The organism is Polaribacter sp. YIW18, from assembly GCF_057219325.1.
The window spans coordinates 1-51701 of record NZ_JBXVVE010000012.1 but is presented as its reverse complement, the minus strand read 5'-3'; the positions used below and the strand labels follow the sequence as shown (position 1 = coordinate 51701).

Genomic DNA, 51701 nt, shown 5'->3' with positions numbered 1-51701 from the left:
CATTGTATATTTTTAATATTATAAATGAATAAGTTTCAAAAGAATTACATTAATCTAAATTAATGTGGTTATTCTACTCTTTAATTACGCTGTCAATTTCAATATTTTCAATGAACTTGGCGATTCCCTAAAAATAAGATCTACTTACTTTTTGTCTTTTCGCTCTTGTAGAAATGTTAGAATCGAACTAACTAATAATTGATTGAATTACTATTCCAAAATCTCTCTGATCTTTTTGCTATTTCTGTTAGCGGGTGCAAATCTAAAACTTATTTTTTATCTAACAAGTAAAAAATTAATTTTTTTTAAACTTTTTTTAAAACCCTAAAACTTGAACTTTTTAACCCCCCCGAAAATTCGGACTGCAAAGATACAAGGTTTTTTTTATTACATCCTAATAAATAATGAAAAAATATGTAAAGTTTTTGTCTCTAAAAATCTAAACTTTTTTTACCCCTATTACAAACAACAAATACTCAATGAACTTTGCTAAACAAACTTTCGTTTTCTCGTTAGCGGGTGCAAATATACAACTCATTCTCACTCCTACAACTATTTTTTAAACTCTTTTTTGATTTATTTTTTGAACTTCTTTTAATACCTTGTAAATGCATTAGTTATAGAGGTGTTTTTTTTGATTTTTTATTTTTTTTTTAAAGGTTGGTGATAGTGTATATACGTTATTTTTTTAAAATTCCTTATTTATTAGGGTATTGAAATGTCATGTTTGAGGTGTTTTAAGTAAATATAAGGAGTAGAATTATGGACTGAATCATCCGTTTTTTATTTGTGTATATCTTCAAAATTGTGAATAAGATGCTTATCTCTTACTTATTTAAAATTATAATACCCTTTTTTTTTAGTGCTACAACTCTAATAAATTAGCACGGGTTAGGGATTGAAGCGTCTGTTTGAGCTCTTTTTGGTACCCTTTATGCTACCTAAAAAGCGAGTGCAGAAAGCCCGACCACGTCCTTTTGGCGTGGGAACCCTATAAAAAAAAATACATATATAATAAGTACACATATATATTGTGTGAAAAATTGTTTTCTAATATCTTTGCAGACCAAATAAAAAGATTTTAAATGATTAAAATTACTTTACCTGACGGAAGTATAAAGGAGTTTCTTGAAAATAGCACCCCTATGGATGTTGCAAAAAACATAAGTGAAGGGTTTGCAAGAAATGTTGTATCTGCAAGTTTTAACGGAAAAACTATTGAAACCTCTACTCCACTTACAACTAACGGTTCTTTAATATTATATACTTTTAATGATGCTGACGGAAAGAAAGCTTTTTGGCACTCGTCTGCACACGTTTTGGCAGAAGCTATATTATCTTTTTACCCGAATGCGAAGTTAACTATTGGACCTGCAATTGAGAATGGTTTTTATTATGATGTTGATTTGGGTGAAGAAGTTTTATCTGAAAAGGATTTTGACAAACTAGAAAAGAAATTCTTAGAAATTGCTAGAGGTAAACACGAATTTTCTATGCGATCGGTTTCTAAAGCAAATGCTTTGTCTTTATATAAAAAAGAAAACAACGAATACAAAGTTGAGTTGATTGAAAACTTAACGGATGGAGACATTACTTTTTGTGATCATAGTAATTTTACAGATTTATGTAGAGGAGGCCACATACCAAATACTGGTATTATAAAAGCGGTAAAAATAATGAATGTTGCTGGCGCTTATTGGCGAGGTGACGAAAAAAACAATCAGCTAACACGTGTTTATGGCGTTAGTTTTCCTAAACAAAAAATGCTAACTGAGTATTTAGAACTTTTAGAAGAAGCTAAAAAACGTGATCACAGAAAACTAGGTAAAGAATTAGAGTTGTTTACATTTTCGCAAAAAGTTGGTGCTGGTTTACCATTATGGTTACCAAAAGGTGCTGCTTTGCGATCTCGTTTAGAAAACTTTTTAAAAGCTGCACAGAAAAAAGCTGGTTACGAAATGGTAATGACACCACATATAGGTCAGAAAGATTTATATGTAACTTCTGGACATTATGAAAAATATGGAGAAGACAGTTTCCAGGCGATAAAAACTCCAAAAATGGATGAAGAGTTTTTGTTAAAGCCAATGAACTGTCCACACCACTGTGAAGTATACAACTTTAAACCTTATTCATATAAAGACTTGCCAAAGCGTTTTGCTGAATTTGGTACAGTATATAGGTATGAACAAAGTGGAGAGCTACATGGCTTAACTCGTGTAAGAGGTTTTACGCAAGATGATGCTCATATTTTTTGTACACCAGCACAATTAGACCAAGAGTTTAAAGAGGTAATCGATTTGGTATTGTATGTTTTTGGCTCTTTAGGTTTTGAAGATTTTACAGCACAGGTTTCTATACGTGATATGAAAAACCTAGATAAATATATAGGTGATGCTGATACTTGGGAAATTGCAGAACAAGCAATAATAAATGCTGCAAAAGACAAAGGTTTAGATTTTGTGATTGAAGAAGGCGAAGCAGCCTTTTATGGGCCAAAGTTAGACTTTATGGTAAAAGATGCCTTAGGAAGAAGTTGGCAATTAGGAACGATTCAAGTAGACTATAATTTACCAAAACGTTTTGATTTAACCTATACAGGATCTGACAACCAGTCTCACAGACCTGTTATGATACACAGAGCACCATTTGGTTCTATGGAACGATTTATAGCGGTATTGTTAGAACATACAGGTGGTAATTTTCCACTTTGGCTAACTCCAGATCAAGTTATCTTACTGCCAATCAGTGATAAATATCAAAAATATTCAGAAAAAGTTTTAGAATCGTTAGAAAATTCCGAAATTCGCGCCCTTGTAGATAACCGAAGTGAAAAAACGGGACGTAAAATACGAGACGCAGAAGTTAGCAAAATACCATTTATGGTTATTGTAGGTGAAAAAGAAGCCGAAAACGGAACCGTTTCTGTAAGAAAACATGGAGAGGGTGACATTGGAACATTTACAATTGAAGAATTTATTTCTTTAATTAAAGAAGAAGAAGATAAAACATTAAAGAAATTTTAATTAATTTTGAAATTCGAAATAAAACAAAAGGTTGAAAAAGCAACCACAAGTTAAATTTAAAATTTATAAGTCATAGCAATACGTAGAAGCAGGTCAAGAAGGCCATTAAGAGTAATCAAAGAAGATCAACATAGAATTAATGAAAAAATAAAATATGTTGACGAAGTTCGCCTGGTGGGCGACAATGTAGAAATTGGTGTATATCCTTTAGAAAAAGCTAAAGAGTTAGCCAAAGAACAAGAATTAGATTTGGTAGAAATTTCGCCAAAAGCTAAACCTCCTGTTTGTAAAATAATTGATTACAAGAAATTCTTGTATGAGCAAAAGAAACGTGAAAAAGCCTTAAAAACAAAAGCTACAAAGGTTACCATTAAAGAAATACGTTTTGGACCGCAAACAGATGAGCATGATTATGAATTTAAAAAGAAACATGCCATAAAGTTTTTACAAGATGGTGCTAAATTAAAAGCATTTGTATTCTTTAAAGGACGTTCTATTATTTTTAAAGAACAAGGGCAAATACTTTTATTAAAGTTAGCACAAGAATTAGAAGAGTATGGTAAAGTTGAGCAATTACCAAAATTAGAAGGTAAACGTATGATTATGTTTATTGCTCCCAAAAAAGGAAAATAAGCGTTTTTAAAGTTAAAAGTTTTTAAAATTAAAAAGTTGAGATTGCACTTAACTTTACTTTTTATGAGCTTTCTTACTTTTTTAACTAAAAATAATAAGCAAGATAAAAACGAAGGAGAGATGCCTAAAATGAAAACCAAATCTAGCGCCAAAAAACGATTTAAAGTTACTGGTACTGGAAAAATTAAAAGAAAGCACGCGTTTAAAAGTCACATCTTAACAAAGAAGTCTAAAAAACGTAAATTAAAGTTAACTCATGATACTTTAGTACACAAGTCTGATGAGGCTAACATTAAACAACAATTAAACTTAAAATAAGTTTAACAGGGAATTTTATTATTAACCATGTAATGTAGCAATTAAAGTCATTTTTAATTAAAAGTACGTTTGTAGCGTCGCTCTTTACAAAACACATTGAAATTATGCCAAGATCAGTAAATTCAGTAGCCTCAAGAAATAGAAGAAAAAAAATCTTGAAGGCAGCAAAAGGTTACTTTGGACGTAGAAAAAACGTTTATACAGTAGCAAAAAACGCGGTTGAAAAAGGTATGCTTTATGCATATAGAGACCGTAAAAACAATAAGAGAAACTTCCGTTCTTTATGGATTGTGCGTATTAACGCTGCAGCTCGTTTGCACGGAATGTCTTACTCTCAGTTTATGGGGAAAGTTAAAGCTAACAATATCGAATTAAACCGTAAGGTTTTAGCAGATTTAGCTGTAAACAACCCAGACGCTTTTAAGGCAGTTGTAGAAAAAATTAAATAATTATAAATTACTTGCTTATAATAAAAACCCAAACAAATTTGTTTGGGTTTTTTTAGTACTTTTATTCTTTAAAACAAACACCCTATCTCTAATGAAAATAGAAGCTCTAATTGCATCCATATTTTTTATAAGTGTATTTTCTTTTGCGCAAGAAAACAACACACAAAAGAACACATTAAATGGACAATTTAATGAGATTTACAAAACTTCTAACAGCTATCAAACCTATAAAGTTATTAGTAAAAACAAGTTTTTAGAGTTAAACCAAAATGTTTTAGACTCTTTAAAAGAATTAAAAAATAGTATAGTAGAAAAAAACAAACAACTTTCAGAGAAGGGAAATACTATAAAAACCACTCAAGAAAATTTAACTTTAACACAAATTGCTTTACACAAAGCTAAAGAAAAAGAAAATGCTATTTCTCTATTTGGTTTACAACTCAATAAACTTACTTATAATTTAATCTTATGGTCTATAATACTTGGTCTTTTATTGGCTTTATTATATTATATTTTTAGATTTAACAGAAGTAATATACTAACTAAAAAAGCACAAAGTAGTTTATTAGATGTAGAGCATGAGTTTGACAAACACAGAAAAAAGTTTTTAGAAAGAGAACAAAAATTGAGAAGACAATTGCAAGATGAAATTAATAAACAAAGAAATATATAATCTATAAAGATTATCATATTCCTTAATTACTTTAAAAAAACACAATAAATCAGCATAAAAATAGCAATAAGTAGCTTTTTTTTATCAAAACAATAATAATTTTTAATACCCAAAAAATCTTTCTTAATATTTTGTAAGTTAGCAGTATGTTTTATATCTTTTAAGAATAAAACCATTAGAAACACTAACCTAAAATTACAACCTGTTTTATGAAAGCTCTTTTCTATACAAGAGAATTTCCACCTTATGTTTATGGAGGCGCAGGTGTTCATGTAGAATACCTTGCAGATGAATTATCAAAATTAATGAACGTTGACGTTCGAAGTTTTGGAGATCAAGATTCCATATCAGATAATTTAAGTGTAAAAGGGTTTCCTTTTGAAAATGCTATTTTTGATAATACAGATGATAAACTAAAAGCGGTACTAAAAACCTTGAGCACTTGTATTCATATGAATGCAGAACCTACAGATGCAGATGTTGTACATTGCCACACCTGGTATGCACAATTTGCAGGTATTATTGCAAAACTTTGCTATGGTATTCCTTTAGTAATTACAACCCATTCTTTAGAACCCTTAAGACCTTGGAAAAGAGAGCAACTAGGACGTGGTTACGATGCTTCTTCTTGGGTAGAAAAAACTGCTATAGAAATGGCAGATACCATTATTGCTGTTTCTAAGGAAACTAAAGTAGATGTTTTAAAAAATTTTAATGTTGATAAAAACAAAGTAAAGGTTATCTATAATGGAATTAACCTGAAAGAATATGTGGTTACAAAAGATACCTCTACTTTAGAAGCATACAACATAGACAAAAACAAACCTTATGTACTTTTTGTAGGAAGAATAACCAGACAAAAAGGAATTATTCATTTAGTAAATGCTATAAAATATATAGATAAAGATACACAAATAGTGCTTTGTGCAGGTGCACCAGACACCAAAGAAATTGGTAAAGAAATGGAAGATGCCGTAAACGAAGCTAAAAAAGATAGAAATACTATTATTTGGATAGACAAGATGCTTAGTAAGCAAGAGGTTATTCAATTATATTCTCATGCAGATGTATTTTGTTGCCCCTCTATTTACGAACCTTTTGGCATTATCAACATTGAGGCAATGGCTTGCGAAACTGCTGTAGTTGCAAGTGCTGTTGGTGGTATTAAAGAAGTGGTTGTGCAAAATGAAACAGGTCTTTTAATTGATTTAGAACAACAAAAAGAAGCTCCTTTTGAGCCTGTATACCCAGATAAATTTGCTCAAGATTTAGCAAATGGTATTAACAAAGTAATAAACAACCCTAGCTTAAAAGAAACTATGGCAAAAAAAGGAAGACAGCGTGTAGAAAATCATTTTGACTGGGCTTCTATTGCAAAACAAGTTGAAGAACTATATAAATCTCTAAAAAAATAAGTTATGATTAATGACAAAGTATTAGGAATTATTTTGGGTGGTGGCCAAGGATCCAGATTATACCCACTAACCAAAGACAGATCTAAACCCGCTGTACCAATTGCTGGTAAATATAGATTGGTAGATATTCCTATTTCTAATTGCATCAATTCAGATATTAAAAGAATGTATGTGTTAACCCAATTTAACTCGGCTTCTTTAAACGCTCACATAAAAAATACTTACCACTTTAGTTTTTTTAGCTCAGCTTTTGTTGATGTATTAGCTGCAGAACAAACCATTCATAGTGACAAATGGTTTCAAGGAACAGCAGATGCAGTAAGACAAAGTATGCATCACTTTTTACAGAACGATTTTGAATATGCGCTTATACTTTCTGGAGACCAATTGTATCAAATGGATTTTAATGATATGATTGATAAACACGAAAAAAGTGGCGCAGAAATATCTATTGCAACCTACCCTGTTACTGCAAAAGATGCTACTTCTTTTGGGTTACTAAAAACCAATAATGAGGATATTATTACATCATTCATAGAAAAACCTGGTAAAGAATTATTGTCAAATTGGACCTCTGATGTTGGTGATGACATGAAAGCACAAGGTAGAGATTATTTAGCATCTATGGGAATCTATATTTTTAATAGAGACCTACTAAAAAAATTAATGGAAAATCCTGACACCAATGATTTTGGTAAAGAAATTATACCACAAGCTATAGAAAACCACAAAACTTTAAGTTACCAATATGAAGGTTATTGGGAAGATATAGGTAACATTGATTCCTTTTTTGAAGCAAATATTGGTTTAACAGATGATGTACCTCAATTTGATTTATACAATGAAAAAGGGGTATATACCAGAGCACGTATTTTACCCACTTCTAAAATATCGGGTTCTATTTTAAACAAAGCTGTTATTGGTGATGGTTGTATTATACAAGCAGAAAAAATTGAACGCTCTGTAATTGGAATTCGTTCTAGAATTGGAAAAAATTCACTAATTTCTAACACCTATATGATGGGTAATGATTACTATGAAACTTTAGAAGAAGTTGAAAATAATAATATAGAAATACTAATGGGAATTGGAAACAGGTGCTACATACACAATTGTATTGTAGATAAAAACTGTAGAATTGGTGACGATGTTAGAATAAATGGAGGACGACATATTGAGGATATAGAAACAGATACATACATGGTTAAAGACGGTATTGTTGTTATTAAAAAAGATGCCATTATTGCCAAAGGAACTATTATTGGATAATCTAAATTTTATTTTTTTTAAAGAATTAAATTCATGCAAAATCAGAGTAGAATTGTTATAGAAAATGTTACTCCACAGATTAATTGTGGTAACATATTTATAAAAAGGGTTGTCAACGAAATTGTAAATGTATCAGCAGATGTTTTAGTAGATGGACATGATATTATAGAAGCTAGCTTACTTTTTAAACACGAAAAAGAAAGAAAGTGGAGCGAAACCAGAATGTCTGCCACTTCTAATGATGCCTACATTGCAAGTTTTAAAACTGCAAAACAAGGTTTTTACGCCTACAAGTTACAAGGTTGGGTAGATTATGCTTTAAACTGGCAACATGGTATTGTCAAAAAAATAGAAGACAATCAGCATGTAAAATCTGAACTTTTAGAAGGAGCAGAAATATTAAAAACGCTCCTAAAAAAAACAAATAAAAACACTGCTAAATACTTAAAACATTTAATAACTATTTTTAAAAATAATGATAGTTATAAAGAAGCTATAAGCGAGGTTACCAGTAAAAGACTACAAATAATTTTTATAGAAAACCCTACAAAATTCCTAAAAAATGAAACACAAGAATTTAAGGTTTATGTAGATAGAAAAAAAGCCCAATTTAGTACTTGGTATGAGTTTTTTCCGCGTTCAGCGTCTGAAGAAGCTAACAAACATGGTACATTTAAAGACTGCCATAAATTACTGCCAAGAATTGCAGATATGGGTTTTGACACCCTATACTTTCCGCCTATCCATCCAATTGGTCAAATTAATAGAAAAGGAAAAAACAATACTACAGAAGCAAAAAATGATGATGTAGGATCTGCTTGGGGAATTGGCTCTAAACACGGTGGCCACAAAGATATTCACCCAGACTTAGGTAGTATAGATGATTTTAAAGCTTTGATTACTGATGCTAAAAATCAAGGAATAGAAGTTGCAATGGATTATGCTTTACAAGCTGCTCCAGATCATCCTTGGGTAAAAGAACATCCAGAGTGGTTTAAATGGAGACCAGATGGCACAGTACAATATGCAGAGAATCCTCCAAAAAAATATCAAGACATTCTTCCAATTTATTGGGAAAATGACAGTTATAAAAATTTATGGAAAGAATGTTTAGACATTCTATTATATTGGATAGATTGTGGAATTACTATTTTTAGAGTAGACAATCCACATACAAAACCCTATTATTTTTGGAATTGGGTAATTGCTGAAGTGAAGAAAAAACATCCAGACGTGTTGTTTTTAGCAGAAGCCTTTACACGCCCTAAAATAATGCAACAACTTGCAAAACAGGGTTTTACACAATCTTACACGTATTTTACTTGGAGAGAGTCTAAACACGAACTTACAGAATATGTAAATGAGTTAACGCAAACAAATCAAAAAGAATACATGCGACCTAATTTTTGGCCAAATACGCCAGATATTAATCCTTATCATTTACAAGGCGCAAACGAATCTAAATATTTACAACGTTATGTTTTAGCGGCTACTTTAAGCTCTAATATTGGTATTTACGGTCCTGTTTTTGAGCAAATGATTAGCGAAGCTGTTCCTGGAAAAGAAGAATATCACATGTCAGAAAAGTTTCAGATATGTCATTATAACTGGCAGTTAGAAAACAAGTTAACAATATTTATTAAAACCATTAATACTATCCGAAAAGAGAACGAATCTTATCAACAAACAAATAATATAAAGTTTTGTTTTATAGAAAATGATAATTTAATTGCTTTTTATAAATGGAATGATGACAAAACTAACGAAACATTAACTGTTGTTAGTTTAGACCCATACTACAAACAAACAGGTACCATACAATTACCTCTAGCAGAATTAGGCATACATCATGGACATACGGTTCAAGTAAAAGATTTAGTGACTAGCAATAGCTATAACTGGCAAAATGAATGGAATTATATAGAATTACACCCAACATTACCCTTTCATATCTTTAAAATAAAAAAATAATATTTAATAAAAATTTCTTATTGGGTTATGAATTAAAACTCTCGTCCTCAATGGGCAGTAATTCCTTAAAAAGGAATTGCAAACATCATCAATCATTAAAATATGGCAAATACAATAGCTTACAGTCTTTTTACAGACTTTGATATAAATTTATTTAAAGCAGGAAAACATTATAAACTTTACGAAAAATTTGGTTCGCACATCGTTACAGTAGATGGGGTAACAGGAACCTATTTTGCAGTTTGGGCACCAAGTGCAAAATCTGTAACGGTAATTGGCGATTTCAATTTTTGGATAGAAGGAGAACATCCTTTAAATGTAAGATGGGATGATAGTGGTATTTGGGAAGGCTTTATCCCTAATGTTGGTATTGGCAGTATTTATAAATATAAAATACAAAGCAGTCATGATGATGTAAAAACAGAAAAAGCAGATCCATTTGCAAAAAAGTGCGAACATCCCCCAAAAACTGCCTCTGTAGTTTGGGAAGATAATTACAGCTGGAAAGACAACAAATGGATGAACAATCGTAAAAAAAATAATGCCTTAGACGCTCCTTATTCTGTATACGAAGTTCATTTAGGTTCTTGGAAACAAAAAAATGGAAACGACTTTTTAACTTATGAGGAATTTGCAGAAGATTTGGTAAACTATGTAGCAGATATGAATTTTACACATGTAGAATTAATGCCTGTTATGGAGTACCCATATGATCCAAGTTGGGGATACCAATTAACAGGATATTTTGCGCCAACTTCTCGCTTTGGAAATCCAGATGGTTTTAAGTTTTTAGTGGATGCGTTTCATAAAAAAGGAATTGGTGTAATTTTAGATTGGGTTCCTTCACATTTTCCATCAGACGATCATGGTTTAGGCTTTTTTGATGGCTCTCATTTATACGAACATCCAGATAGAAGAAAAGGATATCACCCAGATTGGAAAAGTCTTATTTTTAATTACGGTAGAAACGAAGTAAAATCTTTTTTAATTAGTAATGCAATTTATTGGTTAGACCAATATCATGCAGATGGTTTAAGGGTAGATGCTGTAGCTTCTATGTTGTTTTTAGATTATTCTAGAGAAGATGGCGAATGGGAACCAAATAAATTTGGAGGAAGAGAAAACTTAGACGCCATTAATTTTATGAAAGAGATGAATACGGCTGTCTATGAGAATTTTCCTGACGTACAAACCATAGCTGAAGAATCAACATCATTCCCAATGGTTTCTAGACCCATATATTTAGGTGGTTTAGGTTTTGGTATGAAATGGATGATGGGTTGGATGCATGACACTTTAGAATATTTTGCCAAAGAACCTATTTATAGAAAACATCATCAAAACGATTTAACATTTAGTTTAAATTATGCGTTTACAGAAAACTTTATGTTGCCTCTGTCTCATGATGAAGTTGTGTATGGTAAAAAAGCCATTGTAGATAAAATGCCTGGTGATGAATGGCAAAAATTTGCAAATCTACGTTTATTGTATAGTTTTATGTACACACACCCTGGTACGAAATTAATTTTTCAAGGAGGTGAATTTGGTCAAACCAAAGAATGGAATTTCCAACAAAGTTTAGATTGGCATTTACTTGAGTATAAAGTACATGAAGGGGCACAGAAATGCGTAAAAGAATTAAACAAACTTTATAGAAAAGAAAAAGCATTTCATCAAAAACAATTTACAGCAGAAGGTTTTGAATGGATTGATCATGGAGACCATGAAAACTCTGTATTATCTTATATAAGAAAAGGAGAAAACGAAAAAGATACCATTATTATTATTTGTAATTTAACTCCAATACCAAGAGAAAACTATAGAGTTGGTGTACCCAAACAAGGCACTTTAAAAGAGATTTTTAATAGTGATACTAGAGATTTTTCTGGTAGCGGAAATTACAAAAACACTAAAATAAAAGCAGACAAAACCACTTGGAATAATAGAGAAAATTCTGTCGAATTAAATTTACCTCCTTTAGCCATGATTGCTTTAAAATATCAATAAAAAAAAGATGAAAATTTAGCGCTATAAATTACTGCTACATTGGTAATTTATAGCACTGTATTTTTATAACTTCCAAAAAAAACATTGCTATTTTTATTAGATTCTAAATAATATTTTAATCTGTAAATTATTCTTTTTTTTAGGTTACTTTAGTAACTTTAAAAAAATAGTTTACAAAAAGAATATTGTCGTAAAAACAATATTTACAGTTAATTCTATTAGAAACTATTACGACTTTTACCACATTAAAAACAAGCAAATATTATGATTGTTAATACGGAACTAGAACAAAAAGGAAACCTTTTTCCATCAGAAATAATAAATTACCATAAAGATGTAGATAAACTATATTTTACTACAAAAAACAATGTTATTTTAGAAGTTACAGTGGTTAGAGATAGTGTAATTCGCTTTAGATATAGCACAACTGGTAAGTTTGAAAAAGATTTTTCATACGGGGTTACCATACACGCAAGTAGAGGGTACAACAAACTTAAAGTAACTGAAGATAAAACGCATTATAAAGTTACTACTTCTAAGCTAATTTGTTTGATAGAAAAAGTAAGCTTACAAATTAGTTTATACGATGCTATTGATAACAAATTAATAAATGAAGATGAAATTGGTTTTCATTGGGAAGAAAGTTATGAGTTCGGTGGAGATATTGTAAAAATGAGTAAAGTTTGCCAAAAAGCAGAAAGTTTTTATGGTTTAGGAGACAAGCCTGTAGATGTAAACATGAAAGGAAAACGTTTCGAAAACTGGGCAACAGACTCTTACGCTTTTGGTAAAAACACAGACCCTATTTATAAAGCAATTCCATTTTATACAGCTATCCAAAACAATAAATCGTATGGTATTTTCTTTGATAATACTTTTAAAACACATTTCGATTTTTCTCATGAAAGAAGAAATGTAACAAGTTTTTGGGCCCAAGGTGGAGAAATGAATTACTACTTTATTTATGGCCCAAAAATGGATGATGTCGTAAAAAACTACACAGACTTAACCGGTAAACCTCATGCATTGCCTCCATTATGGGCTTTAGGATTTCATCAATGTAAATGGAGTTATTATCCAGAAAGTAATGTTAAAGAAGTTACCAAAACATTTAGAGACCTTAAAATACCTTGTGATGCTATTTATTTAGACATTGATTATATGGATGGTTTTAGATGTTTTACTTGGGATAAAAATTATTTTCCAGATCCAAAAAGAATGGTAAAAGAGTTAGAAGATGATGGCTTTAAAACGGTTGTAATTATAGATCCAGGTATTAAAATAGATTTAGAATACGATGTTTTTAAAGAAGCATTAGATAAAGATTATTTCTGTAAACGTGCAGACGGCCCATACATGAAAGGTAAAGTTTGGCCTGGAGAATGTTATTTTCCAGATTATACAAGACCAGAAGTTAGAGACTGGTGGTCTGGTTTGTTTAAAGAACTAATAGAAGATATTGGTGTAAAAGGTGTTTGGAACGATATGAACGAACCTGCTGTAATGGATGTGCCAAATAAATCTTTTCCAGATGATGTGCGTCATGATTTTGATGGAAATCCATGTTCTCATAGAAAAGCACATAATATCTATGGTACACAAATGGCACGCGCAACCTATCATGGTTTAAAAAAATATGCATATCCAAAAAGACCTTTCGTAATTACAAGATCTGCATATGCTGGTGCCCAAAGATATACGTCTACTTGGATGGGAGATAATGTAGCAACTTGGGAACATTTAGCTATTGCTAACAACCAAGCACAAAGAATGGCAATGTCTGGTTTTTCTTTTGCAGGTAGTGATATTGGTGGTTTTGCAGAACAACCTCAAGGAGAATTATTTGCAAGATGGATTCAATTAGGTGTGTTTCATGCTTTTTGTAGAGTACATTCTTCTGGTGATCATGGAGACCAAGAACCTTGGGTTTTTGGTGATGAAATAACAGATATTGTTAGAAAGTTTGTCGAGTTAAGATATCAACTTTTACCTTATTTATATACTGCTTTTTGGAATTATATAACAGATGGCTCTCCAATACTTAAATCTTTGGTTTTATATGATCAAGAAGATCAACAAACACATTACAGAAGTGATGAGTTTATTTACGGAGAACAAATTTTAGTTTGCCCAATACAAGAACCAAATGCCAAAGGAAGAAGAATGTATATACCAAGAGGTAAATGGTATAATTTCTGGACAAATGAAGTGGTTATTGGTGGCAAAGAAATATGGGTAAATGCAGATATAGACAGCATGCCAATTTTTATAAAAGAAGGTGCAGTAATACCTAAATATCCAGTACAACAATATGTTGGCGAGAAAAAATTTAATGAAATTACCTTAGATGTTTACTATAAAGAAGGTAAAGAAACTTCTAAATTATATGATGATGCTCATGATGGTTATGATTATAGAAAAGGAAGATTTAGCTTGCGTTCTTTTAAAGTAACAGGTAAAAAAGATGAATTTATTTTACAACAACACAAACGTGGAGATTTTAATGCAGAATATAAGAACTTTAACATTGTATTTCATAACTTACCTTTTGTTGTAAAATCTTTACAAATAGACAATGTAGAGGTTCCTATAGATAAAAGTTTCACAAAAACACAGTCTATCTCTATAAATAAAGAGTTTACAGAACTACATTTAATTGCAGAATAAAAATTATCTTTCAAAAAAAAAGCGGCTATGTTTTACCCTAAACATAGTCGCTTATCATTATAAGTTTAATTCATAAATATTCTAATTACTTAAAAATATTCTTTTCATCATTTTTTTTGAAAGCAAATACTTTTAGAGTTATTTTTTTGTTTTTCCTTATTATTTTAAAACTGCTATTAGCATTGCTATCAAGGTAATTTATAAAAGAAAAATAGCCATTTTAGCTTTTTTACTTTTTTTAATACGCTTGTTAACTCTATAAATTTTGCAGTTATCTTTTTTTATTTTCAAATCAAAAACACATTCAATCTAAGTATATAATTTATTCATTTACTGTAAAGAGTAACTCATTTAACAATTCAGTTTTCTAAACTTTGTAAAAAAGTCTTAAATTTGACGTATCATTTGTTTAAATTTATTTATGAAAAATATTTTTCCGTTATTACTATTTATTTTTACAATTACATTTAGTAAAGCACAAAATAAAATAAATTGGCTTTCTTTTGAAGAAGGTATAGCACAACTTAAAAAAGAGCCAAAACCATTATTGATAGATGTGTATACAGATTGGTGTGGTTGGTGTAAAAAAATGGATGTAACAACCTATTCAAATCAAACAATTATACAAGCTATAAATGATAATTTTTACGCTATTAAATTAAATGGGGAAGAAAAGGAAGACATTACTTTTAAAGATTATACATTTAAGTTTAAAGAGAATGGTAGACGTGGTTATCATGAACTGGCAGCTGCCTTAATGAATGGTAAACTAAGTTTTCCTACAACCATATTTTTAACAGATAATGCAGAAGTTTTACAAAGCATACCTGGTTATTTAGACAAAATAAAGCTTGAAAAGATTATAGCTTATTTTTCTTCTAAAAATTATAAAAAGACAAAATGGGAAAATTTTGAAAAAAATTTTAAAAGCAAATTATAAATAACTATTTTAAAACAAAAGCTCCTTTTTGCCCTGTATAATGAAATTTTATTTTGTAAAAAGCTGCAGTTTTACTCCATCCTCTAACATCACTTTTGTAATTAGAACCATCTGCAACAATTGCTAAAGGTTTTAGTTTTATTATTAGTCTTTCCAAATTTATTTTAGGTGAATATTGCAGCACCACAATTGGTTTTACAACATTTTTTAAAGCATAAATACCCAAACTATCTACTATTAATATAGCTTGATTGTTATAATTGATGAAATTTTTAAAATGTACTTTGGTCACTTTTTTTAACTTTTCATGTATCACATAAGGTTTAATTGCTTTAATATCTTTTGATTTTAAGCTATCTAGATTGTACTGAAGAATCAGTTGAGCTCCTGCCCTATTTCCGATAATTCCAAATCTACTTTTATGAAACACTATAAGTTCGTTTTTATTGGCAAGATTTTTCTTCTCGAAAAAATAAACACTTTGTAAAATAATTAGAGAAAACAAAAAATACATTAACCTTTTTGGTGTTTTCTTGATAAGAAATATAACCAAAGAAAAAATAGCAAAATACCAAAACAACATCATTAAGAAAGAAATAGAAATATCTTTAAATAAAAACTGTTCTTGATGAGAAATCCAACTAACAAAACCATTCATAAGTTGAATAATATTGCTATAAATAGTTGCTATAAATTGAGGCAAAATGTTTAACAGTGCTAATAAAATTATAAGAATACCTCCAATTAAAATAGCGCCTAAAAAAGGGATTATTAGTAAGTTTGATAACATAAATAAACCTGGAAACTGATTAAAATAATAAATACTTAAAGGTAAAATTCCTACTTGTGCAGCAATAGAGACTGTAAATAATTGCCAAATTTTATCCATCACAAAAAACTTAGGTTTATAAACAGCATATAATTTTGGTTGCACCCAAATAATACCAAAAACCGCCAAATAACTTAACTGAAAACCTACATCAAACAAAAACATAGGTTTTACAATTAATAGAAAAAACATAGAACTTATTAGGGAGAAAGCAACTACATTTTTTCTTTTAAATAATTGGCCAACTACCAAAAAAGTAAACATGGTAACTGCTCTAACTACAGATGCAGAAAGACCTGCAATAAAGGCAAACATCCATAGTAACAATACAATTATAGTTGCTTTTATATAAACGCCATTTTTAATATTTTCTATCGGTTTTAGTAAAAATGATAAGATCAATAATAAAATACCTACATGCAAACCAGAAACAGCCAAAATATGAATAGCACCCGCATTTGCATAATCTGTAAGTAATTCTTTAGAAACATCTTGCCTTTGCCCTAATAACAAAGCACTAATTACTGCAAACTCATCGTCTTTAAAATGATACTTTAGTAAATATTTTTGGATGTGTTCTCTAAATTGCGCTGCCAAACCTACTAATGTAACAGTGCTTTTGCTTACTATAAAAATATCGCTAGAATTTATAAAAACCTGATGCTCGACACCTTGTTTTGCTAAATAAGTTTTGTAATTAAATTGATACGGATTTAAAGGCGGAATTAATTCTTTAAATATGGGGTTTACTAAAAACTCATCATCTATAAAAAGTCTGTGTTTTATCGAATCTTTTTCTAAATTTAAAAGTACTTCTCCTTTGGTTTTAGTATTGGCAACTTGCTGAACCTCTGCAATATATTTTTGATAATATAACCCTGGTTTTAAAACTTTTTTAATTTTAAAAATCGCAAAATTATTAGATGTAATGTGTTTTTTAAAATAGCTTTTATAATTCGATGAATTACTTAAAAATACAGATGAAATACCTAAAAAGAAAAACAATATAAAAGCAACTATTGTTATGATTTTTCTATTATTAAGTACAATAAAAATAGCAGTTAAAGCCAATAAAATTGGCCATTTATAATTAAAATTTAATTCCCAAAAATGGTTGTAAAACTCAATTAAAATTCCGAGAATAAAAAACAACAGAAGATGAAAAGGAGTATATTGTAGTAAGTTTTTCATAGCAACCGAAAGTTACTAAAAAATTACAATATATTTTTTGGCTTTTACAAAGGCTTTATTCAGGTATTTTTCTAAAAATGAATAAACGATATCTGCTCTAAAACGCATTGTGTGGATAAATCTTAAAACACCATTTTTATTTGTACCACCAAATCGATAGCGAACTCTTTTTATTTTAAGAGATTTCTTTTAAAGCATTTACAATTTGTGTAGCCACTTTTTTAGAAGCACCTTTACCTCCTAGTTTTTTCTCTAATTCAAAATAGTTTAAAAATAATTGTTCTCTATTTTCTGGCTTTAAAATTTTAGATAATTCCTTTTTTAAATTTAGCTTATTAAAATCATTCTGAATTAATTCTTTTACCACCTCTTTATCCATTATTAAGTTTACCAAAGAAATAAATTTTAACGTAATAATTCTTTTTGCAATTTGGTAAGATATATAGCCACCTTTATAACAAACAACTTGAGGCACTTTAAACAAGGCTGTTTCTAATGTAGCTGTTCCAGAGGCTACTAATGCTGCATAAGAAACGCTCAATAAATCATAAGTTTTATTATTGATAAAAGCTATTTCTTTTGAACCAATAATATGTTTATAAAAAGAAAAATCTTGACTTGGAGCACCAGCAATTACAAATTGATAATCCGAAAAATCATCTACTAAAGAAACCATTACAGAAAGCATTTTGGTAATTTCTTGTTTTCTACTACCAGGTAAAAGTGCAATTATTGGCTTATCTCCTAATTGATGTTCTTCTCTAAACTTGGTTAAAGAAACTTGTTTTCTTCCTGCAATTGCATCAATTAAAGGATGCCCAACAAAAGAAACCTCATAATCGTATTTGTTATAAAAATCTTTTTCGAAAGGTAATATTACAAATAATTGGTCTATATCTCTTTTAATGTCTTTAACCCTGCTTGCTCTACTTGCCCAAACTTGAGGAGAAATGTAATAATTTGTTTTAAATCTGTTTTCTTTTGCCCATTTAGCAATACGCAAATTAAAACCAGAATTGTCTATAAAAATAATTACATCAGGATTAAATTTTAATATGTCTTTTTTACAAAGTTTTATGAATCCTACAATTTTTAAGAGGTTGGTAATCACCTCAAAAAAACCCATAAAAGCTCTTTCTTTATAATGACTAACTAAAGTACCTCCAACTGACTGCATAAGATCTCCACCCCAAAAGTGGATGTTTGCATCTTTGTCATTTTTATACAATTCTTTCATTAAATTAGAACCATGCAAATCTCCAGAAGCTTCACCAGCAATTATGTAATATTTCATTTTAAAAAAACTTTAAAATTAAGGTTAATAGAGCAATCGCTATAGTTGCTAAAAGTACTCCTTTTGCTCTTGCGTCTTGTTTCTTTTTAATAAAAATAAAAAACACAAATAAGTTAGGAATAGCTGCTAATGATAATACTTTCCCATACAAGTTTCTTTCTTCAATCATTATTAATGTATCTTGAAAACTAAATTTAGAAAAATACTCTAAATACAAAAAAATCCCTCCAAAAGTGGCCAAAATGGCTACTAAAAAACCGATTAAGATATCTTTTTTTACAGTTCCCAAGAATTTAATTTTTGTATCATGTGATGAGCCGTCATATCAAACTGTACTGGCACTAAAGAAACATAGCCATTTTCTAAAGCATATACATCTGTATCTTGTCCTTTATCTTTACTTACAAAAGCTCCAGAAAGCCAATAATATTCTTTTCCAAAAGGATTTTTACGTTTATCAAAATCTTCTTTCCAATAGCCATTTGCTTGTCTGCAAACTTTTACACCTTTAATTTCTTCTTTCTTTAAATTAGGTATATTTACATTTAAAACTACCCCTTCTGGAATACCATTTAACAGCGCATTTAAAGTAATATTTTTCACATATTCTTCTGAAGGTTTAAAATCTGCATGCCATTTAAAATCTAATAATGAAAAACCAATTGCAGGAATCCCTTCTATACCAGCTTCTATAGCTGCACTCATGGTTCCAGAATAAATAACATTAATAGATGAGTTTGCACCATGATTTATACCTGAAACACATAAATCTGGCCTTCTGTTTAAAATTTCGCTAACCGCCATTTTAACACAATCTGCAGGTGTACCAGAACAGGTATATTCTAATTGTGGGCCATTATCTATCGTTATAGGGTTACAAGTTAATACATTATCTACTGTAATAGCATGTCCCATGCCACTTTGTGGACTATCAGGTGCTACCACAACAACATCACCAATTTTATTCATAATTTTAATTAAAGCCCTTATTCCTGGAGCTGTAATTCCATCATCATTGGTTACTAAAATTAAAGGTTTTTCTTGCATAAAAATTTATTTAATATTTAACTAGCCTAGAAAATTGATACCTATTTCTAATACACAAAAGTAATTTATTTAATTCATTTTCTTTTTAACAATTTGTAAAGAATAAACTTATGCTTTTTTACGTATTATTGTTAGAGTTATAATAAATTAATCCAAAAAAAATATAAAAATAACTAGATTCTTTTTTTTAAAATATTTTGGCATTATTTTAGTAACATAAAAATTAAAAGGCATCTAAATCACTATAATCTATATGAACAATCTACAAAAAAACAGCCTACTATTAATAGCTTTTTTGTTGTTATTTAACAATCTAACTTTACAAGCAGAAACCACCCTAAAATCAGATCCTGAAAAGGATAAAATTTTAGTGTATGTTTTAAAAAATATATTAACAAGAGGACATTTTGTTGTAAAGGATATGAATGATGATTTTTCTGAAAAAGTGTATAAAAGCTTTATAGAGGGTTTAGACCCAAGTAAACGTTACTTTACGCAAGATGATTTAAAAGAATTCTCTAAATATAAATATGAAATAGACAACCAACTATTAAAAGATGATGTTTCTTTTTACAATTTAGTTTACAATCGTTTTTTAGAAAAAACTGCAAACGCAAAATCCTATTATGGTGAAATCTTAAAACAACCTTTTAATTTTAATAAAAAAGAAACTATTGATATAGATTATGATAAGATCCCTTTTGCTAAGAACGAAAATAAACTAGTAGAATACTGGCGTAAACAACTAAAATTAAATACGTTAAGCAGAATTCAAAGTGAATTAGAAAAACAAGAAGAAAAACTTAAAAAAGACAAAAAATACAAGAAAAAATCTTTTAAAACTTTAGAAAAAGAAGCTAGAAAAGAAGTTTTAAAAAACATGAATGAATTGTATTTAAGAATAGACGAACTAGAACACGAAGATTGGTTTTCTGTTTTTTTAAACAGTGTAGTAAGCGCTTTTGATCCTCATACAACGTATATGGCACCAAGAATTAAAGAACGCTTTGACCAAGATATGTCTGGTAAATTAGAAGGTATTGGAGCACGTTTATCTAGACAAGGTATTTATACAGAAATAGTAGAATTAGTTTCTGGTGGACCAGCTTGGAAACAAGGTGAACTTGAAGCTGGAGATATTATTTTAGAAGTGGCGCAAGGTGATAAAGATCCATTAGATATTGTAGGCATGCGTTTAGATGATGCCATTAAATTTATTAAAGGTAAAAAAGGTACAGAAGTTAGACTAACTGTAAAGAAAAAATTAGATGGTTCTACAAAAATAATTTCTATTATAAGAGATGTTGTAGAGTTAGAAGAAACATTTGTAAAATCTAGTATTGTAGAAAAAGATGGCAAAAAATATGGTTTAATAGATTTACCTAGATTTTATATAGATTTTTCCGATAGAGATGCAAGAGACTCTGCAAAAGACATGGAAAAAGAAATTGCACGTTTAAAAAGAGAAAACATAGCTGGTTTATTAATCGATTTAAGAAATAATGGTGGTGGTTCTTTACAGACAGCAATACAAATTGCTGGTTTATTTATTAAGCAAGGTCCAGTTGTACAGGTAAAATATAGAGGTCAAGATCCAATTGTTAAAAGTGATGTAGATCCAAAAATGCAATGGGATGGTTCTGTTGTTGTATTGGTAAATGAACTTTCTGCATCTGCATCAGAAATTTTTGCTGCAGCCATGCAAGATTATGGTCGTGCTGTAATAATAGGAGGCAATCAAACCTATGGAAAAGGAACTGTACAAAGTGTTATCCCAATAAATAATTTTTATCCTAAATACGAAAAAGATTTAGGTGCTATAAAAATGACAATTCAGAAATTTTATAGAGTTAACGGTGGTTCTACACAAATTGAAGGAGTGTACTCTGATATTGCAATGCCAGACAGGTATAGTTACATGAAGTTTGGAGAAAGAGATCTAGATGGTGCTTTAGTTTGGGACAAAGTTCCACAAGCAAAATATACACAAACCAACTCTTATGAAAACTTCTCTGAAGTAGTTGACAAAAGTAAAACTAGAATTGCTAGCAATACAAAATTCAAGCTTATAAACGAGTATGCAAAATGGTTAAAAGAAAATCAAGAAGATACTTCTTACTCTTTAAATTATAAAGATTTTGCTAAAGAAAGTAAAGAGCAAGAACAAGTTGCAAAAAAATATTCAGATGCGTTTAAACACAAATCTAATCTTACTTTTAACTCGCCAAAATACGAATTACCATTATTAAAAAAAGACAGTGTTTTAGCTGATAAAAGAAATATTTGGCACAAAAATTTATCTAAAGATATTTATGTTGCAGAGGCTTTAAATGTTTTAAAAGATTTAAAGTTAAAAACTAAATTAGAAGTTGTTAAAAAATAAAATTTAACAAAAATATAAATCTGATAAATTAAAAATTTATCGGATTTTTTTAAACCTTAATAAAATATGAGCTTTCAAGTTACTTTTGCTACAAAATGGTCTGATTTTGATCCAAACAGACACATGCGTCATACAGCTTATAATGATTATGCTGCTGAAGTTAGAGTGCGTTATTTTGCAAAATATAATTTCTCAATTCAAAAATTTACCAAATATAACTTAGGTCCTATTTTATTTACAGAAGAAACTTCTTTTAGAAAAGAAATCCATCTAGGAGAAAATATAACCGTTAATTTAAAATTAGAGGGTTTGTCTAAAAACAACGAACGTTGGAAAATTGTTCATGAAGTTTTTAATGAAGCAGGAAAACTATCTGCCATCATAAAAGTTTATGGTGCTTGGATAGATTTAACCCAAAGAAAATTAACAACACCTCCAGAAGAAACTAAAGAAATGTTTGCCTCTGCTGAAAGAGCTGAAAATTTTAAAATAATCGAATTAAAAAGTTAGATATAAACCTCTATTAGCTTACTTTTTTTAGTTTTCGAAATTAACTCCACAGTATTTACAGCTGCTGGTAATAAAATCGTTTCACCTTTTTTAAGTGGATACGTTTTGTGGTTAGAAATCAATGCTAAATCTCCATCAACACAAATAAAAATTACAAAAGAATCTAAATCAGTATAATCTTTTTTTATACTACCTTCTATAAACAAGATATTAGAGGTAAAATATGGAGAATGCACTAACTTGTTAGAAAAATTCGTTTTTCTATTATACGAAGTTTTGTATTCTTTTTGAGGTTCAAAATTGATAACATCTTTGGCTAAATCGTTGTGCAAATCTCTCAATTTACCAGTTCTGGCATCTACCCTATTGTAATCAAAAATCCTATAAGTAATATCTGAGGTTTGCTGAATTTCTGCCAACAACACACCAGCACCAATTGCATGTACTCTTCCTGTTGGAATGTAAAAAGCATCTCCTTCTGCAACTTTTTCATGATGCATTTTTTCTAAAATAGATCCGTCAGACACTAAAGTATCAAAATTTTCTTCATCAAATTTCTCATCAAAACCAACAATTAACTCAGCATCATTATCAGCTTCCATTACGTACCACATCTCATTTTTTCCAAATGAATCGTGGCGCTCTTTAGCGATTTCGTTACTAGGATGTACCTGAACAGAAAGAGGCTTTTTTGCATCAATAAACTTTATTAATAACGGAAATTTTACCCCAAATTGATTAAAAACTTTAGTCCCTAAAAATTCACCTTTAAATTCTTCTATTAAATAATTTAATGTTTTTCCTTTTAAAAAACCATCTTTAACTAGCGTTTCACTATCTTTTATATCAGAAATTTCCCAAGACTCTCCAATTTTCGTTTCAGAATAATCTTTGTTTAAAACCGTTTTAAGTTTTTCACCACCCCATAATCTATAACTAAACACTGGTAAAAATTTTATAGGATATAATTTCATAAAATAAGATTTAAAATAAAAATAGTCGAAGTTAAACACTTCGACTATTAGTTTTGTACAGGCGGAGAGACTCGAACTCTCACACCTCGCGGCACTAGATCCTAAGTCTAGCGTGTCTACCAATTCCACCACGCCTGCAAATTTCCCGAAGAATTCGGGTTGCAAATATAAACAATACTTAGAAACTACAAACTTGTTGCAATAAATTTTTCTATTTTTGAGAAAGAAATTAAAATCTTTACATGGATACAATAAAATCTTATATAGAAAACAATAAAGAACGCTTTTTAAACGAACTCATTGAACTTTTAAAAATCCCATCAGTAAGTGCAGATAAAGCCTTTAAAAAAGATGTTTTAAACACGGCAGATTTTGTTTTAAAAAGTTTAAAAAAAGCAGGCTGTGATAAGGTTGAACTTTGTGAAACACCAGGTTATCCGATCATTTATGGAGAGAAAATTATTGACACAAATTTACCTACAGTTTTAGTTTATGGGCATTATGATGTACAACCTGCAGATCCTATAGATTTATGGCACTCACCACCATTTGACCCCGTAATAAAAAAAACAGAAATTCACCCAGAAGGCGCAATTTTTGCAAGGGGTTCTTGTGATGATAAAGGCCAAATGTACATGCATGTAAAAGCCTTAGAATACATGACATCTACTGGCAACTTACCTTGCAACGTAAAATTTATGATTGAAGGTGAAGAAGAAGTAGGTTCTGAAAGCTTGTCTTGGTTTGTTCCAAGAAATAAAGAAAAATTAGCCAATGATGTAATACTTATTTCTGATACAGGGATGATTGCCAATAACATACCTTCAATAACAACCGGTTTACGTGGTTTGAGTTATGTTGAAGTAGCAATTACAGGACCAAATAGAGATTTACATTCTGGGTTGTATGGTGGTGCTGTAGCAAACCCAATCAACATTTTAACTAAAATGATTGCTTCTTTACATGACGAAAATAATCATATTACGATTCCTGGTTTTTATGATAATGTAGAAGAGTTATCTTTAGAGGAAAGAGCTGAAATGGCAAAAGCACCCTTTTCTAAAGAAGACTATAAAAAATCAATAAATATTGGTGAGATTTATGGCGAAAAAGGATATACTACCAATGAAAGAAACTCTATTAGACCTACACTAGATGTAAATGGTATTTGGGGAGGTTATACTGGTGAAGGGGCTAAAACCGTAATTGCCAGCAAAGCATATGCAAAAATTTCCATGCGCTTGGTTCCCAATCAAGATTGGAGAGAAATAACAGAACTTTTTAAAAACCACTTTGAAAGCATTGCTCCAAAAGCAGTAAAAGTGGAAGTAAAACCTCATCATGGAGGACAGGGTTATGTTACCCCTATTGACAATATTGGATATCAGGCAGCAAGTAAAGCATATGAAACTACTTTTGGTAAAACTCCAATTCCGCAAAGAAGCGGAGGAAGCATACCTATTGTTGCACTTTTTGAACAAGAATTAAAAAGCAAAACTATTTTAATGGGATTTGGGTTAAATTCAGATGCGATTCATTCACCAAACGAACATTTTGGTGTTTGGAACTACTTAAAAGGTATAGAAACAATTCCCTATTTTTATAATTATTTTACAGAATTACATCACCAAAAATAAATATCTCTAATAATAATTATGGAGTAAATGTAAAAATTGATGGCAGAGAAAAGTAAATAAAATCTAGGTTAAAATGGAACAAGCTTTTTTTGGGTTGATATTATTTTCGATAATTAAATAATTCTTTGATGATTTTTTACAAGAGAAAAAGAAAATCAAAAGTTTATTTAATAAAATAAGCTTTTAAAATATAATCTACTTTTGGGTAATTTTCTTTCAGAAACTTGTTTCCAAGCTTATTAATTTTACCTTGTTGCCTACCCAATCGATCTCCATAACCATCGTAAAATTTTAAGACATTTTCTTGACCTGCAATTACTTTTGCAACAACAGGAAAACCTGTAACACCAGAATACGCCAACTTATCCAACCGTGGATTGTCTTTTAAATTGATAAATATTTGATTGGATCTTGTTTTTACGCCTCCTCTGGCAAAAGCCAAAGTCATAGCATCGTTTTTTCTGATTACAGGTTCGTCTTCAATACCTTTTTGCCAACTTTTATTTATTAAAGAATCGTTGTGAATACCAAATTGTGCTACAAAATTGGGTACCACTCTAAATATAGCAACATCTTGATAATAGTTGTATTTTATCAATTGATACAACCTATCTACACCTTTTGGAGACCATTCTCTAACAGCTTCAATATCAAAATTACCTTGTGTCGTTTCAAAGCGTGCTTTAAAAGTTTCTGGTGCTTTTTTTTCTAACCACTTTGGTTTAAACTTCTTAGTTACACAAGATGATAATAAAATTATAGATGCTAATAAAAAAAGTATTCTTTTCATTATTTGGTGATATTACTGACGATTTAATACAAATATACTTAAAAATTGAAGTTAATTTTAATTCTACACTTACCTTCTTTCTTTATTTTCTTGTTGTTTTAACTATAGAAATATCGCCAATTTTTACAAAACTAGTTGCCCCAAAAGGCGAGTATGATTTTAAATTAAAAGATCAAGAAACTGCTGTAAAAACTTGAAAAAAACAGGAAATAGACCATAAAAAACAGTTATTAAAAGCAGCAAAAAGTGCTCTAAAGCAAAAAGCTGGTAAGTAGGTGCGTTAGCGATTGAAATGGCATCCTTTTTAGTTGTAAGTTCGAGTAAATTTATGAGGAACGAATAAATTTCTATCGAGAACAAGACTAAAAAGATATAATGGAAAGCGCGACCTGAAAGGGAACGCCCAACGTATGGACTGCAATCGAAATGACATTCTACTCTTTTTCTGCCATTTTTTTCACATAATCTGTAATAATAACTATTTGTGTAGGTCCAACTTTACCTTCAATATATTTGGCATTTTCATGATCTAAAGAAATTCTACGAACTGCTGTACCTTGTTTGGCAACCATACTAGAGCCTTTTACTTTTAAATCTTTTATTAAAACCACAGAATCTCCTGCCTGTAAAATGGCACCATTGGCATCTCTATGAATTATTTTTTCGCTTTCATCTAAATGGTCTCCAGATTCTTTTGCAAAACGAATATCTTCATCTTCTAAATACATTATGTCTAACAAATCTTGTGGCCAACCTTCTTTTTTCAATCTGTGCAACATTCTCCAAGCCACTACTTTTACAGCTCTAAACTCGCTCCACATAGAATCGTTTAAACAACGCCAATGATTAGCATCTGTATTTTCTGGATTTTCTATTTGGTCTACACAAGTTTCGCAAGCTAACAAACTGCCATCTACACCACCTGTAGAAGTTGGTTTTACCTCGTAAATACTTAAATTATTGGTAGCCGCACACAATTCGCATTTATGACCACTTCTGTTTTCTAAATCTTGTTGTAAACTCATTTTTTATGTTGATTGATATTTGGCAAAAGTAACAATTTAATTCAGACTATTATTAGAAGCTATTTCACGCTTTCCATTATATCTTTTTTTGTGAAAAACAAAAAAAGGATGCCATTTCAATCGTGGCTAAACTTGTTTGCTAACTTTGGTTTTATTGAATTTACAAATTGTAATTTCTAAATGAATTTTCTTTATAAGGTCTAAATAACACACAAAATCAAAATTATACAACTTTGAAACTTTGAAACTTTGAAACTACTCAATTTCTAAAGAAGTAAATGTAAAAGAAGTACCATCAAACAATCCTTTATCAGACAACTTTAAAGAGGGAATAACCAACAAAGCCATAAAAGATAAACTCATATAAGGTGCTTTTAATTGGCTGCCCATTTGTTTTGCCATTTTATCTAGTTCTGCATAATCTTTTCCAATTTCTTCAGCAGATTTATCGCTCATAATTCCTGCTACTGGTAAAGAAACTATTTTTTCTTCTGTGTTATTTACAGCACAAACCCCTCCTCTATTTTTAATGATTAAATTAACAGCTTTACAAATTGCTTCGTCGGAAACCCCCACAGCAATTATATTATGAGAATCGTGGCCAACAGAACTTGCAATAGCACCTTCTTTTAGTCCAAAATTTTTAATAAACGCGATCGATGGCTCAGAATTCTGATAACGATTTACAACCGTCATTTTTAAAATATCTTTTTTAATATTAGAAACTAAATTTCCATTTTCAATAAAGCTTTCTGTTTTAATTTGGTTGGTTACCAACTCGCCATCTAAAACTTCTATTACTCTTATTTTTTGGGCTAAAGATTTAATGGCAAAATCTTCTACTTTCTTTTTATCTGTTTTAAAGTTATTTAAAACTTCAAAATCAACAGATTTTAAAAAACTCTCTCCGTTTTTAGCTACCAACTCACCATTAATATAGGTTTCTAAAACCTTCAATTTTTGTAAATCTTCAACAACAATAAAATCTGCAAAATCTCCTTTTTGTAACAAGCCAACATCTAAATTATAATGCTTTACAGGGTTTATACAAGCTACTTGTAGTACTTTAAAAACGTCAATATTTTTAGCAACAGCTCTTTCACATAATTGATTAATGTGTCCTAACAACAAATCATCTGGATGTTTATCATCTGAACAAAACATCATATTTTCGAAATGTTCTGGCAATAAATCTATTAAAGCATTAAAGTTTTTGGCTGCAGAACCTTCTCTAATAATTACTTTCATGCCTTTTTGCAGTTTCTCTAAAGCTTCCTCGTAAGTAAAACATTCGTGGTCTGTAGAAATGCCTGCTGCAATATATTTGCTTGCATCATCTCCTCTTAATCCTGGTGCATGTCCATCAATGGGTTTGTTATTGTTTTTAGCATGCTGAATCTTAGCTAAAACCTCAGCATCATCAAATAATACACCTGGATAATTCATCATTTCTGCCAAATATTTAATATCAGGATTTTCCATCATCACTTTAATATCGTTGGAATTTATAACAGCTCCTGCACTTTCAAATGAAGTTGCTGGCACACAACTGGGTGCTCCAAAATTGAATTTCAACGGAACTTTTTTTCCGTTTTCAATCATAAAGTTAACTCCATGTACACCTAAAACATTGGCAATTTCATGCGGATCTGAAACTGTAGCAACTGTACCATGTTTTACCGCTATTTTTGCAAATTCAGAAGGGACTAACATAGAACTTTCTATGTGTATATGTGCATCTATAAAACCGGGTAAAATGTAATTTTCACAGTCGTGATTGGTTGCTCTAATTTCTAAAATTCGATCATTTTCAATCTCAACTTCGCCTTTAAAAATCTTTTTGTTAGCAATATCTACAATGTTTCCTTGTACAATCATTTTAAAACTGTTTTACACAAAACTACAAATAATAAAAAGTAATTTTTAAAATCTAAACCTTTTATTCTATTTTTGATGATGCATAAAAAAGAGATGTTAGAAGCGTTTAAAAATTGGGCAAAAAATAAGGAATTTTCTTTGCAAGATTTATTTCCAACAGTGGTTAAAAAAGAAGCTATTCATATAGATTTAAGCATTCATAACACACTTGTAAAAACGATTAACGAGTTTAACAACCTTCTTTATTTTGAAGAAAAATTAGAGGAAATTCAAGTTCAAAACCCAACTAAAATTATAGCTGGTGGCTATTTAGAAAAAAGAGCTTTATACACATCTGACAATTACAGAAGAAGCACAAAAACAGGTATTGAAAAAAGAGATACGCATTTAGGTGTCGATTTTTGGTTACCTGCTAAAACACCAGTAAATACAGTTTTAGATGGTGAAATAGTCTGTATTACAGACGATAATTTTGAAAAAGGATATGGTGGTTTACTAATTTTAAAACATAAAACCGAAAACAATGTTTTTTATACTTTGTTTGGGCATTTATCTCTAGCAAGTATTGCACATCATAAAGTAGGTAATTTCCTAAAAAAAGGAACGGAAATTGGTGTTTTAGGAAATGCTAGTGAAAACGGAAATTGGGTACCTCACTTGCATTTTCAAATAATGCTAACCTTGTTAGATTTTAAAAATGATTTTCCTGGTGTGGCTTACGAAAGTGAAATTGACTATTGGAAAAGTATTTGTCCAAACCCTAATTTATTATTTAAACTAAAGGCTTTGGATAAATAATGTGATCTAAAGGAATATCAAAATTATCTACATCTTTTATTTTGGCAATAGGCGCAAAAAAATTAAGCCCTATTTTTTTACAATCTTTTCTGCAATTTGCTAAAAATCGATCGTAAAAACCCTTGCCATAACCTACTCTAAAGTTTTGATTATCAGATATTAAAAGTGGCACAAATACCAAATCTAAATCTTTTTCTAAAGCTGGTTTTGCATCTTCAGGTTCTGGAACCTCAAATTTATTGAGTACTAATTTTGTGTTTTCATCTAAATAAAAATGAGCTAAAGTATTGTCTTTAAAATTGCATTTGCTAACTACAATCTCTTTATTCTGCTCTCTAAAATAGTTGATAATAGGTTGTGTATCTATCTCTTTAAATTTTACTAAAGACAAAAATAGATGTACAGTTTTAATGTTAGAAATATCTAAACTATAAATTTGTTGATAGATGTTTTGTTGTAACTTTTTTATTTCTAAAAGAGATAAATCGGCTCGTTTTTGTTTGTAAATATTTCTTAAAGTTTGCTTTTTCATTTACAAATTTTCTAATTCGGCTTGCATTTTTTTAGTTAAACCTTTTACGACTAAATCGTAAGAATGATTTATTAGTTCTCTAACCAAATCATCAGAAACATCGCTAGAATTAATGGTTACTGTATTCCATAATCTTTTATTCATATGCCAACCAGGCTTAATTCCTTCATATTCTCCTCTTAACTCTTCTGCCCAATCTGGATTGCACTTTACATTTATTTTTTCTTCGCCCTTTTCCCAATTATCTAATCCAGAAAGTGCAAACATTTTTCCCATCACTTTAAAAACTAGAGTAACATTATCAAAAGGAAAATGTTCTGTAACTCCTTTTTTAGCAATACAAAAGTCTCTTAACTGCTCTATATGCATTAATTATGGGTTTGTTTATAATTTAAAAAGTATCTTTATCTATCAAATTTACAATTATTATTTAAATGGAAAGCGAGTTTTTACAAAACACTTCTCTAATTCGTTAATCAAAAAAAAGCTATGAAAACAAGAAGTATGAAGCTGTTTCTGACATTAAACTTACCCATAAAGCACCTTCTACAGAGTGGTTAAATACCTATAGAATAAACTAATGAGAAATTTTTAAAGAAATAATGTATTTAAATAAATTAGAAGATTTTTAGACAAAACTTACTTTATAATCTCGTACAAAACAGGTTTGCTTGGAGTGGCATCATTTTCAAAAGGTGCAATCATTAAATTCAGTAAATACTCACCATCCTCTACTGTATTTGGCACATAAATAAACTCTGTAATAGTTGCATCCATTCTTACTTTGCCTGCTGTATTCCAAAAAGCATTATGAGATAAAAGCTTACCCTCATCTTTCTCTTTATCTACTGAAGGTAAATCAATTAACAAATGTTTAATCCCTTTTTCTCTTAAATAAATTGCTGCTTTTTCTGATAAATAAGTTGGATTTGTATTAGAGTATTGCATACTCTTTTTATCCTCTAAATTAGGTAAAGTTCTAATTACTATGGCATCTCTTTTTTTATTTCTTAAGGCTCTTGTTAGCTGTTTAACTCCAATTATAAAATCTCCATTATGAAACAAAGGAGCAATAGTAACCACTTCTGCTAAAAAAATAAAATATTTTAAATTTTTATTTACTGAGTGTACTTTATCTGTAATAAACCCAACACATTCTGTATGTGTAATATGAGAATGTGGATTAAAATGTATATTATTAAAATTAACTACGGCACCTTCAGAAACTTTTACAACCTCACCATCAAACTCTTGTGGAAAAATCTTTGGCCCCTCTATATATAAAGCATTTACATTCTTTTTTTTAGGATCGATAGGTATAGAAATATCAATAGGATTAGAGATATCTACCGTGATTTTTCTTGAATTGTATTCTATTATTGCTTTCATTTAATGTTAAGCTTGTTCTTGTTGATTGTTTTATGGCTGTAATCTCAAATATAAGTTTTTAATTGTTATTTAAAAACTATACATCAAAGCATTTTTATAAATAATTATGAAATCATAAATAAATCTGATGCTATACCATCTACTAAAAATTTTCCTTTTTTTGTAGCCTTTAAAACTCCATTTTCAATGCTTAATAATTGATCTTGTATGTATTTTTTTGATTGATTTTCTAGATACTCTAAAAAAATACTGCCAAAATCGGCTGATATTTTTTGTAAAGAAACTCCCCAAATTGTTCTTAAACCTGTCATAACATATTCGTTGTAAACATCTATTTTAGACAATATTTCTCTTTCTATGGGCAACGTATTTTTTTGTATAGATTTTATATATTTTGTATTATTTCTTACGTTCCAACTACGTTGTTTCCCATCAAAAGAATGCGCAGAAGGACCAATACCTAAATAAGATTTGCCTAACCAATAAGCTGAATTGTTTTTACTAAAAAAACCGTCTTTACCAAAGTTAGACAATTCGTAATGTATAAAATTTGCTTTTTCTAGTTCTGCTATTAAAATATAAAACTGTTCTGCTGCTTTTTCTTCATCAACATTTTTAATTTTCCCTTTATTAATTAAACTTTCTAAAGTGGTTTTAGGTTCTACTGTTAAAGCGTAGCTTGATATATGTGGCACTCCAAAACTTAAAGCTATTTGTATGTTTTTACGCCACTGATCATGAGTACAATCTGGAATTCCATAAATTAAATCTACAGAAATATTTTTAAAATATTCTGTAGCAACCTCCAAACATTTTTTTGCTTCTACCGTATTGTGAGCTCGATTCATTAACCGTAAATCTTTCTCAGAAAAAGATTGAATTCCGATACTTAATCTATTTATGGGCGATTTGGAAAGTGCTATAATTTTCTCTTCAGATAAATCATCTGGATTTGCTTCTAAAGTAATTTCAGGGTTTTCTACTACTTCAAAATTAGTATAAACAGCTTCAATTAAAAGCTTAATTTCGTCAGTTGTTAAAACAGATGGTGTTCCACCTCCAAAATAGATTGTTTCAACTATTTCATTTTGCAATTCGTCTTTTCTTAATTTTATTTCTTTAATTAAACTACCAATCATTTCTTCTTTCTTTTTTAAAGAAGTAGAAAAGTGAAAATCGCAATAAAAACATGCTTGTTTACAAAAAGGGATATGAATGTAGATTCCTGACATTATTTCTTAACTCTCTTCTCATTTTGCTTTACAAAACTAGCCCAACCTGTATAATTTTTACCACCCACAACTCTACCTGAATTGTAAAAATGACAAACTGCAGCAGCCAAACCATCTGTAGCATCTAAATTTTTTGGTAAAGTTTTTAAATTTAAAAGCGATTTTAACATCAAAGCAACTTGCTCTTTACTAGCACTTCCATTTCCTGTAATTGCCATTTTAATTTTTTTAGGTAAATATTCTGTAATCGGAATTTCTCTGGACAAACCAGCAGCCATAGCAACTCCTTGTGCTCTACCTAACTTTAACATCGATTGTACATTTTTACCAAAAAATGGTGCTTCAATGGCAATTTCATCTGGGTTATAGGTATCTATTAACTCAATTGTGCGTTCAAAAATTAGTTTTAATTTTAAATAATGATCATCGTATTTTTTTAGAATCAATTCGTTCATTTGAATAAATTCTATCTTTTTACCAACTACTTTTATCAAACCAAAACCCATAATGGTTGTTCCTGGGTCGATCCCTAAAATTATTTTTTCTGTGGGCAAAATCGCAGAGTTGTTTTAGTTTATTGCGCCTTTTTTACTGACGATTATTTGTTACTTTAAACGAGATGTTCAGCTCGCTTTTCTACAAATCTAAACAATTCTTTTGGTTGATAATAGAACTAACGGCTGTATTTGTTTGTGGGTATTTTATTTTTTGATGAATAAATTTCCAAAAAGAACTTAGATTTTTTTATTCAAAGATCTACTTTCTTAATCTTTTTATTTTTTTTTGAACTGGTTTCTAGAAATAAAAAAGCAATTATTAGTTCAAATAATTAGCAAACAAGCATAGCCCTGCTTGAAGTGGCATCCTTTTTAGGATTGGTTCTAGTGATTACGTTTTTTTGCATAATTGTATAAAGAACATCAGATAAAAGATGTTAGGTAAAGCAGAAAAACACTTTAGAAAAAACCCTAAAATAGAACTTCCATAATGGCATCTGCCTTAAACCAAAGTATTAACGCAATGGCCAACAAAATAACCAAAAAGAGGCCTTTTTTAGGTTTTGCTTGTTTTTTTCTACCGAATTTTCTTTTGAATTCCATGTAAACGAATTTAAAATTATGGATTTTGAGTTGTTATTTTTCTAGCTCTTAACATTTCTCTTTTTCCTGGAGGACCAGGCAAACGCTCTACTGTAAAACCTACTGCCTGCATAGCTCTTCTAACGCTTCCTTTTGCAGAATACGTTACTAAAATACCGTTTTCTTTTAAAGCATTAAACATTTTTAAGAAAATTTCTTCAGTCCATAATTGGGGTTGTACACGTGCACCAAATGCATCAAAATAAATTAAATCAAACACATTTTCATCTTCTATATCTTCAAAAAATTGTTTTCTTTTTGTGAGTGAAAAATGAAGTGAAATTTGCTGTTTTTCTTCCCAAGAAACTTCGTGAATTTTATAAAAAGCATCTTGCTCTTTTTCTGCTTTTAAAACTTTAATAAAGTTCATTTTTTCTACTTCCTCTGTAGTAACTGGGTAAGCTTCTACACCCACATAATCGATTTCTTTTTGAGCTTCTAAATAAGTAATAAAACAGTTTAAACCTGTGCCAAAACCAATTTCTAAAATAGCAACTTTATCTGCAGCAACTTGCTGTAAACCACTCTTTATAAAAACATGATAAGTTTCGTTAATTGAACCGTTTTTTGAGTGATACTGCTCATTCCAGTCTGGTAAATGTATGGTAGAAGAACCATCTGAGGTTATTAAAATTTCTCTTTTCAATATAATAGAATTAGTGATTTTTTAATTATTGGTATTGACCCTACACATGTTGTTTTATGACAAAAAATACAACTATTTACAGCAACATTATATTTTATACCAAAGGGTCTTTTCTTTCTAAGGTTAATATTTTGTTTTCTAAAATTACATCAAACATTTTAAGCGTTAAAGCTGCTGTTTTTTTGATATTTTACAAACTTTACCTTTTGTAATGACAGCCTTTTTGATAGACTTACTTTTAGATCTAAATAAAAAAATAATACTAAAAAAACTTTATTATTTCTTTATTAAAACACCATTTGCTTCAAAAGCAAACTCTTTTCTTGGCACTGTAATTTTGGCTATTTCTTCTTTACTTTTTCCTGCATCTTCGGCATAATGTTGTAGCTCATCTACAGGTGTAATTTTTACAAATGCCTTACCTTCTACAATTACCTGTTTACCTTGAGAATCTAGAGGCATAAAAAAACCATAATCTTTAAAACGCACCATAGTTTCTGTTTCATCTACCAAAGGCAACTTCATCCAACAACCTTTTTTAGAACACACTTCTTTAATATTAGAAGCAAATTTAACGTTTACAGTATCACCAACATTCATGGTTTCAAATTTTGTAAGCATTTGCTCTTTTGTTAAAGCATTGTTTTCAGAAATTTTATCTCCATAAGATGTATAAGCAATCTCTATATTTGGTGTTTCTACTTTATTATTTTCCTTTTTTGCTTCTTTACAAGATGTAAAAACTAAAAGTATCGTAGCACAGAATTTAACGGCTAATTTCATCTTATTTTTATTTAACTATTTCATACAAATGTAAGAAATTTATAAAGAAAACTAGATTTTTTATATGACATCAGATAAATAAATTATGTACATTTGTATAGAAATATAATCGACAAAAATATGAGTTCTACTATACAAATAAAGCGTATTGAAAAATCTAAAATAGAGAGTGTAGATTTTAATAATTTGCCTTTTGGAAGTGTTTTTTCTGACCATATGTTAACTTGTACATTTAAAGACGGTAAATGGCAAGATTTAGTTATAGAGCCTTTTGCACCAATTTCTTTAAGTCCTGCAGCAAAAATTTTTCATTATGGACAGTCTATTTTTGAGGGTATGAAAGCCTATAAAGACACAGATGGAAATACACTTTTATTTAGACCTCTAGACAATTGTAAACGTTTAAATAAATCTGCAGAGCGTTTGGTAATTCCTCAAATTCCTGAAGAAATTTTCATGAGTGGACTAAAAGCATTATTAAAGATTGATGAAGCTTGGATACCAACAAATGAAGGTAGTTCTTTATACATAAGACCTTTTATGTTTGCATCTGGAAATGGTTTTCATGCATCGCCTGCAGACGCATATAAGTTATGTATTTGCACAGCACCTTCTGGAGCTTACTTTGCTGGAAAAGTAAAAGTTTTAATTGAAGAAAAATATGCACGTGCTGCAAATGGTGGTGTTGGCTTTGCAAAGGCTGGGGGTAATTATGCTGCTCAGTTTTATCCAACTCAATTAGCCATTGATAAAGGATACAACCAAGTAATTTGGACAGATGACAATACACATGAGTATATTGAAGAAGCTGGTGCTATGAATATTTTTGTTAGAATTAACGATACTTTAATTACGAGTCCAACAAGTGACAGAATTTTAGATGGCATTACAAGAAAAAGTATCATTCAAATTGCAAAAGACAAAAACATTGATGTAGAAGTTCGTAAAATTTCTGTTTCTGAAGTCATTGCAGCTGCTCAAGCAGGAAGTTTAAAAGAGATGTTTGGTGCAGGAACTGCTGCAGTAATTTCGCCAATTGCTGGTTTTGGTTTTAAAGGTGTAGATTATGATTTACCGGAATTACAAAAACCTTTTGCAACTACTTTAAAGAAAGCTATTACAGATATACAAACAAACAAAGCAGAAGACCTTTATGGTTGGAGAGTTTTAGTAAAATAATAAAGTATATTATTATATTACTAAATTTATTTTTTTAGCTATAATCCACTCTTTTAATTTCTTGTGGAAGTATAAAATGGTTTCAACATTTTTAAAACCTTTAAATGTACAAATACTTACTTTTTATTTCGCTGTTTTTAATTCTTTCCTGTAACTCTGGAGACAAAAGAGCTTTGGTTGGCGAAACTGAATATCAAAAAAAAGAAAATGCGTACTTTAAAGACGCCTCAAAATCGCCATTAAAAAAGAAGGATTTAAAAAAATTTAAAGGTTTAGATTTTTTCCCTGTAGATTCAACTTATATCATAACTGCCAAATTAAAGAGAGCTAAAAATACGCCTGTTTTTGAGATGCCAACTACTACAGACAGAAAAGCACTTTACAAAGAATTTGGCGTTGTAACCTTTACGTTAAAAGGAAAAAATTGCACATTAACTATTTATCAAAATCAAGATAATCTAGAAGATGAAGTCTATAAAGATTACCTTTTTCTGCCTTTTACAGACAACACTTCCGGAAACGAATCTTATGGAGGTGGACGTTACATGGATATAAAAACCACAGATATTTCAAACAACACAATAACGCTAAACTTTAACAACACCTACAATCCTTATTGTGCTTATAACGATAAATATTCTTGCCCTTTAACACCCAGAAAAAATCATTTAGATTTAGATATAAAAGCTGGAATTAAAGTTTTTGATAAACATTAAACTTTTTTTGAGGCTATTTTCTGCTTTCCGCTATAACTTTTTTCTTTTGTTCTGGATACAATTAAACTAAAAAGCGTAATCACTCGAACTGATTGAAAAAGGATGCCACTTCAAGCAGAGCTAAACTTGTTTACCAACTTTATACTCTCTTTCAACTTTATCTAAACTAGTATTTAACCCCTCAATCACTTCATGAGAAATTGCATTAACTTTTCCGTTTTTAACGGTAATGATTGCATAATTTACTTTTGATTGATACGTTACAAATTGGTTGATAAGTTTCTTATTTAAAATGAGATCTCGAAAGCGATTCAACCAGCAGATGTAAGATTACATAAATTTTATCAAATACATGCCAGCAAAAACAGCTAAAAAACCAATTACAAAACTTGCAATAGAGTATATGGCAAAACTGGTAAAATCTCCAGATTTTAAAAATACATGATTTTCATAGGCAAAAGTTGAAAATGTAGTAAAACCTCCACAAAAACCTGTTGCCAACAACAAGGTTTGATTTTGAGAAATAGCATCATTTTTGGCTGCATAACCCAAAACAACTCCAATTAGTAAGCTACCTAAAATATTGGCAATAAAGGTACCATAAGGTATTCCGTTTTCTGTATTATTTAACCATTTACCAATTAAAAAACGTAAAACGCTACCAAAACCTCCACCAATAAAAACGAATAGTAATTGTTTCATTATAGTTCTAAATCTTCTACATCTACCCAATTTTTCTTTTGGGTAACTGTACCTTTGTTTAAAATTATTACTCCCGGATTTGCTCTAATCATTGTTTTTAAAGTAGTTTCATCGCAAAACAAAAACTCAAATGGCAAATTGTATTCTTTTTTCGCCAACTCTAAATCATCAGAAAAAGAAGCAGAAACACCATACACATTGTATCCTTTTTGAGTCGCTTTTTCAGCAATTTGTTTTATAGCTGGAAATCCGTTTTTATCTGCTTTGTCTAAATTATACACAATAACTAGCATTACTTTTTCTTTTTCTAAAAGAATGGGAGCTAAATCTTGTTGGGTATCTTCTAAAACAAAATCGTGTACAGGTGGTATAGAACCATCTTCTGGGTATTGCATTCCTTCTTGTAAGTTTTTACCAACTGCATACGCTCTAAAATCTATAATTGGCAAATGAGTTAACACATGTTGTACTATATACAAGAAAACTGCTAAAGATAAAAAGGTAATTAATTTTGGGGTTTTCCCTTTAAAAATAGGTTCAATCAAATCAACTTTAATAACTAAAAGAATAATTAAAATAATTAAAATTACGTTTTTATAAAAGGTTTCCCAAGGTGTTAATTTAATAGCATCACCAAAACAACCACAGTCTGTAACTTTATTGTAAAAGGCAGAATACCAGGTTAAAAACAAGAATACTAAAGTTAAAATAAGCAAACTCCAAACTGTAAATTTGGGTTTGTAGCCAATTAAAATCATAACTCCTAATAAGATTTCTGCAACAATTAACAGTACTGCAAATGGCAATGCATAAGGAGCTAAAAATTCCATATTTAATACCGATTCAGAAAAATATTCTTGAAACTTGTATTGAGAACCAATTGGATCTACCAATTTAACAAAGCCCGAAAATATAAATAAGGCACCTACTATTATTCTTGATATTTGGACTAGTATTTTCATAATTTTAACTTATAGACTTCTCGCTACAATTTTCTTCATACTTCAGAAAATCACTCGAAGTAACAGAAACATTTTAATATGTTCTGATGTTTTACAATTTTATTACTCTACTGCTTCAAAAACCCTGAAACTTTGAAACACTATTTTACCCTAAATGAATCATCGCAAAAACGGCATAATTAATCATATCTTGATAATTGGCGTCAATTCCTTCAGAAACTATCGTTTTTCCTTTGTTATCTTCAATTTGTTTTACCCGTAATAATTTCTGCAAAATTAAGTCTGTTAGGCTAGATACACGCATATCTCTCCAAGCCTCACCATAATCATGATTTTTATTTAGCATTAATTCTTTGGTAATTTTTGCATGTTTATCATACAACTCAGTGGCTTGTTCTGTAGTTAAATCAGGATTTTCTACAACCCCATTTTCTAACTGAATTAAAGCCATAATTGAATAGTTTATAATTCCAATAAATTCAGATTTTTCACCTTCATCAACCTTACGAACTTCATTTTCTTGGAGTTGACGAATTCTTTGTGCCTTGATAAAAATTTGATCTGTTAAAGAAGGTAAACGTAAAATTCTCCACGCACTTCCATAATCAGACATTTTTTTTATAAATAAGCTTCTGCATTCTTCGATAACTGCATCATATTGTTTTGAGGTGTCTTGCATCTTCAATTTTTAAAGTAATTGGGTAAAAATAGTAAATCTTACAACCATTTCTTTTATTTTTACCATGAATTTATCAACCTATTTATAAACTCTTAAAGGGAGTTTTAAAATAATTGAATATGACTAAAATGAAAAAAATTGTTGTTTTTTGTGGTTCAAGTTTAGGTTATAATCCTATTTATAAAGAAGCTGCTATTGCATTGGGAAATTATTTTACCGAAAATAACATTGGTTTGGTATATGGTGGAGGAAAAATAGGAATGATGGGGGTTTTAGCAGATACCATTTTAGCTAAAAATGGCGAGGTTACTGGAGTAATTCCAGAACTTTTACAAAAAGAAGAAGTAATACATGTTGATGTAAAAAATATGAATATTTGCAAAAATATGAGCGAACGCAAAGTATTTATGAGCAAATTAGTAGATGGTTATATTACTTTACCAGGAGGTTTTGGTACTTTAGATGAACTTTTTGAAGTACTAACTTTAGGACAATTACACATAGAACAAAAACCCATTGGTTTGCTAAATGTAAATGGCTTTTTTGACGCTACTTTACAACAGCTAGACAAAATGGTAGAAGAAGGTTATTTAAAAAAAGCAAACAAAGAACTTTTATTAATTGGTCAAAATGTAACCGAATTAATGGAAAAAATGCACAATTACAAAGCACCTAAAATTACACATATAATTAAAAAAGTAGTAAGTTAAAATGACCATAAATTGCAGAGGTACCTTAGTAGATTTGACGAACCCAAAAGTAATGGGTATTTTAAATATTACCCCAGATTCTTTTTTTGATGGTGGTAAATACAAAAACGAAAGCGATATTTTACAGCAGACAGAAAAAATGCTAAAAGAAGGTGCTACTTTTATAGATGTTGGCGCGTATTCTTCTAGACCAGGGGCAACCCATATTTCTGAACAAGAAGAGTTGCAAAGAATTATACCCGTAATAAATTTATTAATTAAAAACTTTCCAGAAATTATAATTTCTGTAGATACTTTTAGAAGCAACATTGCCAAAGAAACCATTGATGCTGGTGCAGCTATTGTAAACGATATTTCTGGTGGTAAAATGGATACCCAAATGTTTGAAACCGTGGCTAGTCTTCAAGTACCATATATTTTAATGCACATGATGGGCACACCACAAAACATGCAAAAAAACCCAGTTTACAACAATGTAACGCAAGAAATTATCTCGTTTTTTGCAGCAGAAATTAATAAACTACATCAACTAAAATTAAATGATGTAATTATAGATGTGGGGTTTGGTTTTGGTAAAACCGTAGCTCATAATTTTGAAATTCTTAAAAACTTAAACCTATTTAATAGTTTAGACGCACCTATTTTAGCAGGTATTTCTCGAAAATCTATGCTATACAAAACCCTAGATATTACTGCACAAGAAGCCTTAAACGCCACTACATCTGCAAACACCATTGCACTTTTAAATGGCGCAACTATTTTACGTGTGCACGATGTTAAAGAAGCTGTTGAAGCTGTAAAGATTGTAAATCAAGTTTTATTTTAAACTTTGTAAAAGGTTAGAAGCCATTTCCAGCTTTCGCTACTCGCTTTTTTCGTTCCTCAAAAGAGCTCAAACAAACCGCTCAATCTGGGCTAAACTTGTTTGCCAACTTTCTGTAACTTAAAAATCTTGGCATCTTTTTAATAATTGTTAATACTTTAGATATTTTAAATATAGCTACTCCATTTAAGAAATAAATTAGCAGTAAAATTAAAGAGGAAAAATTACGAGAGCTTGCTAGAAATTTTAAAAAATTCCAATAATAGCAATATTGCAATTAAAGAAAAATTAAAATTGATTCGAGAAAAATACCCACTTCTAGTATCGGATGCAGAAATAAATAATTGATATTGTAATCCATAATTTATTAGTACTTTAGCCTAAAATCAGTTTGTTTTTTATGTTCGATTTTATTGAATTTTCTTTATTAGATGTTTTAGATATTTTGTTAGTAGCAACACTACTCTACTATATTTACAAATTATTAAAAGGTACTGTAGCCATAAACATCGTAATAGGGATTGGTTTTATTTTTCTCATCTGGAAAATTACACAAGCACTAAAAATGGAAATGTTAAGTGGTATTTTAGGCTATTTACTTTCTGGTGGTGTTATAGCATTAATTATAGTTTTTCAGCAAGAAATTCGTAAATTTTTATTAATGATTGGTACCACAAACTTTACTAATAAACGTAGTTTTTTAAAACAGCTAAAGTTTTTACAAACAGAAATTAACTCAGAAATTGATACAGATATAATTTTAGACGCTTGTAAAAAAATGGCTAAAACAAAAACAGGTGCTTTAATTGTTATTGAACGAACGAATAATTTAGACTTTTTAATTAATACTGGAGATACTATGAATGCCCAAGTAAATGAGGTTATTTTAGAAAGTATTTTCTATAAAAATAGTCCTTTACATGATGGTGCAATAATCATTAGAGATAATTATATTGTAGCTACAAGAGTCGTTTTACCAATTTCTGATAGTGCTAAAATACCTGCAAGGTTTGGTTTAAGGCATAGAGCAGGCATTGGCGTTTCAGAAAAAACAGATGCTGTTTGTATTTTAGTATCAGAGGAAACTGGCGAAATTTCTTACATTAAAGACGGTAGTTTTGTACTCTATGAAAATTTTACAGAATTAAACGAGAAATTGAAAAAAGATTTAATGTAGCTAAGAAGCAACATCTAAACTAAATTGTTTGTCGTATAAATTTTTATAATAGCCATCTACTTTTTCTAGCAGCTCTAAGTGAGTACCTTCTTCTACAATGAACCCTTTGTCCATTACAATAATCTTATCAGCCTTTTTTATAGTAGCTAATCTATGTGCTATTACAATGGATGTTCTGTCCTTAGTAATAGTTTCTGTGGCGTATTGTATCATTTGTTCTGCGTGAGCATCTACAGAAGATGTAGCTTCATCTAAAATTAAAATACTTGGTTTGCTTACATACGCTCTTAAAAAAGCTATTAATTGTCTTTGTCCAGAAGAAAGCATTGCACCACGTTCTTTCACGTTATAATCATATCCTCCAGGAAGTGTTAAAATAAAATCGTGAATACCAATTTGTTTTGCAGCCTTAATTACTTCTTCTTTAGAAATACTATCATCTTTTAAAGTAATATTATGCAAAATAGAATCTGAAAACAAGAAAACATCTTGTAAAACAATTGCCACTTGATCTCTTAAACTGTGTAAATTATAGTTATCAATAGAAACATTATCAACAGAAATGGTACCAGCATCTATTTCATAAAAACGATTTATTAAATTGATAATGGTAGATTTACCCGCGCCAGTTGCACCAACAATAGCTATGGTTTGTCCACTTTTTACTTCTAAATTGATTCCTTTTAAAACCTCTTCATCCTCTACATAACTAAACCTAACATCTTTAAAGTTAATGTTTCCTTTTAAGTTATTGGCAATAATTGTGCCTTCTTTAGAAATGGCACTATCTGTATCTATAATTTTAAAAACACGTTCTCCAGAAACAATTCCCATTTGTAACTGGTTAAATTTATCTGCAATTTGCCTTAAAGGTCTAAATAACATTTGCGCCATTTGCACAAAAGCCATTACAGTACCTGGACCTGGTACAGCAGCATCAATTACTTGTTTACTACCAAACCAAACTATTAAACCAATACCAATAGATGATAAAATTTCTGCAACTGGGAAGAAAATAGAAAAGTACCAAATGGTTTTTATATGGGCTTCTTTGTGTTTGTTATTAATTTGCTTAAAATTATTGTATTCAATATTTTCTCGGTTAAAAAGCTGCACAATTTTCATACCTGTTACGCGCTCTTGCACAAAACCATTTAAGTTAGCAACTTGATTTCTAACTTCTTGAAATGTAGCTTTTATGGCTTTTTGAAAAACTTTAGTAGCATAAATTAAAATTGGTAAAACTGCTATGGCTATAAATGCCAACTTCCAGCTAATTACAAACATTACAATAATTACTGCAAACATTTGCAACACATCACTTACAATAGTAAAAACACCAGAACTAAAAAATGCAGCAATGGTTTCTATATCAGAAACTACTCTTGTAACTAGTTTACCAACTGAGTTTTTATCAAAATAAGACATTTTAAATTGTAAAATATGTCTAAATATTTTGGCTCTAATATCTCTAATAATGTGTTGCCCAACCCAATTTGCAAAATAGATAAAGGTAAACCTTAACACTACTTCTAACATTAAAACACCCAACATTAAAAGGATGTTTTTTACCAAACCTTCTATATCTTTATTGGTGATGTATAAATCTACTGTTTCTTTTAAAATGATAGGCGTTAACAAAGCTACACCCGCTAATAAAATGGTAGATATAGATGCTATAAAAAAATTAAGTTTGTATCTTTTTGCAAAACTCATGAGTCTTAAAAAGATATCCATATCAAAAGCATTTCCTGTTTTATTTGCCAAACCTTAATATTTTATGTTTGTTAAAAATAAGCCTTTTGCAGGTACAGATAAGCCTGCATTACTCCTGTTTTTACTTTCTATTATTTGTCTAAAATCTTCTACAGATACTTTGTGCAAACCAACATCGACTAGAGTACCTACAATGGCCCTAACCATATTTCTTAAAAATCTATTTGCAGAAATGTAAAAAGTTAACAAGTCGTCTGTTTGTTTCCAATAAGCTTCTGTTACATTGCAATTAAATGTATATACTTCTGTTTTTACTTTAGAAAATGTTTGAAAATTCTCATATTCTAAAAGTAATTTAGCAGCTTCATTCATTTTTGCAATATCTAACTTTTGCGAGTGTATTTGCCAAGAAAAATCTAATAAAAAAGGATTTCTGCCTGACCAAATTCTATACTCATAACTTCTACTTTCGGCACTAAACCGTGCGTGTTTTTCAGCATCAACTAAAAAAACATCATAGACTACAATATCATTAGGTAAAATAGAATTTAGTTTGTGTGGTACATCTCCTTCTAATTTTTCATCTATGTCAAAGTGCGCAAACATTTGCGATGCATGCACACCTGTATCTGTTCTACCTGCCCCAACAACTTCTATTTTTTGTTGCAAAATAGTACTTACAGCAAAATTGAGTTTTTCTTGTACAGAAATTGCATCTGGTTGTATTTGCCAACCATGATAGTTTTTTCCATTATAAGAAAGTTCTATAAAATACCTCAAGTAAATTGTTTTTTTGAAGGTACCAAAATTACGGAAATTATTTTGTTATTTGTATTTTTGATCTCCTAACAGCCATTAAAATTTTCTCATCTTTTTTTTATGAAAAAAATATTACTTTTATCTGACACCCATAGTTTTATAGACGCGCAAATTTTAAAATTTGTAAAACAAGCAGACGAAGTATGGCATGCAGGAGATATTGGTAACTTGTCTGTTACAGACGCAATTAAAGATTTAAAACCTATAAGAGCAGTTTACGGTAATATAGATGATAAAGATGCGAGAGCAGAATTTCCTTTAGACAATAAATTTGAACTAGAAAATGTTACTGTTTGGATGACTCATATTGGTGGTTACCCCAATAAATACAATCAAAGAATTAGAGAAGAAATTCAAAAAAAACCACCTAAAATATTTATTGCAGGTCATTCTCATATTTTAAAAGTTCAATTTGATAAAAAACTAAATCTTTTACATTTAAATCCTGGTGCAGCTGGTAATCATGGATTTCATAAAATTAGAACCATGTTGCGTTTTTGCCTTGAAAATGGTGAAATAAAAAATTTAGAAATTATAGAATTGGCTAAACGTGGTTAACAGTAGTTCTTTCTAAAACTGGAACTTTTATAATAATTGAAGTACCCTTGTCTATTTTAGAATCAATAGAAAAATTACCTTTTAAAACATGAATTCTTGCTTCTATTTGATTTAAACCCAAACCATCTTTATTGGTTATTTTAGAAGTATCAAAGCCAACCCCATCATCTGATATTTGCAAAACAATTGCCCCCTCTTTTTCTTGCAATTTTATTACTGTGTTTTTTGCTTTGCTATGTTTTAAAATATTATTTAAAAATTCCTGAATAATATTATAAATTTTTATTTCGAAATTTTGCTCATACCTTCTAATGTTATGTGTTTCTGTTTCTATATTTAAATTAGAATTCGAGTATTTAGCTGCCAAGTCTTTAACTGCAAAGTTTAAACCAAATTTTAATAATACAGAGGATACTAAAGTATGGGATAAATCTCTAATTTTTTGTGAAGCTTCTTTAATAATTTCTTGAGTTTTTGAAATTTCTAAAGGTGTATTCCCATTAAAATACTGATTTGTAGCCATTAAATGTAGATTAGCAGAAGACAATAACGCACTTACACTATCATGTAAGGTTTCTGCTATTTCTTTACGTTCTGTTTCTTTACCATCGATGGTTGCATTTAAAATTCTAATTTGCGACTCAGATTTTATTTTTTCTATATTCTGATTTTGCAACAATTGCGTTTGAGAAAGTTCTAAACTTAAGTTCTTTTGCTTTAGTTTATAAAAATTTAAAAAGTACAATAAGGATATAATGATAACAAAACTACCTATACCATAAATTGTAAAGGTTCTTTGTGCTATTAAGCGTTTGTTTTCTTCAATTCTTTTTACGTCTTCTACATTATTTTTTGTGGTAATTTCCTCTACCATTCGCTTTATTTCTTTATCTCTAATACCATCTTCTATTTCATAAGAAATTTCCTGAAAATCATAAGCTTTGTAATCTTTTAAATTTCGCATTGCCCAAGCTAAGTTATAGTATAGTTTGGCTTTATACCTGATTGCATTTGGGCTTTTATCATTTTTTATAAGATTGATTCCTTCATTATAAATTTCTTTAGCTTTTTCAAAATCTCCCATAGACAAGTAAATATTCCCTAAATTATTCTTTGCACTTGCTTGATTTAATTTAAAATTTATTTTCCTATTAATTTCTATGGCTTTTTCTGCATAATTTATTGCTTTATCAAAAATAGAATCTTGTTCATATATGCCTGAAAGATTAATATAAGATAATGCTTTTGTCTCTTGGTTTTCATTATTTAAATCTGTAAAACCGTCTACTTTTATATAATAAAACTTTGCACTATCTCTATTGGAGTTTCTATAAAAAGAACTACCAATACTTAGGTAAGTCTTTGCAATTTCTTTATTAAATTTTATTGTTTGATTGTTCTCGATTTTAGAATTCTTTAAAATTAACAAGTTTTTCAAAGCTTTCTTAAAATTTTCTAAAGCTCTAGAATGATTATTAGTTTTATTATAAATATTAGCTTTTAAAGAATAAAGTAGGTACAAATTCTTATAATCTAATTTACTTTGGTAACTATCTTCTAACTCTAAAATTTCTGAAAGTGCTTCTGTATAATTACTCCTAGAATACGTATTTAAAATAACTTCATACCTCCGTTGAAAAGTAGAATCTCTTTTAATTATAAATACTAAAGAAGCTTCAGTAATTGAAACTTCTTTAGATAAATTTATTTTGGGGGATGCATTACTAAAATGAAGACATAATGCAAAATAAATTAAAGGAAAAACTAATAACTTTTTCTTTTTCAACGTTTTATTTTTATAAATCAGAACCATCTACAATAATTACTCTTGGCTTTCTTCTTGTTTCCATCTCTCTTGCATAAGTTCCTTTAGAACTTGTAGTTGGTAAGTGGTTTACAAAATCAATTTTAAGTGTTTGTCCATCTACTTTTTCTAAATTTCTAGTAAAATTTACTCCAGAAGATTTCCCTTCTTCTAAATGTACTTCGTAAATGTTATTTTCTTCATTATACACAAAATCTACATGTACTTGACTATTTACTTTAAAATCTAAATCAAAAGTACCATCATCATTACTAGAAACACTGTACTCTTTTAACATACTAATGGACTTTGCGCTTGTTTTTATAGATGATACATTTTCATCTTCTATTGTAATTGTAGATCTATGATCTAAATTAGTGTCTATAAAACCAATACTTAGTTTATTACCGTCTATCAATAATTCTTCAGATACTTTACTGCTTATAGCATAATCAGACTCAAATAAATGAAACTCATTTGTGTTTGTTAGGTGATTTATAACTTTTTCTGTTCTTACATTATTTTCTAAATCGAAATCTAAAAAATATGCACCAGTAGCATCTCTTTTTACTTTAAAAGTTTTTAAAAGATTTTTTTTTGCATGTTCTTCTGATAATGTTTCGTTGCTAGAACAAGAACTTAAAATTAATGTAGCTGCAACAAATAACGGTAGTAATTTAATAATTTTCATAATAATGGGGTTAAAAAGGGTTAATATAAATTGGTTGTTTTTTTATAAAAAAAGCAATGCATACTAGTAAAACTACTATTAATTGGGGGAATATTTAAGTTTTTTAAAGGGGTTAGAGTTCTTAAATCTAAAACTTAAATTTTAAGGTATAATTATACCAGTTTATATTTTACTGCATACATTGCTAGTCCTATTGAATTTTTTACATCTAATTTTTTTAATAATTGTTTTCTATGTGATTCTACAGTATGATGACTTATTTTCATTTTTTCTGCAATCTCACCTGTACTTAATTCTTTTGCTACTAAAGACATCACTTGTTTTTCTGTTGTTGTTAATGAATCAAACAAATACTTTTCTGGCAAATTACCACTTGTACCTTTGTTTCCTAAGAGTGCCGTCATCATTATTTGTTTTATATCATCACTAAAGTATTGATCTCCATTTGCTACTGCTAAAATTGCTTTCACAATATGCTCTCCTGCGTTATTTTTAGAAATATAGCCACTTGCTCCAAGGTCTATAACCTCTTGTACTATTTTAGCATCATCATAACTAGATAAAATAATTATATTTGGTTTTGTTCTTTTCTTTTGAAAGTGTTTTAAAACATCAAAACCATCTAAAACTGGCATTGTAATATCTAAAATTAAAACATCTGCTTTATTTTCATTATTACTAAACCAGTCTATTACTTTTTGCCCAGTTAAAGAATATCCGCTAATTTCTATATTCTTATTCGTATTTATTACAGCTATAATGCCTTCTATTAAAATTTTATGGTCATCAGCTACGTGAACGTATATTTTCTGTTTCATTTTTATATTACAAATTTAAAGTACATTTTTAGATCCTACAATCCCTGAATTCAGGGATGTGGAATTCATAAAAACCTGTTTATCAGGGTTTTAAAAATAGGTGTTTTTTTGGTGTTTTTTTAGTTTGATATAAAAGTAAAAAACTAAAAAAGAAAAATTCTGCTTATTTATGTTTTTTTCTTTAAAAGTGATGCAAAATAAAAAACCGAGAATATCTATTCTCGGTTTTTTTCGCACTAAATATACTAAGATGTTAGTTTTATCGCAATCTATCTACAGATTTTACAAGATCTTCATCCTTTTTAATAGCTTTATTTGCCAAAACAATAAGCAAAATAGCTATAATTGGTATAAACATCCCAATACCTTTCTCAGAAATAGAAACTTCTCCAGGTAGAGTTAGAGATACATAAATCAATAATCCTAATAAAATAAGGTTTACCAAAATTGCTAAACGACCTATAACAAATTGTAATTTTCTATTTTTATATAAAAAAATTGCTACAAATGCTAAAATTGCCGATACTAAAAATAAAACTGGAATCGATTTTAATAAATAAGATTCTCTATTTAATAAGTCTATTGCAAAAATATCTTTTGAAATAGATGTCCACAAATTAAAAACAAAAATTAAAACTCCTGTGATTACAGAAGCAAGTAATAAATATACGCTTTGTATTCTTTGTATCATTTGTTATTTCTAGTAATACAAAAATAGAACATTCTTTTTTAAAAAGAAAACTAAGAACTAAAAAAAAATGTATATCTTTGTTATATAATAAAACCGCACAAAAATTATTTTGTAGTACTATACAAAATAATATCTATCAAAAAACACATAAATCTTAACATAACATAAGATTACTTATAACTTAATAAATATATAATGTTCGAAATCTCAGAACTAAAAGCAAAAACGCTTGCTGAACTTCAAGGTATTGCTAAAAATATTGGTCTTACAAAAACTAGCCAATTAAAAAAATTAGATTTGGTATATCAAATTTTAGATACACAAGCTGCAGATCCTGCCAAAGCAAAAATGGCTGTTGCACCTGCAAAAAATGAAGCTAAAAAAGAGGAAAAACCAAAAAGAAAACGCGTTGTTAAAAAGGCTCTAACAAACGAGGATACTAATGAAAAAAGCAGCGAAAAACCAGCTATGGAATCTAAAAACCCTGTTGCTAAACCTCAAAGAAAAGCACCTGTAAAAAGAGAGCCTAAAAAAGAGGTAAAAACAGAATTAACCACCAGTGTTAAAGAAGATAAGCCAGCTCAAAAACCTGCTAATCAACAAAACAAACAACAGAACAGCAAAAACAACAACAATCAACAGCACAATAAGCACAAAAACAATAACCAAAATAGAGATAAAAATAACTCTAACAAAGGAAATAAATCTAACAATAGATATAAAGACCCAGATTTTGAGTTTGACGGAATTATAGAAAGTGAAGGTGTATTAGAAATGATGCCAGATGGTTATGGTTTTTTACGTTCTTCTGATTATAATTATTTGTCATCTCCAGATGATATCTATGTTTCTCAATCTCAAATAAAATTATTTGGTTTAAAAACAGGAGATACTGTTAGAGGAAATGTTAGACCTCCAAAAGAGGGCGAAAAATATTTTCCTTTAATAAGAGTTTCTAAAATTAATGGGCTAAATCCTAATATTGTTAGAGATAGAGTTTCTTTTGAGCATTTAACACCTTTATTTCCTCAAGAAAAATTTAATCTTGCAGAAAAAGGAAGCTCTTTATCTACTAGAATAATCGATTTGTTTTCTCCTTTAGGAAAAGGACAACGTGGTATGATTGTAGCACAGCCTAAAACTGGTAAAACAATGTTATTAAAGGATGTTGCAAAAGCAATTGCACATAATCATCCAGAAGTATACCAAATTGTTTTATTAATAGATGAAAGACCTGAAGAAGTTACCGATATGCAGAGAAGTGTTCGTGGAGAAGTTGTAGCTTCTACTTTTGACGAACCTGCAGACAAACATGTACGCGTTGCAAACATTGTTTTAGAAAAAGCAAAACGTTTGGTAGAATGTGGACATGACGTAGTAATTCTTTTAGACTCTATTACACGTTTGGCAAGAGCTTACAATACAGTTGCACCTGCATCTGGTAAAATTCTTTCTGGTGGTATAGATGCAAATGCGCTACACAAACCAAAACGCTTCTTTGGTGCAGCAAGAAATATAGAAGGTGGTGGTTCTTTAACCATTATTGCAACTGCACTTACAGAAACAGGTTCTAAAATGGACGAAGTTATTTTTGAAGAATTTAAAGGTACTGGTAATATGGAATTACAGTTAGATAGAAATATTTCTAACAGACGTATTTACCCAGCTATCGACTTGATAAAATCTTCTACAAGACGTGATGATTTATTATTAGATGAAAAAACGGTGCAAAGAATGTGGGTGTTGCGTAAATACCTAGCAGATATGAATCCAATTGAAGCTATGGAGTTTATTAATGAAAGAATTAAATTCTCTAAAAATAATGATGAGTTTTTAATTTCTATGAACGGATAAAAACTTTCTAATAAAAAATAGGAAACCTTTTTGACTTGTTCAAAAAGGTTTTTTTTGTGATTACTTAATGTAGGTGTTTTTTAACTTACACACTTCTTGGGAAAGTGTCAGAAAAAATTTTATCCATAAAATAAATGATATTATTTTCTTATTCTTTTTTTAAATTCCTGCATTATTGGTTCTTTTCTATTTAATTTATAGTGAAACACTAAGTGATATTTTGAATATAAATTAACCCGTTGTGCATTATGATTTAAGATAAAAAAGTTGCTCATATTACTGAAAATCAGTAAATTGATTTAACCACAAATCATTAAATATGAACAACTTAAATGCAAATTACGAAAGAATTTTGGA

At 29.6% G+C, this 51701-nt stretch carries 48 protein-coding genes and 1 tRNA gene; 22 read left to right on the top strand and 27 right to left on the bottom strand.

What is annotated here, in order from left to right; translation table 11 throughout:
- Positions 1–1085: 1085 nt before the first annotated feature.
- The 11 genes from thrS to AC2D6T_RS11220 all read left to right on the top strand — a co-directional run bounded on the left by thrS (position 1086) and on the right by AC2D6T_RS11220 (position 15368).
- Positions 1086–3026 (top strand): threonine--tRNA ligase, encoded by a 1941-nt coding sequence (thrS, locus tag AC2D6T_RS11270; protein ID WP_484681562.1) that lies wholly within the window; start codon positions 1086–1088, stop codon positions 3024–3026.
- Positions 3027–3140: 114 nt separating this feature from the next.
- Positions 3141–3659, top strand: coding sequence for a translation initiation factor IF-3 (gene infC / locus AC2D6T_RS11265; protein WP_298949975.1), 519 nt, complete (start codon positions 3141–3143; stop codon positions 3657–3659).
- A 120-nt stretch (positions 3660–3779) separates the two neighbouring features.
- On the top strand, positions 3780–3977 hold the full coding sequence (gene rpmI, locus AC2D6T_RS11260; protein ID WP_298949978.1) for a 50S ribosomal protein L35: 198 nt from the start codon (positions 3780–3782) through the stop codon (positions 3975–3977).
- 104 nt (positions 3978–4081) lie between these two features.
- Positions 4082–4426: a 50S ribosomal protein L20 gene (gene rplT, locus AC2D6T_RS11255; RefSeq protein WP_249983075.1), complete on the top strand. Its 345-nt coding sequence runs from the start codon at positions 4082–4084 to the stop codon at positions 4424–4426.
- A gap of 91 nt (positions 4427–4517) precedes the next feature.
- Entirely contained in the window at positions 4518–5099 is a 582-nt protein-coding gene (locus tag AC2D6T_RS11250; protein ID WP_484681561.1) for a hypothetical protein, read from the top strand.
- Between the two features lie 209 nt (positions 5100–5308).
- Complete coding sequence (gene glgA / locus AC2D6T_RS11245) at positions 5309–6514, top strand: glycogen synthase (protein ID WP_484681560.1); 1206 nt, start codon at positions 5309–5311, stop codon at positions 6512–6514.
- Between the two features lie 3 nt (positions 6515–6517).
- Positions 6518–7783 (top strand): glucose-1-phosphate adenylyltransferase, encoded by a 1266-nt coding sequence (locus AC2D6T_RS11240; RefSeq protein ID WP_438989673.1) that lies wholly within the window; start codon positions 6518–6520, stop codon positions 7781–7783.
- A gap of 33 nt (positions 7784–7816) precedes the next feature.
- Complete coding sequence (locus AC2D6T_RS11235; RefSeq protein ID WP_484681559.1) at positions 7817–9754, top strand: alpha-1,4-glucan--maltose-1-phosphate maltosyltransferase; 1938 nt, start codon at positions 7817–7819, stop codon at positions 9752–9754.
- 102 nt (positions 9755–9856) lie between these two features.
- Positions 9857–11761, top strand: a complete 1905-nt coding sequence (gene glgB / locus AC2D6T_RS11230) for a 1,4-alpha-glucan branching protein GlgB (protein WP_484681558.1) — start codon at positions 9857–9859, stop codon at positions 11759–11761.
- A 264-nt stretch (positions 11762–12025) separates the two neighbouring features.
- Positions 12026–14428, top strand: coding sequence for a glycoside hydrolase family 31 protein (locus tag AC2D6T_RS11225; protein ID WP_484681557.1), 2403 nt, complete (start codon positions 12026–12028; stop codon positions 14426–14428).
- Between the two features lie 421 nt (positions 14429–14849).
- Complete coding sequence (locus AC2D6T_RS11220; protein WP_484681556.1) at positions 14850–15368, top strand: thioredoxin family protein; 519 nt, start codon at positions 14850–14852, stop codon at positions 15366–15368.
- Between the two features lie 4 nt (positions 15369–15372).
- Here AC2D6T_RS11220 and AC2D6T_RS11215 read toward each other — a convergent pair whose 3' ends face one another.
- The 4 genes from AC2D6T_RS11215 to surE form a co-directional block, all read right to left on the bottom strand.
- Positions 15373–17388 carry a ComEC/Rec2 family competence protein gene (locus AC2D6T_RS11215; RefSeq protein WP_484681555.1) on the bottom strand — a complete coding sequence of 672 codons (2016 nt, stop codon included), beginning with the start codon at positions 17386–17388 and terminating at the stop codon, positions 15373–15375.
- A 175-nt stretch (positions 17389–17563) separates the two neighbouring features.
- Positions 17564–18682 carry a lipid-A-disaccharide synthase gene (lpxB, locus tag AC2D6T_RS11210; protein ID WP_484681554.1) on the bottom strand — a complete coding sequence of 373 codons (1119 nt, stop codon included), beginning with the start codon at positions 18680–18682 and terminating at the stop codon, positions 17564–17566.
- A gap of 1 nt (position 18683) precedes the next feature.
- The gene (locus AC2D6T_RS11205; protein WP_438989666.1) at positions 18684–18971 is read right to left on the bottom strand and encodes a hypothetical protein; all 288 of its coding nucleotides are present in this window, start codon (positions 18969–18971) and stop codon (positions 18684–18686) included.
- Positions 18959–19729 (bottom strand): 5'/3'-nucleotidase SurE, encoded by a 771-nt coding sequence (gene surE, locus AC2D6T_RS11200; protein ID WP_438989665.1) that lies wholly within the window; start codon positions 19727–19729, stop codon positions 18959–18961. The genes AC2D6T_RS11205 and surE overlap by 13 nt, the downstream gene beginning before the upstream one ends.
- Positions 19730–19982: 253 nt before the next feature.
- On the opposite strand from surE, the gene AC2D6T_RS11195 reads away from it, so the two are divergent.
- Together AC2D6T_RS11195 and AC2D6T_RS11190 are read left to right on the top strand one after the other, a co-directional pair.
- Entirely contained in the window at positions 19983–22112 is a 2130-nt protein-coding gene (locus tag AC2D6T_RS11195) for a carboxy terminal-processing peptidase (RefSeq protein ID WP_484681553.1), read from the top strand.
- Between the two features lie 66 nt (positions 22113–22178).
- Positions 22179–22622: an acyl-CoA thioesterase gene (locus AC2D6T_RS11190; protein ID WP_484681552.1), complete on the top strand. Its 444-nt coding sequence runs from the start codon at positions 22179–22181 to the stop codon at positions 22620–22622.
- Here AC2D6T_RS11190 and AC2D6T_RS11185 read toward each other — a convergent pair.
- Entirely contained in the window at positions 22619–23596 is a 978-nt protein-coding gene (locus AC2D6T_RS11185; RefSeq protein ID WP_484681551.1) for a type I phosphomannose isomerase catalytic subunit, read from the bottom strand. The two genes, AC2D6T_RS11190 and AC2D6T_RS11185, sit on opposite strands and share 4 nt — an antisense overlap.
- A 56-nt stretch (positions 23597–23652) precedes the next feature.
- Positions 23653–23734: transfer RNA gene (locus tag AC2D6T_RS11180), tRNA-Leu, on the bottom strand.
- Positions 23735–23838: 104 nt separating this feature from the next.
- Between AC2D6T_RS11180 and AC2D6T_RS11175 the strand changes: the two genes are divergently transcribed.
- Positions 23839–25233, top strand: a complete 1395-nt coding sequence (locus tag AC2D6T_RS11175; protein WP_484681550.1) for a dipeptidase — start codon at positions 23839–23841, stop codon at positions 25231–25233.
- 163 nt (positions 25234–25396) lie between these two features.
- On the opposite strand, the gene AC2D6T_RS11170 is transcribed toward AC2D6T_RS11175, so the two are convergent.
- From AC2D6T_RS11170 to ade, 3 genes are all read right to left on the bottom strand, one after another.
- Complete coding sequence (locus AC2D6T_RS11170) at positions 25397–26023, bottom strand: peptidylprolyl isomerase (RefSeq protein WP_484681549.1); 627 nt, start codon at positions 26021–26023, stop codon at positions 25397–25399.
- A gap of 434 nt (positions 26024–26457) precedes the next feature.
- Positions 26458–27048 carry a PhnA domain-containing protein gene (locus tag AC2D6T_RS11165; RefSeq protein ID WP_484681548.1) on the bottom strand — a complete coding sequence of 197 codons (591 nt, stop codon included), beginning with the start codon at positions 27046–27048 and terminating at the stop codon, positions 26458–26460.
- A gap of 255 nt (positions 27049–27303) precedes the next feature.
- On the bottom strand, positions 27304–28926 hold the full coding sequence (gene ade, locus AC2D6T_RS11160) for an adenine deaminase (RefSeq protein ID WP_484681547.1): 1623 nt from the start codon (positions 28924–28926) through the stop codon (positions 27304–27306).
- A 75-nt stretch (positions 28927–29001) separates the two neighbouring features.
- Here ade and AC2D6T_RS11155 point away from each other — a divergent pair, with 75 nt between their 5' ends.
- A complete protein-coding gene (locus tag AC2D6T_RS11155; protein WP_484681546.1) occupies positions 29002–29724 on the top strand; it encodes a peptidoglycan DD-metalloendopeptidase family protein in 723 nt (240 codons plus the stop codon).
- Here AC2D6T_RS11155 and AC2D6T_RS11150 read toward each other — a convergent pair.
- The 8 genes from AC2D6T_RS11150 to AC2D6T_RS11115 all read right to left on the bottom strand — a co-directional run bounded on the left by AC2D6T_RS11150 (position 29699) and on the right by AC2D6T_RS11115 (position 35445).
- The gene (locus tag AC2D6T_RS11150; protein ID WP_298949739.1) at positions 29699–30256 is read right to left on the bottom strand and encodes a 5-formyltetrahydrofolate cyclo-ligase; all 558 of its coding nucleotides are present in this window, start codon (positions 30254–30256) and stop codon (positions 29699–29701) included. The two genes, AC2D6T_RS11155 and AC2D6T_RS11150, sit on opposite strands and share 26 nt — an antisense overlap.
- The gene (locus AC2D6T_RS11145; RefSeq protein WP_347186390.1) at positions 30257–30625 is read right to left on the bottom strand and encodes an MmcQ/YjbR family DNA-binding protein; all 369 of its coding nucleotides are present in this window, start codon (positions 30623–30625) and stop codon (positions 30257–30259) included.
- Positions 30626–30895: 270 nt separating this feature from the next.
- Positions 30896–31645 carry a cyclase family protein gene (locus tag AC2D6T_RS11140; protein WP_298949733.1) on the bottom strand — a complete coding sequence of 250 codons (750 nt, stop codon included), beginning with the start codon at positions 31643–31645 and terminating at the stop codon, positions 30896–30898.
- 104 nt (positions 31646–31749) lie between these two features.
- Positions 31750–32877, bottom strand: a complete 1128-nt coding sequence (gene hemW, locus AC2D6T_RS11135; RefSeq protein WP_484681545.1) for a radical SAM family heme chaperone HemW — start codon at positions 32875–32877, stop codon at positions 31750–31752.
- Entirely contained in the window at positions 32877–33431 is a 555-nt protein-coding gene (ruvC, locus tag AC2D6T_RS11130; RefSeq protein WP_298949729.1) for a crossover junction endodeoxyribonuclease RuvC, read from the bottom strand. Before ruvC ends, hemW begins: the two co-directional genes overlap by 1 nt.
- Positions 33432–33845: 414 nt before the next feature.
- Positions 33846–33977: a hypothetical protein gene (locus AC2D6T_RS11125; protein WP_438989654.1), complete on the bottom strand. Its 132-nt coding sequence runs from the start codon at positions 33975–33977 to the stop codon at positions 33846–33848.
- Positions 33978–33993: 16 nt separating this feature from the next.
- Positions 33994–34662, bottom strand: coding sequence for a tRNA (5-methylaminomethyl-2-thiouridine)(34)-methyltransferase MnmC2 (gene mnmC2 / locus AC2D6T_RS11120; RefSeq protein WP_484681544.1), 669 nt, complete (start codon positions 34660–34662; stop codon positions 33994–33996).
- 276 nt (positions 34663–34938) lie between these two features.
- Entirely contained in the window at positions 34939–35445 is a 507-nt protein-coding gene (locus tag AC2D6T_RS11115) for a DUF4920 domain-containing protein (RefSeq protein ID WP_438989652.1), read from the bottom strand.
- Between the two features lie 120 nt (positions 35446–35565).
- On the opposite strand from AC2D6T_RS11115, the gene AC2D6T_RS11110 reads away from it, so the two are divergent.
- Together AC2D6T_RS11110 and AC2D6T_RS11105 are read left to right on the top strand one after the other, a co-directional pair.
- The gene (locus AC2D6T_RS11110) at positions 35566–36624 is read left to right on the top strand and encodes a branched-chain amino acid aminotransferase (RefSeq protein WP_484681543.1); all 1059 of its coding nucleotides are present in this window, start codon (positions 35566–35568) and stop codon (positions 36622–36624) included.
- 104 nt (positions 36625–36728) lie between these two features.
- On the top strand, positions 36729–37340 hold the full coding sequence (locus AC2D6T_RS11105) for a DUF1684 domain-containing protein (protein WP_484681542.1): 612 nt from the start codon (positions 36729–36731) through the stop codon (positions 37338–37340).
- A gap of 120 nt (positions 37341–37460) precedes the next feature.
- On the opposite strand, the gene AC2D6T_RS11100 is transcribed toward AC2D6T_RS11105, so the two are convergent.
- The 4 genes from AC2D6T_RS11100 to AC2D6T_RS11085 all read right to left on the bottom strand — a co-directional run bounded on the left by AC2D6T_RS11100 (position 37461) and on the right by AC2D6T_RS11085 (position 39683).
- Positions 37461–37655, bottom strand: coding sequence for a hypothetical protein (locus AC2D6T_RS11100; RefSeq protein WP_484681541.1), 195 nt, complete (start codon positions 37653–37655; stop codon positions 37461–37463).
- A 15-nt stretch (positions 37656–37670) separates the two neighbouring features.
- Complete coding sequence (gene crcB, locus AC2D6T_RS11095) at positions 37671–38042, bottom strand: fluoride efflux transporter CrcB (RefSeq protein ID WP_438989645.1); 372 nt, start codon at positions 38040–38042, stop codon at positions 37671–37673.
- Entirely contained in the window at positions 38042–39004 is a 963-nt protein-coding gene (locus tag AC2D6T_RS11090; protein ID WP_484681540.1) for a BT_3928 family protein, read from the bottom strand. The genes crcB and AC2D6T_RS11090 overlap by 1 nt, the downstream gene beginning before the upstream one ends.
- A 145-nt stretch (positions 39005–39149) precedes the next feature.
- Positions 39150–39683, bottom strand: coding sequence for a DUF1599 domain-containing protein (locus tag AC2D6T_RS11085; RefSeq protein ID WP_298949714.1), 534 nt, complete (start codon positions 39681–39683; stop codon positions 39150–39152).
- A gap of 128 nt (positions 39684–39811) precedes the next feature.
- On the opposite strand from AC2D6T_RS11085, the gene AC2D6T_RS11080 reads away from it, so the two are divergent.
- The 3 genes from AC2D6T_RS11080 (at position 39812) to cdaA (ending at position 42393) form a co-directional block, all read left to right on the top strand.
- Positions 39812–40393, top strand: coding sequence for an LOG family protein (locus tag AC2D6T_RS11080; RefSeq protein WP_298949712.1), 582 nt, complete (start codon positions 39812–39814; stop codon positions 40391–40393).
- A gap of 1 nt (position 40394) precedes the next feature.
- Positions 40395–41219 (top strand): dihydropteroate synthase, encoded by an 825-nt coding sequence (gene folP, locus AC2D6T_RS11075; RefSeq protein ID WP_484681539.1) that lies wholly within the window; start codon positions 40395–40397, stop codon positions 41217–41219.
- 397 nt (positions 41220–41616) lie between these two features.
- Entirely contained in the window at positions 41617–42393 is a 777-nt protein-coding gene (gene cdaA, locus AC2D6T_RS11070) for a diadenylate cyclase CdaA (protein WP_484681538.1), read from the top strand.
- On the opposite strand, the gene AC2D6T_RS11065 is transcribed toward cdaA, so the two are convergent.
- Together AC2D6T_RS11065 and truA are read right to left on the bottom strand one after the other, a co-directional pair.
- Positions 42394–44160, bottom strand: coding sequence for an ABC transporter ATP-binding protein (locus tag AC2D6T_RS11065; RefSeq protein WP_484681537.1), 1767 nt, complete (start codon positions 44158–44160; stop codon positions 42394–42396). It lies immediately after the preceding gene.
- 3 nt (positions 44161–44163) lie between these two features.
- Entirely contained in the window at positions 44164–44889 is a 726-nt protein-coding gene (gene truA / locus AC2D6T_RS11060; RefSeq protein WP_484681536.1) for a tRNA pseudouridine(38-40) synthase TruA, read from the bottom strand.
- A gap of 99 nt (positions 44890–44988) precedes the next feature.
- On the opposite strand from truA, the gene AC2D6T_RS11055 reads away from it, so the two are divergent.
- On the top strand, positions 44989–45486 hold the full coding sequence (locus AC2D6T_RS11055) for a metallophosphoesterase family protein (RefSeq protein WP_484681535.1): 498 nt from the start codon (positions 44989–44991) through the stop codon (positions 45484–45486).
- Here AC2D6T_RS11055 and AC2D6T_RS11050 read toward each other — a convergent pair.
- The 4 genes from AC2D6T_RS11050 to AC2D6T_RS11035 all read right to left on the bottom strand — a co-directional run bounded on the left by AC2D6T_RS11050 (position 45473) and on the right by AC2D6T_RS11035 (position 49490).
- Positions 45473–47272, bottom strand: a complete 1800-nt coding sequence (locus tag AC2D6T_RS11050) for a tetratricopeptide repeat-containing sensor histidine kinase (RefSeq protein WP_484681534.1) — start codon at positions 47270–47272, stop codon at positions 45473–45475. The genes AC2D6T_RS11055 and AC2D6T_RS11050 overlap by 14 nt on opposite strands.
- Positions 47273–47282: 10 nt before the next feature.
- Positions 47283–47981 carry a hypothetical protein gene (locus tag AC2D6T_RS11045; RefSeq protein ID WP_484681533.1) on the bottom strand — a complete coding sequence of 233 codons (699 nt, stop codon included), beginning with the start codon at positions 47979–47981 and terminating at the stop codon, positions 47283–47285.
- A gap of 152 nt (positions 47982–48133) precedes the next feature.
- Positions 48134–48799, bottom strand: coding sequence for a response regulator (locus tag AC2D6T_RS11040; protein ID WP_484681532.1), 666 nt, complete (start codon positions 48797–48799; stop codon positions 48134–48136).
- A gap of 259 nt (positions 48800–49058) precedes the next feature.
- Positions 49059–49490 carry a DUF4293 domain-containing protein gene (locus AC2D6T_RS11035; protein ID WP_484681531.1) on the bottom strand — a complete coding sequence of 144 codons (432 nt, stop codon included), beginning with the start codon at positions 49488–49490 and terminating at the stop codon, positions 49059–49061.
- Between the two features lie 195 nt (positions 49491–49685).
- Between AC2D6T_RS11035 and rho the strand changes: the two genes are divergently transcribed.
- Positions 49686–51344, top strand: coding sequence for a transcription termination factor Rho (gene rho, locus AC2D6T_RS11030; protein WP_298949694.1), 1659 nt, complete (start codon positions 49686–49688; stop codon positions 51342–51344).
- The last annotated feature ends 357 nt before the right edge of the window (positions 51345–51701 follow it).

What these genes read in the sequence shown, in the direction of transcription:
- thrS (WP_484681562.1), top strand. Translation starts at nt 1,086, where the DNA reads ATGATTAAAATTACTTTACCTGACGGAAGTATAAAGGAGTTTCTTGAA.
- rpmI (WP_298949978.1), top strand. Translation starts at nt 3,780, where the DNA reads ATGCCTAAAATGAAAACCAAATCTAGCGCCAAAAAACGATTTAAAGTT.
- rplT (WP_249983075.1), top strand. Translation starts at nt 4,082, where the DNA reads ATGCCAAGATCAGTAAATTCAGTAGCCTCAAGAAATAGAAGAAAAAAA.
- AC2D6T_RS11250 (WP_484681561.1), top strand. Translation starts at nt 4,518, where the DNA reads ATGAAAATAGAAGCTCTAATTGCATCCATATTTTTTATAAGTGTATTT.
- glgA (WP_484681560.1), top strand. Translation starts at nt 5,309, where the DNA reads ATGAAAGCTCTTTTCTATACAAGAGAATTTCCACCTTATGTTTATGGA.
- AC2D6T_RS11240 (WP_438989673.1), top strand. Translation starts at nt 6,518, where the DNA reads ATGATTAATGACAAAGTATTAGGAATTATTTTGGGTGGTGGCCAAGGA.
- AC2D6T_RS11235 (WP_484681559.1), top strand. Translation starts at nt 7,817, where the DNA reads ATGCAAAATCAGAGTAGAATTGTTATAGAAAATGTTACTCCACAGATT.
- glgB (WP_484681558.1), top strand. Translation starts at nt 9,857, where the DNA reads ATGGCAAATACAATAGCTTACAGTCTTTTTACAGACTTTGATATAAAT.
- AC2D6T_RS11225 (WP_484681557.1), top strand. Translation starts at nt 12,026, where the DNA reads ATGATTGTTAATACGGAACTAGAACAAAAAGGAAACCTTTTTCCATCA.
- AC2D6T_RS11220 (WP_484681556.1), top strand. Translation starts at nt 14,850, where the DNA reads ATGAAAAATATTTTTCCGTTATTACTATTTATTTTTACAATTACATTT.
- AC2D6T_RS11215 (WP_484681555.1), bottom strand. Translation starts at nt 17,388, where the DNA reads ATGAAAAACTTACTACAATATACTCCTTTTCATCTTCTGTTGTTTTTT.
- lpxB (WP_484681554.1), bottom strand. Translation starts at nt 18,682, where the DNA reads ATGAAATATTACATAATTGCTGGTGAAGCTTCTGGAGATTTGCATGGT.
- surE (WP_438989665.1), bottom strand. Translation starts at nt 19,729, where the DNA reads ATGCAAGAAAAACCTTTAATTTTAGTAACCAATGATGATGGAATTACA.
- AC2D6T_RS11195 (WP_484681553.1), top strand. Translation starts at nt 19,983, where the DNA reads ATGAACAATCTACAAAAAAACAGCCTACTATTAATAGCTTTTTTGTTG.
- AC2D6T_RS11190 (WP_484681552.1), top strand. Translation starts at nt 22,179, where the DNA reads ATGAGCTTTCAAGTTACTTTTGCTACAAAATGGTCTGATTTTGATCCA.
- AC2D6T_RS11185 (WP_484681551.1), bottom strand. Translation starts at nt 23,596, where the DNA reads ATGAAATTATATCCTATAAAATTTTTACCAGTGTTTAGTTATAGATTA.
- AC2D6T_RS11175 (WP_484681550.1), top strand. Translation starts at nt 23,839, where the DNA reads ATGGATACAATAAAATCTTATATAGAAAACAATAAAGAACGCTTTTTA.
- AC2D6T_RS11170 (WP_484681549.1), bottom strand. Translation starts at nt 26,023, where the DNA reads ATGAAAAGAATACTTTTTTTATTAGCATCTATAATTTTATTATCATCT.
- AC2D6T_RS11165 (WP_484681548.1), bottom strand. Translation starts at nt 27,048, where the DNA reads ATGAGTTTACAACAAGATTTAGAAAACAGAAGTGGTCATAAATGCGAA.
- ade (WP_484681547.1), bottom strand. Translation starts at nt 28,926, where the DNA reads ATGATTGTACAAGGAAACATTGTAGATATTGCTAACAAAAAGATTTTT.
- AC2D6T_RS11155 (WP_484681546.1), top strand. Translation starts at nt 29,002, where the DNA reads ATGATGCATAAAAAAGAGATGTTAGAAGCGTTTAAAAATTGGGCAAAA.
- AC2D6T_RS11150 (WP_298949739.1), bottom strand. Translation starts at nt 30,256, where the DNA reads ATGAAAAAGCAAACTTTAAGAAATATTTACAAACAAAAACGAGCCGAT.
- AC2D6T_RS11145 (WP_347186390.1), bottom strand. Translation starts at nt 30,625, where the DNA reads ATGCATATAGAGCAGTTAAGAGACTTTTGTATTGCTAAAAAAGGAGTT.
- AC2D6T_RS11140 (WP_298949733.1), bottom strand. Translation starts at nt 31,645, where the DNA reads ATGAAAGCAATAATAGAATACAATTCAAGAAAAATCACGGTAGATATC.
- hemW (WP_484681545.1), bottom strand. Translation starts at nt 32,877, where the DNA reads ATGTCAGGAATCTACATTCATATCCCTTTTTGTAAACAAGCATGTTTT.
- AC2D6T_RS11125 (WP_438989654.1), bottom strand. Translation starts at nt 33,977, where the DNA reads ATGGAATTCAAAAGAAAATTCGGTAGAAAAAAACAAGCAAAACCTAAA.
- AC2D6T_RS11115 (WP_438989652.1), bottom strand. Translation starts at nt 35,445, where the DNA reads ATGAAATTAGCCGTTAAATTCTGTGCTACGATACTTTTAGTTTTTACA.
- AC2D6T_RS11110 (WP_484681543.1), top strand. Translation starts at nt 35,566, where the DNA reads ATGAGTTCTACTATACAAATAAAGCGTATTGAAAAATCTAAAATAGAG.
- AC2D6T_RS11105 (WP_484681542.1), top strand. Translation starts at nt 36,729, where the DNA reads ATGTACAAATACTTACTTTTTATTTCGCTGTTTTTAATTCTTTCCTGT.
- crcB (WP_438989645.1), bottom strand. Translation starts at nt 38,042, where the DNA reads ATGAAACAATTACTATTCGTTTTTATTGGTGGAGGTTTTGGTAGCGTT.
- AC2D6T_RS11090 (WP_484681540.1), bottom strand. Translation starts at nt 39,004, where the DNA reads ATGAAAATACTAGTCCAAATATCAAGAATAATAGTAGGTGCCTTATTT.
- AC2D6T_RS11085 (WP_298949714.1), bottom strand. Translation starts at nt 39,683, where the DNA reads ATGCAAGACACCTCAAAACAATATGATGCAGTTATCGAAGAATGCAGA.
- AC2D6T_RS11080 (WP_298949712.1), top strand. Translation starts at nt 39,812, where the DNA reads ATGAAAAAAATTGTTGTTTTTTGTGGTTCAAGTTTAGGTTATAATCCT.
- folP (WP_484681539.1), top strand. Translation starts at nt 40,395, where the DNA reads ATGACCATAAATTGCAGAGGTACCTTAGTAGATTTGACGAACCCAAAA.
- cdaA (WP_484681538.1), top strand. Translation starts at nt 41,617, where the DNA reads ATGTTCGATTTTATTGAATTTTCTTTATTAGATGTTTTAGATATTTTG.
- AC2D6T_RS11055 (WP_484681535.1), top strand. Translation starts at nt 44,989, where the DNA reads ATGAAAAAAATATTACTTTTATCTGACACCCATAGTTTTATAGACGCG.
- AC2D6T_RS11045 (WP_484681533.1), bottom strand. Translation starts at nt 47,981, where the DNA reads ATGAAAATTATTAAATTACTACCGTTATTTGTTGCAGCTACATTAATT.
- AC2D6T_RS11040 (WP_484681532.1), bottom strand. Translation starts at nt 48,799, where the DNA reads ATGAAACAGAAAATATACGTTCACGTAGCTGATGACCATAAAATTTTA.
- AC2D6T_RS11035 (WP_484681531.1), bottom strand. Translation starts at nt 49,490, where the DNA reads ATGATACAAAGAATACAAAGCGTATATTTATTACTTGCTTCTGTAATC.
- rho (WP_298949694.1), top strand. Translation starts at nt 49,686, where the DNA reads ATGTTCGAAATCTCAGAACTAAAAGCAAAAACGCTTGCTGAACTTCAA.